The sequence below is a fragment of the Pseudomonas sp. 10C3 genome, from assembly GCF_036346185.1.
Taxonomy (GTDB): Bacteria; Pseudomonadota; Gammaproteobacteria; order Pseudomonadales; family Pseudomonadaceae; genus Aquipseudomonas.
In genome coordinates, this window is sequence record NZ_JASJVE010000031.1 from 1 (window position 1) to 57442 (window position 57442).

At 58.4% G+C, this 57442-nt stretch carries 55 protein-coding genes, 2 tRNA genes and 1 pseudogene; 8 read left to right on the forward strand and 50 right to left on the reverse strand.

Going from position 1 to position 57442, the window contains the following annotated elements; all coding sequences use genetic code 11:
- Positions 1–2: 2 nt before the first annotated feature.
- From QN399_RS22840 to QN399_RS22895, 12 genes are all read right to left on the reverse strand, one after another.
- Positions 3–75: transfer RNA gene (locus QN399_RS22840), tRNA-Val, on the reverse strand.
- Between the two features lie 201 nt (positions 76–276).
- Positions 277–1056 carry an SDR family oxidoreductase gene (locus tag QN399_RS22845; protein ID WP_330201709.1) on the reverse strand — a complete coding sequence of 260 codons (780 nt, stop codon included), beginning with the start codon at positions 1054–1056 and terminating at the stop codon, positions 277–279.
- A complete protein-coding gene (locus QN399_RS22850) occupies positions 1053–2264 on the reverse strand; it encodes an O-succinylhomoserine sulfhydrylase (RefSeq protein WP_330201710.1) in 1212 nt (403 codons plus the stop codon). The genes QN399_RS22845 and QN399_RS22850 overlap by 4 nt, the downstream gene beginning before the upstream one ends.
- A 15-nt stretch (positions 2265–2279) precedes the next feature.
- Positions 2280–3785, reverse strand: a complete 1506-nt coding sequence (purF, locus tag QN399_RS22855; RefSeq protein WP_330201711.1) for an amidophosphoribosyltransferase — start codon at positions 3783–3785, stop codon at positions 2280–2282.
- A gap of 12 nt (positions 3786–3797) precedes the next feature.
- Positions 3798–4385 (reverse strand): CvpA family protein, encoded by a 588-nt coding sequence (locus tag QN399_RS22860; protein ID WP_330201712.1) that lies wholly within the window; start codon positions 4383–4385, stop codon positions 3798–3800.
- Positions 4386–4471: 86 nt separating this feature from the next.
- Positions 4472–5098, reverse strand: a complete 627-nt coding sequence (locus tag QN399_RS22865) for an SPOR domain-containing protein (protein ID WP_323565962.1) — start codon at positions 5096–5098, stop codon at positions 4472–4474.
- Positions 5082–6389 (reverse strand): bifunctional tetrahydrofolate synthase/dihydrofolate synthase, encoded by a 1308-nt coding sequence (gene folC / locus QN399_RS22870; RefSeq protein ID WP_330201713.1) that lies wholly within the window; start codon positions 6387–6389, stop codon positions 5082–5084. The genes QN399_RS22865 and folC overlap by 17 nt, the downstream gene beginning before the upstream one ends.
- The gene (gene accD / locus QN399_RS22875) at positions 6386–7306 is read right to left on the reverse strand and encodes an acetyl-CoA carboxylase, carboxyltransferase subunit beta (RefSeq protein ID WP_330201714.1); all 921 of its coding nucleotides are present in this window, start codon (positions 7304–7306) and stop codon (positions 6386–6388) included. The genes folC and accD overlap by 4 nt, the downstream gene beginning before the upstream one ends.
- Positions 7307–7585: 279 nt before the next feature.
- Positions 7586–8206 (reverse strand): phosphoribosylanthranilate isomerase, encoded by a 621-nt coding sequence (locus tag QN399_RS22880; RefSeq protein WP_330201715.1) that lies wholly within the window; start codon positions 8204–8206, stop codon positions 7586–7588.
- Between the two features lie 63 nt (positions 8207–8269).
- Positions 8270–9094, reverse strand: coding sequence for a tRNA pseudouridine(38-40) synthase TruA (truA, locus tag QN399_RS22885; protein ID WP_330201748.1), 825 nt, complete (start codon positions 9092–9094; stop codon positions 8270–8272).
- A gap of 240 nt (positions 9095–9334) precedes the next feature.
- Positions 9335–10060 (reverse strand): alpha/beta fold hydrolase, encoded by a 726-nt coding sequence (locus QN399_RS22890; protein ID WP_330201716.1) that lies wholly within the window; start codon positions 10058–10060, stop codon positions 9335–9337.
- Between the two features lie 37 nt (positions 10061–10097).
- Positions 10098–10250, reverse strand: a complete 153-nt coding sequence (locus QN399_RS22895; protein WP_330201717.1) for a hypothetical protein — start codon at positions 10248–10250, stop codon at positions 10098–10100.
- Here QN399_RS22895 and arsA point away from each other — a divergent pair.
- Both arsA and QN399_RS22905 read left to right on the forward strand, forming a co-directional pair.
- Complete coding sequence (gene arsA / locus QN399_RS22900) at positions 10249–12006, forward strand: arsenical pump-driving ATPase (RefSeq protein ID WP_330201718.1); 1758 nt, start codon at positions 10249–10251, stop codon at positions 12004–12006. The genes QN399_RS22895 and arsA overlap by 2 nt on opposite strands.
- A 225-nt stretch (positions 12007–12231) precedes the next feature.
- On the forward strand, positions 12232–13272 hold the full coding sequence (locus QN399_RS22905; RefSeq protein ID WP_330201749.1) for an acyltransferase: 1041 nt from the start codon (positions 12232–12234) through the stop codon (positions 13270–13272).
- A 125-nt stretch (positions 13273–13397) separates the two neighbouring features.
- Here the strand turns inward: QN399_RS22905 and QN399_RS22910 are convergent, their stop codons facing one another.
- From QN399_RS22910 to QN399_RS22935, 6 genes are all read right to left on the reverse strand, one after another.
- Complete coding sequence (locus tag QN399_RS22910; RefSeq protein ID WP_330201719.1) at positions 13398–16172, reverse strand: FimV/HubP family polar landmark protein; 2775 nt, start codon at positions 16170–16172, stop codon at positions 13398–13400.
- An 88-nt stretch (positions 16173–16260) separates the two neighbouring features.
- On the reverse strand, positions 16261–17271 hold the full coding sequence (locus QN399_RS22915; protein ID WP_330201720.1) for an aspartate-semialdehyde dehydrogenase: 1011 nt from the start codon (positions 17269–17271) through the stop codon (positions 16261–16263).
- A gap of 106 nt (positions 17272–17377) precedes the next feature.
- Positions 17378–17938, reverse strand: coding sequence for a DUF1285 domain-containing protein (locus tag QN399_RS22920; protein WP_330201721.1), 561 nt, complete (start codon positions 17936–17938; stop codon positions 17378–17380).
- A 10-nt stretch (positions 17939–17948) separates the two neighbouring features.
- Positions 17949–18551 carry a DUF4823 domain-containing protein gene (locus QN399_RS22925; RefSeq protein ID WP_323565956.1) on the reverse strand — a complete coding sequence of 201 codons (603 nt, stop codon included), beginning with the start codon at positions 18549–18551 and terminating at the stop codon, positions 17949–17951.
- A 128-nt stretch (positions 18552–18679) separates the two neighbouring features.
- Positions 18680–19648: a radical SAM protein gene (locus tag QN399_RS22930; RefSeq protein ID WP_330201722.1), complete on the reverse strand. Its 969-nt coding sequence runs from the start codon at positions 19646–19648 to the stop codon at positions 18680–18682.
- Positions 19649–19783: 135 nt separating this feature from the next.
- Positions 19784–20425: a TetR/AcrR family transcriptional regulator gene (locus QN399_RS22935; RefSeq protein ID WP_330201723.1), complete on the reverse strand. Its 642-nt coding sequence runs from the start codon at positions 20423–20425 to the stop codon at positions 19784–19786.
- 78 nt (positions 20426–20503) lie between these two features.
- Here QN399_RS22935 and QN399_RS22940 point away from each other — a divergent pair, with 78 nt between their 5' ends.
- Complete coding sequence (locus QN399_RS22940) at positions 20504–21637, forward strand: aminotransferase class V-fold PLP-dependent enzyme (protein WP_330201724.1); 1134 nt, start codon at positions 20504–20506, stop codon at positions 21635–21637.
- Positions 21638–21886: 249 nt separating this feature from the next.
- On the opposite strand, the gene QN399_RS22945 is transcribed toward QN399_RS22940, so the two are convergent.
- The 13 genes from QN399_RS22945 to QN399_RS23005 all read right to left on the reverse strand — a co-directional run bounded on the left by QN399_RS22945 (position 21887) and on the right by QN399_RS23005 (position 32298).
- Positions 21887–22672: a TatD family hydrolase gene (locus QN399_RS22945; RefSeq protein ID WP_330201725.1), complete on the reverse strand. Its 786-nt coding sequence runs from the start codon at positions 22670–22672 to the stop codon at positions 21887–21889.
- Positions 22673–22685: 13 nt separating this feature from the next.
- The gene (locus QN399_RS22950; protein WP_322180816.1) at positions 22686–23042 is read right to left on the reverse strand and encodes a PilZ domain-containing protein; all 357 of its coding nucleotides are present in this window, start codon (positions 23040–23042) and stop codon (positions 22686–22688) included.
- 302 nt (positions 23043–23344) lie between these two features.
- Positions 23345–24331 carry a DNA polymerase III subunit delta' gene (locus QN399_RS22955; protein ID WP_330201726.1) on the reverse strand — a complete coding sequence of 329 codons (987 nt, stop codon included), beginning with the start codon at positions 24329–24331 and terminating at the stop codon, positions 23345–23347.
- Positions 24324–24956, reverse strand: coding sequence for a dTMP kinase (gene tmk / locus QN399_RS22960; RefSeq protein ID WP_219061621.1), 633 nt, complete (start codon positions 24954–24956; stop codon positions 24324–24326). Before tmk ends, QN399_RS22955 begins: the two co-directional genes overlap by 8 nt.
- A 19-nt stretch (positions 24957–24975) precedes the next feature.
- On the reverse strand, positions 24976–26115 hold the full coding sequence (gene mltG / locus QN399_RS22965; protein ID WP_330201727.1) for an endolytic transglycosylase MltG: 1140 nt from the start codon (positions 26113–26115) through the stop codon (positions 24976–24978).
- A gap of 3 nt (positions 26116–26118) precedes the next feature.
- Positions 26119–26934 carry an aminodeoxychorismate lyase gene (pabC, locus tag QN399_RS22970; protein ID WP_330201728.1) on the reverse strand — a complete coding sequence of 272 codons (816 nt, stop codon included), beginning with the start codon at positions 26932–26934 and terminating at the stop codon, positions 26119–26121.
- Complete coding sequence (fabF, locus tag QN399_RS22975; RefSeq protein WP_322180826.1) at positions 26934–28178, reverse strand: beta-ketoacyl-ACP synthase II; 1245 nt, start codon at positions 28176–28178, stop codon at positions 26934–26936. The genes pabC and fabF overlap by 1 nt, the downstream gene beginning before the upstream one ends.
- Before the next feature lie 110 nt (positions 28179–28288).
- Positions 28289–28525: an acyl carrier protein gene (acpP, locus tag QN399_RS22980; protein WP_330201729.1), complete on the reverse strand. Its 237-nt coding sequence runs from the start codon at positions 28523–28525 to the stop codon at positions 28289–28291.
- Positions 28526–28718: 193 nt separating this feature from the next.
- Positions 28719–29462 carry a 3-oxoacyl-ACP reductase FabG gene (gene fabG / locus QN399_RS22985; protein WP_330201730.1) on the reverse strand — a complete coding sequence of 248 codons (744 nt, stop codon included), beginning with the start codon at positions 29460–29462 and terminating at the stop codon, positions 28719–28721.
- A gap of 15 nt (positions 29463–29477) precedes the next feature.
- Positions 29478–30416 (reverse strand): ACP S-malonyltransferase, encoded by a 939-nt coding sequence (gene fabD, locus QN399_RS22990; protein WP_330201731.1) that lies wholly within the window; start codon positions 30414–30416, stop codon positions 29478–29480.
- A gap of 146 nt (positions 30417–30562) precedes the next feature.
- Entirely contained in the window at positions 30563–31570 is a 1008-nt protein-coding gene (plsX, locus tag QN399_RS22995) for a phosphate acyltransferase PlsX (protein ID WP_330201732.1), read from the reverse strand.
- 4 nt (positions 31571–31574) lie between these two features.
- Positions 31575–31757 carry a 50S ribosomal protein L32 gene (gene rpmF, locus QN399_RS23000; RefSeq protein WP_219061629.1) on the reverse strand — a complete coding sequence of 61 codons (183 nt, stop codon included), beginning with the start codon at positions 31755–31757 and terminating at the stop codon, positions 31575–31577.
- 13 nt (positions 31758–31770) lie between these two features.
- Entirely contained in the window at positions 31771–32298 is a 528-nt protein-coding gene (locus tag QN399_RS23005) for a YceD family protein (RefSeq protein WP_219061630.1), read from the reverse strand.
- A 237-nt stretch (positions 32299–32535) separates the two neighbouring features.
- Here QN399_RS23005 and QN399_RS23010 point away from each other — a divergent pair, with 237 nt between their 5' ends.
- The gene (locus tag QN399_RS23010; protein ID WP_330201733.1) at positions 32536–33114 is read left to right on the forward strand and encodes a nucleoside triphosphate pyrophosphatase; all 579 of its coding nucleotides are present in this window, start codon (positions 32536–32538) and stop codon (positions 33112–33114) included.
- A gap of 60 nt (positions 33115–33174) precedes the next feature.
- Here the strand turns inward: QN399_RS23010 and sppA are convergent, their stop codons facing one another.
- Genes sppA through rluC form a run of 3 tightly spaced genes read right to left on the reverse strand, consistent with a single transcriptional unit; the run spans position 33175 to position 35789 of the window.
- Positions 33175–34167 carry a signal peptide peptidase SppA gene (gene sppA / locus QN399_RS23015; protein ID WP_330201734.1) on the reverse strand — a complete coding sequence of 331 codons (993 nt, stop codon included), beginning with the start codon at positions 34165–34167 and terminating at the stop codon, positions 33175–33177.
- A gap of 19 nt (positions 34168–34186) precedes the next feature.
- Complete coding sequence (locus tag QN399_RS23020; protein ID WP_330201735.1) at positions 34187–34843, reverse strand: HAD-IA family hydrolase; 657 nt, start codon at positions 34841–34843, stop codon at positions 34187–34189.
- On the reverse strand, positions 34833–35789 hold the full coding sequence (rluC, locus tag QN399_RS23025; protein WP_330201736.1) for a 23S rRNA pseudouridine(955/2504/2580) synthase RluC: 957 nt from the start codon (positions 35787–35789) through the stop codon (positions 34833–34835). The genes QN399_RS23020 and rluC overlap by 11 nt, the downstream gene beginning before the upstream one ends.
- Positions 35790–36499: 710 nt before the next feature.
- On the opposite strand from rluC, the gene rne reads away from it, so the two are divergent.
- Positions 36500–39697: a ribonuclease E gene (gene rne, locus QN399_RS23030; protein WP_330201737.1), complete on the forward strand. Its 3198-nt coding sequence runs from the start codon at positions 36500–36502 to the stop codon at positions 39695–39697.
- A gap of 112 nt (positions 39698–39809) precedes the next feature.
- Here the strand turns inward: rne and QN399_RS23035 are convergent, their stop codons facing one another.
- The 11 genes from QN399_RS23035 to QN399_RS23085 all read right to left on the reverse strand — a co-directional run bounded on the left by QN399_RS23035 (position 39810) and on the right by QN399_RS23085 (position 50835).
- The gene (locus tag QN399_RS23035) at positions 39810–40418 is read right to left on the reverse strand and encodes a nucleotidyltransferase family protein (protein ID WP_330201738.1); all 609 of its coding nucleotides are present in this window, start codon (positions 40416–40418) and stop codon (positions 39810–39812) included.
- Complete coding sequence (locus QN399_RS23040; protein ID WP_330201739.1) at positions 40415–41401, reverse strand: XdhC family protein; 987 nt, start codon at positions 41399–41401, stop codon at positions 40415–40417. The genes QN399_RS23035 and QN399_RS23040 overlap by 4 nt, the downstream gene beginning before the upstream one ends.
- A complete protein-coding gene (locus QN399_RS23045; protein ID WP_330201740.1) occupies positions 41401–43722 on the reverse strand; it encodes a xanthine dehydrogenase family protein molybdopterin-binding subunit in 2322 nt (773 codons plus the stop codon). The genes QN399_RS23040 and QN399_RS23045 overlap by 1 nt, the downstream gene beginning before the upstream one ends.
- Positions 43719–44189, reverse strand: a complete 471-nt coding sequence (locus tag QN399_RS23050; protein ID WP_330201741.1) for a (2Fe-2S)-binding protein — start codon at positions 44187–44189, stop codon at positions 43719–43721. Before QN399_RS23050 ends, QN399_RS23045 begins: the two co-directional genes overlap by 4 nt.
- Before the next feature lie 271 nt (positions 44190–44460).
- On the reverse strand, positions 44461–45486 hold the full coding sequence (gene murB / locus QN399_RS23055; RefSeq protein ID WP_330201742.1) for a UDP-N-acetylmuramate dehydrogenase: 1026 nt from the start codon (positions 45484–45486) through the stop codon (positions 44461–44463).
- A complete protein-coding gene (gene kdsB, locus QN399_RS23060) occupies positions 45486–46250 on the reverse strand; it encodes a 3-deoxy-manno-octulosonate cytidylyltransferase (protein ID WP_322217415.1) in 765 nt (254 codons plus the stop codon). Before kdsB ends, murB begins: the two co-directional genes overlap by 1 nt.
- Positions 46247–46432, reverse strand: coding sequence for a Trm112 family protein (locus tag QN399_RS23065; protein WP_058437370.1), 186 nt, complete (start codon positions 46430–46432; stop codon positions 46247–46249). Before QN399_RS23065 ends, kdsB begins: the two co-directional genes overlap by 4 nt.
- A 26-nt stretch (positions 46433–46458) precedes the next feature.
- Positions 46459–47472: a tetraacyldisaccharide 4'-kinase gene (gene lpxK, locus QN399_RS23070; protein WP_330201743.1), complete on the reverse strand. Its 1014-nt coding sequence runs from the start codon at positions 47470–47472 to the stop codon at positions 46459–46461.
- Entirely contained in the window at positions 47472–47903 is a 432-nt protein-coding gene (locus tag QN399_RS23075; protein ID WP_323569283.1) for a biopolymer transporter ExbD, read from the reverse strand. The genes lpxK and QN399_RS23075 overlap by 1 nt, the downstream gene beginning before the upstream one ends.
- Positions 47900–48535: a MotA/TolQ/ExbB proton channel family protein gene (locus QN399_RS23080; protein ID WP_322180865.1), complete on the reverse strand. Its 636-nt coding sequence runs from the start codon at positions 48533–48535 to the stop codon at positions 47900–47902. Before QN399_RS23080 ends, QN399_RS23075 begins: the two co-directional genes overlap by 4 nt.
- A gap of 83 nt (positions 48536–48618) precedes the next feature.
- Positions 48619–50835, reverse strand: a complete 2217-nt coding sequence (locus QN399_RS23085) for a DNA internalization-related competence protein ComEC/Rec2 (RefSeq protein WP_330201744.1) — start codon at positions 50833–50835, stop codon at positions 48619–48621.
- A 137-nt stretch (positions 50836–50972) separates the two neighbouring features.
- Here QN399_RS23085 and QN399_RS23090 point away from each other — a divergent pair, with 137 nt between their 5' ends.
- Positions 50973–51488 carry a DUF2062 domain-containing protein gene (locus QN399_RS23090; protein WP_322180869.1) on the forward strand — a complete coding sequence of 172 codons (516 nt, stop codon included), beginning with the start codon at positions 50973–50975 and terminating at the stop codon, positions 51486–51488.
- Positions 51489–51565: 77 nt separating this feature from the next.
- Here QN399_RS23090 and QN399_RS23095 read toward each other — a convergent pair whose 3' ends face one another.
- The 4 genes and pseudogenes from QN399_RS23095 to QN399_RS23110 form a co-directional block, all read right to left on the reverse strand.
- On the reverse strand, positions 51566–52357 hold the full coding sequence (locus QN399_RS23095) for an ABC transporter permease (protein WP_330201745.1): 792 nt from the start codon (positions 52355–52357) through the stop codon (positions 51566–51568).
- Positions 52354–53286, reverse strand: coding sequence for an ABC transporter ATP-binding protein (locus QN399_RS23100; RefSeq protein WP_322180873.1), 933 nt, complete (start codon positions 53284–53286; stop codon positions 52354–52356). Before QN399_RS23100 ends, QN399_RS23095 begins: the two co-directional genes overlap by 4 nt.
- Positions 53287–53419: 133 nt before the next feature.
- Positions 53420–54043 (reverse strand): glutathione S-transferase, encoded by a 624-nt coding sequence (locus QN399_RS23105; RefSeq protein ID WP_330201746.1) that lies wholly within the window; start codon positions 54041–54043, stop codon positions 53420–53422.
- 83 nt (positions 54044–54126) lie between these two features.
- A pseudogene (locus QN399_RS23110) lies at positions 54127–54216 on the reverse strand (cysteine protease); the annotation flags it as partial.
- An 87-nt stretch (positions 54217–54303) separates the two neighbouring features.
- On the opposite strand from QN399_RS23110, the gene QN399_RS23115 reads away from it, so the two are divergent.
- Both QN399_RS23115 and QN399_RS23120 read left to right on the forward strand, forming a co-directional pair.
- Positions 54304–56751, forward strand: a complete 2448-nt coding sequence (locus tag QN399_RS23115) for an acyl-CoA dehydrogenase (RefSeq protein WP_330201747.1) — start codon at positions 54304–54306, stop codon at positions 56749–56751.
- A 74-nt stretch (positions 56752–56825) separates the two neighbouring features.
- Positions 56826–57236: a PA2817 family protein gene (locus QN399_RS23120; protein ID WP_219061650.1), complete on the forward strand. Its 411-nt coding sequence runs from the start codon at positions 56826–56828 to the stop codon at positions 57234–57236.
- 130 nt (positions 57237–57366) lie between these two features.
- Here QN399_RS23120 and QN399_RS23125 read toward each other — a convergent pair.
- Positions 57367–57442 (reverse strand) — tRNA-Gly (locus QN399_RS23125).

The window sequence follows — 57442 nt, forward strand, 5'->3', positions numbered from 1 at the left end:
GGTGGGTGATGACGGGATCGAACCGCCGACCCGCTGCTTGTAAGGCAGCTGCTCTCCCAGCTGAGCTAATCACCCTTTGCTTCGTTGAGGCCGCGAAATTTACGCAGGTATCGAACCTAAGTCAATACCCTGCTTGAAGTTTTTTTAAAAAGTACCATTTTGAATCAATTGCCTGACATCGCTTTACCGAATCACATTTGCGAGTGCGTACCTATCCGCGAACAGATCGGCACATTCTGGTCATGCCGGTTTGATACAGCGCTTTCGCTGAAAACCTCAATCCTGATAAACCATCTTCCTGGTCATGCCGCCATCAACCACAAACTCCTGACCGGTGACGAACCCTGCATTTTTCGACAGCAGCCAGACCACCATCGCAGCCACGTCTTCAACCGTCCCCACCCTGCCCACCGGGTGCTGGGCATGGTCACTATCGGACAAAGGCTCTGCACGCCGCACTGACGGATCACGAGTATCGATCCAGCCGGGGCTGACAGCGTTTACACGAATTTCCGGCCCCAAACTGATGGCCAGAGCATGGGTCAACGCCAACAGGCCGCCCTTGCTCGCTGCGTAGGCCTCAGTGTCCGGTTCCGATTGTGTGGCACGGGTGGAGGTCAGATTGACGATGGCGCCACCGTGAGCGCGCAGGTAAGGCGCGCAATGCTTGGCCAGCAGCATCGGCCCACTGAGATTGACAGCCAGTACCCGGTTCCAGTCATGAAGACTCAAGCTTTCCAGTGTTGCGTTGTGTGGATCGGCAACGGCCGCATTGCACACCAGCGCATCAAGGCGACCGAACTGCCCCAGCACTTCAGCCACACACAGCGCCACTTGCTCTTCACTGGACACGTCCATGGCAATGAACCAGGCGTTTTCGCCAAGCACCTTGGTCACTTTCGAACCACGAACACGATCCCGGTCCGTCAACACCACCTGCCAGCCTTCGCTGATCAGCCAGGCGGCAATGCCCAGACCAATACCGCGAGCAGCCCCTGTGACCAACGCGACCCGGCCATTGCTGGCTGGGGCCGCTTCCACCGCCCACTCACTCACAAAGCCGCCAGCCCGCGCGCCAGATCCGTCTGCAAGTCGGCAACGTCTTCGAGACCCACCGCAACCCTGATCAAGCTGTCACGAATCCCCGCAGCTTCCCGCTCTTGCGGCGCCAGACGCCCGTGAGAAGTGGTGCTCGGGTGGGTGATCGTGGTTTTGCTGTCGCCCAGGTTGGCGGTGATCGAAATCAACCGCGTAGCATCGATAAAGCGCCAGGCGCCTTCTTTGCCGCCTTTGACTTCAAAACTCACCACCGCACCAAAGCCTTTTTGCTGACGTTGCGCCAAGGCATGCTGTGGATGGCTCTTGAGGCCTGCGTAATGAACCTTTTCGATGCCGTCCTGCTGTTCCAGCCACTCGGCCAGAATCTGGGCGCTAGTACAATGAGCGCGCATACGCAGACTTAAGGTTTCCAGGCCCTTGAGAAAGATCCAGGCGTTGAACGGGCTGAGCGTCGGCCCGGCGGTCCGCAGGAACCCCACTACTTCTTTCATCTGCTCGCTACGACCAGCAACCACGCCGCCCATGCAACGGCCCTGGCCGTCGATAAACTTGGTCGCCGAATGCACGACCACGTCGGCGCCCAACAACAGAGGCTGTTGCAGCGCAGGCGTGCAGAAACAGTTGTCGACTACCAGCATCGCGCCTTTGGCATGCGCAATTTCGGACAGTGCAGCGATATCCACCAGCTCGGCCAGAGGATTTGATGGCGACTCGACGAACAGCAACCGGGTGTTGGCCTTGATCGCTGCATCCCAGCCAGACAGATCGGCCAGCGGAACGTAGTCGACTTCGACACCGAAGCGCTTGAAGTACTTCTCGAACAGGCTGATGGTCGAACCGAACACACTGCGCGACACCAGCACATGATCGCCAGCGCTGCACAAGCTCATCACTACAGCCAGAATCGCCGCCATGCCTGTGGCGGTGGCGACGGCCTGCTCAGCACCTTCGAGTGCGGCAATACGCTCCTCGAAAGAACGCACGGTCGGGTTGGTATAACGCGAATAGACGTTGCCCGGCACTTCACCGGCGAACCGCGCCGCCGCATCGGCGGCAGTGCGGAACACGTAGCTGGACGTGAAGAACATAGGATCGCCATGCTCACCTTCTGGCGTGCGGTGCTGACCGGCACGCACGGCAAGAGTGTCGAAACCCACGCCGTCGAGATCACTGTCCAACCGGCCTGCATCCCATTCGTGAGCCATGCCGCCTACCCCTTCTTAGTTGTTGTACAAATCGATAATGGCACTGACCGCCTGAGTCTTGACCTTGGAGGCGTCGTTGCGCGCCTGCTCGATCCTGTTCAGGTAGTACTCGTCGATATCGCCGGTCACGTACTTGCCGTCGAATACCGCGCAGTCAAAGTTTGCGATCTTGACCTTGCCGCCGCCCACTGCATCGATCAGGTCACTGAGGTCCTGATAAATCAACCAGTCGGCGCCGATCAGGTCCGCAACGTCCTGCGTCGTACGATTGTGGGCGATCAGCTCATGAGCACTCGGCATGTCGATGCCGTAGACATTCGGGTAACGCACGGCAGGCGCCGCAGAACAGAAGTACACGTTCTTGGCCCCGGCTTCACGGGCCATCTGAATGATCTGCTTGCAGGTAGTGCCCCGCACGATGGAGTCATCCACCAGCATCACGTTCTTGCCACGGAATTCCAGCTCGATGGCGTTGAGCTTCTGGCGTACGGACTTTTTCCGCGCAGCCTGCCCCGGCATGATGAACGTGCGACCGATGTAACGGTTCTTGACGAAACCTTCGCGGAACTTCACGCCCAGGCGATTGGCCAGTTCGAGCGCTGCGGTACGACTGGTGTCAGGAATCGGGATGACCACGTCGATATCGTGATCAGGGCGCTCGCGCACGATTTTGTCCGCCAGCCGCTCGCCCATGCGCAGACGCGCCTTGTACACCGAGACGCCGTCGATGATCGAGTCTGGACGCGCCAGATAAACGTGCTCGAAAATGCACGGTGCGTATTGCGGGTTGGTCGCACACTGGCGAGTGTGCAGTTTGCCGTCTTCGGTAATGTAGACCGCTTCGCCTGGCGCCAGATCACGGATCAGGGTGAAACCGAGCACATCCAGCGCAACGCTTTCGGAGGCGATCATGTACTCGACGCCTTCGTCGGTATGACGCTGACCGAAGACGATAGGACGTATGGCATGCGGGTCACGGAAACCGACGATGCCATAGCCAGTGATCATGGCGACCACGGCGTATCCGCCACGGCAACGGTGGTGCACATCGGTCACGGCCGCGAAGACGTCTTCTTCTGTCGGCTGCAACTTGCCGCGCTGGGCCAGCTCGTGAGCAAAAATGTTGAGCAACACTTCCGAATCGGAGTTGGTGTTGACGTGGCGCAGGTCAGATTCGTAAATCTCCTTGGCCAATTGCTCGACGTTGGTCAGGTTGCCGTTGTGCGCCAGAGTGATGCCATATGGCGAGTTGACGTAAAACGGCTGAGCTTCGGCCGAAGTCGAGCTGCCTGCGGTGGGATAGCGCACATGGCCGATACCCATGTGACCGACCAGGCGCTGCATATGGCGCTGGTGGAACACATCACGGACCAACCCATTATCCTTGCGCAGGAATAACCGGCCGCCATGGCTGGTTACGATACCGGCAGCGTCCTGGCCGCGGTGCTGGAGGACGGTTAGCGCGTCATACAGCGACTGATTGACGTTCGACTTACCGACGATACCGACGATGCCACACATGCGACGCAACCCCTACTTAGTGGAACTGGATTTACCGAACACTTCTTGCGACATTGTTGACGGCAGGAGGTGTTCCTTGAACGGGAGATCAGCGGGTACGCTGATACCGCTGGCTAGCCACTTGCTGGACAACCCGAGAATCAGGTTTTTCGACCAGTCAGCGACCAATAGAAATTGTGGCATCAGTTTAGACTGCTGCCACCATTGATCTTGCTGTACGGGGCCCAGGCTCAACAGCCCGACCGCGACAACCACTAGCAAGCCTCCGCGCGCAGCGCCGAAGACCATACCCAGAAAACGATCGGTCCCGGAAAGCCCGGTGACGCGAATCAGTTCGCTGATAAGAAAGTTGACCATGGCGCCTACCAGCAAGGTGGCGACAAACAGGATGGAGCAGCCGGCAATCACGCGAGCTGAAGGTGTCTCGATGTAACTGACAAGGTACTGCGAAAGCGAGCCGCCGAACATCCAGGCAACAACACCGGCAATGATCCAGGTGAGTAACGACAATGCTTCCTTGACGAAGCCGCGTTTCAAACTGATCAAAGCGGAGATGGCAATGATCGCAATGATCGCCCAATCAACCGGGGTAAATGGCACGTTGAAGCCTACGGACGGATAAGGCGGCGTATTTTAGCAGAGCACCAGCCCGCCCGTAAGCAGCTATTACCGATTAGATGGCAGACTCAATTTCGCTCAGGCTGAAAGCGCACCACCAAACCGTTGAGTTTCTGCTGTTTGCTCAACTGATCACGCAAACGATCAGCCTCGGCACGCTCAATCAGCGGCCCGACAAACACTCGATTCAAGCCGTCCGAGGACCGAATATAAGCGTTATAACCCTGAGCACGCAGGCTTTTCTGCAACGTGTCGGCACTGGCGCGATTGGACAGACTGGCCAGTTGCACCGACCAACTGACCGACAGGCCATTGGCATCCACACGACTGGGGTCCGCAGCAGGTTTGGCGGGCGCCTGAGCCGCTGCCGGCTTGACTGCCGGGACTGGCTGCGTGGTCGCGACCGACGGGGTCACAGTGGTTATTGGCACAGGCACTGAAGAGGCCTTGGGCTGAGCAAGGTCTTCGTCCGTCGGCACAGGCTCCTGCGGCAACGACTGAGGCTCTGGAACCGCTACGGGGTCGACCTGCACTTGAGGCGTTGCCGGTGTTTGCGGCGTGGCGGGCACATCGACCGACACGCGACGCGTTTCATCCTGGCGCGAGAACAACATCGGCAAAAAAATCACCGCCAATGCAACCAATACCAGTGCACCGACCATCCGCTGCTTGAACACGTTATCCAGCAAAGCCATTTGCAATGTCCTCCTTGGCGCGCCGGGCCAGCCATTCCAAGGCCTCGGCGACGCAATAAAATGATCCGAACAACAGAATTTCATCTTCGGCTGTCGCTTGATCGCACTGCCCTTCCAGCGCGAGTGCGACACTCTGATAAGACGTCACGCTTGCGCCAAGGTTCTGTAGCGCGGTCTGCAACTCGCCAGCCGAACAGCTACGGGGCGTCGGTAAAGGTGCAACAGCCCACTCCTGAACGCTGCCAGCCAGTTCGGCCAGTACGCCCTTGAGATCCTTGTCCGCCAGCAATCCGAAAACTGCCAGGCGTTTGCCAGCCAGCGGCCGACTTGCCAGCCGCTGCGCCAGATAGTGTGCCGCATGAGGATTATGGCCGACATCCAGCAAAAGCTTCAGTGGCTTGCCATGCCAGTTGATCTGGCGCCGATCCAGACGACCGGTCAACCGCGTGCCGCACAAGGCTGGACTAATGTGTTCCGGCACCCAAGGAAGATCCAGCAGCATATAAGCCTGCAACGCCAATGCGGCATTTTCCATCGGCAGGTCAAGCAGCGGCAAGTGGTGCAATTCAACCAATTGGCCGCGCGCATCATGTCCCTGCCAATGCCAGTCACTGTCGGTCACCGCCAGATCGAAATCACGACCGCGCAACAGGAACGGGCAACCGAGCGCCTTGACGCGTTCGAGCAATGGCGCGGGAGGGTTGAGGTCGCCGCACAGGGCTGGACGCCCCTGACGCAAGATCCCGGCCTTTTCGAAGGCGACCGACTCTCGGGTATCACCCAACCAGTCAGCGTGATCAACGCCAATACTGGTGATCACGGCCAAATCGGCATCGATCAGGTTCACCGCATCCAGACGTCCACCGAGGCCTATTTCAAGGACCACCGCATCCAGCGCCGCACGCTCGAACAGCCAAAACGCCGCGAGCGTACCCATTTCGAAGTAGGTCAGGGAGATGTTACCGCGAGCGGCTTCAACCGCCGCGAAGGCCTCGCACAGCTGATTATCGGTGGCTTCAACACCCTGGACCTGCACCCGCTCGTTGTAACGCAACAAGTGCGGCGAGCTGTAAACGCCCACCTTGAGCCCCTGCGCTTGCATCAATGAAGCAATGAACGCGCAGGTCGAACCCTTACCGTTGGTCCCTGTGACCGTGATCACCCTGGGGGCCGGCCGGGTCAATCCCAGCTTGCCCGCCACTTGTTGCGAACGCTCCAGCCCCATATCGATGGCCGATGGATGCAGTTGCTCAAGGTAAGCGAGCCAGTCGCCCAAGGTACGCAGGGTCATACAGTGGCCGGTGCCGGCGGAACGATGATCGGTTCCAAAGGTGCGGCGATGAATTTAGGTGTCGGCAAGTTCATCATTTGGGCCAGCAGATTACCCAGACGCGGACGCAGTTCTTGACGCGGAACGATCAAATCGATGGCGCCATGTTCCAGCAGGAACTCACTGCGCTGGAAACCTTCTGGCAGTTTTTCACGCACAGTCTGTTCGATCACACGAGGACCGGCGAAGCCGATCAGCGCTTTCGGCTCGGCAACGATCACGTCGCCCAGCATCGCCAGACTGGCGGAAACACCACCGTAGACCGGGTCGGTCAGGACCGAGATGAACGGCAAGCCTTCCTCGCGCAGACGCGCCAACACCGCCGACGTCTTGGCCATTTGCATCAGGGAAATCAGCGCTTCCTGCATCCGCGCACCGCCGGAAGCAGCGAAGCAGACCATTGGGCAGCGATTTGCCAGTGCGTAGTTGGCCGCGCGGACAAACCGCTCGCCGACAATGGCACCCATCGAGCCGCCCATGAATGAGAATTCAAACGCGCAGGCCACGACGGGCATCCCGAGCAGCGTGCCGCTCATAGAGATCAGCGCATCTTTCTCACCAGTCTGCTTCTGCGCAGCGACCAGGCGGTCCTTGTACTTCTTGCTGTCGCGAAATTTCAGGCGATCCACTGGCTCAAGATCGGCGCCCAGCTCTGCACGCCCTTCCACATCGAGAAAGATGTTCAGACGAGCACGCGCACCAATGCGCATGTGGTGATTGCACTTGGGGCAGACGTCCAGGGTCTTTTCGAGTTCCGGACGATAAAGCACCGCTTCACAAGACGGGCACTTATGCCAAAGCCCTTCTGGTACCGAGCTTTTTTTCACCTCGGAACGCATGATCGAAGGGATCAGTTTGTCTACCAACCAGTTGCTCATGCTTTCTTTCTCCAGTACCGGTGACTCGATCGCGCTAGCGATTCACAGTCCCGCGTATGCCCTTGAGCTAATTCATGTGTACAGCGGCGACAAGCACTTCAGGGATCGGCATACCGCCGGACCTGCATGAACCGAACCTCGTCACTCGCCATTGTGACGACGCGCATCAGCGTCGTCGCTTATTCAATGTCGACCCGCGCGCTTATTGCTACGCCAGGCTTATGGACGGTGGCTAAACACTAACCGTCACATCAGGCAAACAACCTGTCAACGGGCGGATCAAGAACCCCGCACCGCGTGCATGAACGCACGGATCTTGTCGTGATCCTTGATGCCCTTGCTCATTTCAACTCCGCCGCTCACATCCACCGCATAAGGTCGGACCTGAGCGATGGCTTGCGCGACGTTGTCTGGCGTCAAACCGCCTGCCAGAATAATCGGTTTGCTCAGCGTGTGCGGGATCAACGACCAGTCAAACGCTTCGCCTGTGCCGCCCGGCACGCCGGCGACATAAGTATCGAGCAGAATACCGCTGGCCCTGGAATAGGCTCGGCAACTGGCGGCAATGTCGTCACCCGCCTGCACGCGCAACGCCTTGATGTAAGGTCGATGATAGCCATCACAGTCTTCGGGCGCTTCGTCGCCATGAAACTGCAAGAGATCCAGAGGTACGACTTCCAGTATCTCGGTGAGCTCGCAACGGCTGATATTGACGAACAAGCCGACGGTGGTAATAAACGGTGGCAAGGCAGCAATAATTGCACGCGCCTGCTCGACGCTGACGGCCCGAGGGCTTTTGGCGTAGAACACAAAGCCGATGGCATCGGCCCCGGCATCAACCGCGGCCAACGCGTCTTCTATACGGGTAATCCCGCAGATCTTGCTGCGAACGCCTGACATGCAGTGAAAACCTCAAGCCTTGTTCGGGAAAGTCCCGGATGTTAGCAAATGCTTTTCCGGGCGTCAGCCGCCAAGTTCAGAGAAACCGGTCAAGAAGTGCGGACCAACGTAACGTTCCGGCAGGGCAAACTCATCGTGGTATTCCACTTTCACCAGGTAAAGCCCGAACGGGTGCGCGGTCACGCCACCGGTCCGACGGACCCGGCTCTCCAGTACGTCCCCGGCCCATTCGATTGGCCGCTCACCGGTGCCAATGGTCATCAATACGCCGGCGATATTACGCACCATGTGGTGCAAAAAGGCGTTGGCGCGAACGTCGATGACGATCATTTGACCGTGACGCGTCACCCGCAGGTGATGCAGCTGCTTGATCGGTGACTTCGCCTGACATTGCCCGGCACGAAACGCACTGAAATCATGGGTGCCGACCAGGTACTGAGCAGCCAGCGCCATGCGCTCTGCATCCAGCGGGCGGTGGTTCCAGGTGATTTCCTGGCCCAGGTGCGCCGGCCGAATCGGATCGTTGTAGATGACGTAGCGGTAACGACGGGCAATCGCCTTGAACCGCGCATGAAAATGCGCCGGCATGACTTGGGCCCAGGTCACGCTGACATCGTGAGGCAAATTGATATTGGCGCCCATGACCCAGGCTTTCAGCGACCTTTCGGCCTGAGTATCGAAGTGCACCACTTGCCCACAGGCGTGAACACCCGCATCGGTACGCCCGGCGCACAACAATGAGACGGGGGACGCAGCAACTTTGGACAATGCGTTCTCAAGGGTTTCCTGAACGGTCAGTACGCCGGAAGCCTGGCGCTGCCATCCGCAATAACGCGAACCTTTATACTCGACGCCTAATGCGATTCTGGAAAAGCCGGCGGCAGCCATCTCGGCTGCCGCAGTGGTCATATTTTTCAATTTGTTACGCCAATATCGTTTTCGCAGTGGCGGCCATTATACGCACCTGAAAGCTGAGTACCACGCAGGCCAGCCTTCCTTTATAAAGCGCTCCGTGGCCATCGAAGAAACAGCGGTTTGCCAGCCAGCAACCCAACAACCTCTTCACGCGCTATCTGGTCGCTCTTTTTTCGCCACCCTATTTTTTGCAACAAAGTAACATTAAGGTACTCAAGCGCCGCGATTCATCTGTTCCAGCCAATGCTTGAGGTCAGCCACTTCAGCGTCATTGATCGAATGCCCCAAGCCGGGATAGGCATGAAACTGCACCGTGACCGAACCACTCTTCAAGAGTCGATCCGCCTCAATAGCCAAAGCGAAGGGCAATGTCCCATCGGAAGTGCCATGACCGATGAACGTGGCCGGCATTCCCAGAGGCTTGCCCGGTTCCACTTCAGCGCGCAGAGAGGGCAGCATCGTTCCGCTCAGCGCCGCAATTCCGCCGATAGCCTGCGGATGGTGCAGCGCAACGTAGTAACTCACCATCGCGCCTTGGCTAAAACCTACCAGATACACCTTCTTCGCCGAAGTCCGGTATTTCTGAATCGCAGCAACGACAAACTCGGCGATCAGCCGCTCACTGTTTTTCACCTGCGCGGTGTTGCCGTCATATTCACCGGTGCGATTAGTCTTGTCGAACCATTGGAAGACGCCATCGGTCAGTGTCATCGGCGCGCGAACAGACAGGTAAGTGTAGCGGGCAGGTAAAGATTCTTTCAGCCCGAACAAGTCATTCTCGCTACCACCATGACCGTGGAGGAAAATGACCAGAGGTTGATTGTTCGAACCTGGCTGGGTCTGTTCCAGATAACTAAGCGGCAAGTCGCGTTGCACAGCCTCCTCGGCATAAACCGGAGACGAGCACAGCAGAACCATCAATGCGAGCCACTTACTCATTATTAACGACCTGGGAGGATGAAAGAGGCTAAAAAGATTAGCACGTCGGGTACACGGTATTGCACTCAATGGCGAAGACCACACGTTGTAGGCGATCATGTTCAAGCCCGGTAAAATCGCCAACCGCCTTCAAATGTCGTACTTTCTGAGCGACACACATGGCCACTTGAACCCTGATGGAGTCGCTCATGCAGTTTCTCGAGAACGCACCACGCTTTCTGTTTTTTACCGGCAAGGGGGGTGTAGGTAAAACGTCGATTGCCTGCGCCGCAGCCCTGGAACTGACGGCACGAGGGAAACGCGTACTTCTGGTGAGTACCGATCCTGCATCCAACGTTGGCCAGGTATTTGGCATCAGCATTGGCAACCGCATAACCCCTGTACCCGCAGTTGCTCATTTATCTGCGCTCGAAATCGACCCGCAGGCGGCAGCCCAAGCCTACAGAGATCGCATTACCGGGCCTGCACGCGGTGTACTGGACGCCAATGTCGTGAAGGGCATGGAAGAACAGTTGTCTGGGGCATGCACAACAGAAATCGCCGCCTTCGATGAATTCACCGCGCTATTGGTGAGTGCCACGTTACTCCATGACTATGATCACATCATCTTTGATACAGCACCTACCGGGCACACCATTCGCCTACTCCAACTGCCTGGCGCCTGGAGTGGATTCCTTGAAGCAGGTCAAGGCGACGCCTCTTGTCTAGGGCCATTGGCGGGGCTCGACAAACAGCGTGATCAGTATCACAAGGCGGTTGAAGCCTTGTCCGATCCGGCACTGACTCGACTCATCCTGGTCGCTCGTGCCCAGAACGCCACGCTACGCGAAGCTGCACACACCCACGAGGAACTTGCGAGCATCGGCCTGCGCCAGCAATACCTGGTGGTCAACGGGATTTTGCCCAGGACTGAAGCTGATAAAGATCCCTTGGCTGCCGCAGTATATGCACGGGAACAAGAAGCCCTTGCGCAGATGCCGGACATGCTCAAGGCGTTACCCATTGATCAACTCCCCCTGAAAGCTTTCAATCTGGTTGGGATTGATGCACTGAAACAGTTGTTACGTGAGGATGACGGCGCGGCTGAAACGCTTGATCCTCCAACTACCTGGATTCACGCGCCCAGCTTGAGCGACCTGGTGGATGACATCGCGGCTGATGGCCATGGACTGGTGATGGTCATGGGTAAAGGCGGCGTCGGTAAAACAACACTGGCGGCGGCGGTGGCCGTCGAGTTGGCACACAGAGGATTGCCCGTTCACCTCACCACGTCCGACCCGGCGGCTCACCTAGCAGAAACCCTGGACGGTTCAATGGCAAACCTCACCCTCAGTCGCATTGATCCTCACGTTGAAACCCAGCGGTATCGCGATCAAGTGATGGCCTCTAAAGGCGCGCATCTGGATGAGCAGGGAAAAGCGCTTTTGGCGGAAGACCTTCGCTCTCCCTGCACCGAAGAGATCGCGGTCTTCCAGAGCTTCTCGCGCATTATTCGGGAGGCTGGCAAGAAGTTCGTGATCATGGATACTGCCCCGACCGGGCACACCCTTTTGCTGCTTGATGCCACCGGTGCCTATCATCGCGATATCGCCCGGCAGATGGCAGGTAGCAACACCCACTTCACGACGCCGATGATGCAGCTTCAAGACCCCAAGAAAACCAAGGTCTTACTTGTCACGCTGGCTGAAACAACCCCGGTGCTAGAGGCTGCCAATCTGCAAGCCGACCTGCGACGGGCGGGTATTGAGCCTTGGGCCTGGGTGATCAACAACAGCATCGCGGCAGCCAGGACCCAATCCCCACTGCTTCGTAAGCGGGCGACAAATGAGCTCAAGGAAATTGATCACGTAATCCACGAGCATGCTCACCGCTATGCCGTAATCCCGCTGATGGCTGAGGAGCCTGTCGGGGTAGAACGTTTGCTTGGATTGAGTGCAGCACTGTAGTTTTTCTGCTGTTTCTCCCCTTTACCCTGCAGTGCCATGCGCAGGACACGCCGCGATCTCCAAACCCCTTCCACGCCCAAACAAAACCCGGTTTGGCGGACGAAAGGCAACGAGACCGCGGCGTGGTTATCTGCGCCTGGGAACTGGCACAAACCTGATACCCGACTAAGCTTGCGCTTGCCGATCGCCAGCAGTAAACATCCACACTACACAGGCGTTTTTACGATGAGGGACAGAAGCTATTGGGTTGATTACGCAAAAGCGATAGGTATCATTTTAGTTGTATATGGTCACGTCGCCAGAGGCGTTTACAGTGCCGGACTGCCTATCGATGCCTATACATTTCGAATGGTAGACAGCATTATTTACAGCTTCCACATGCCGCTGTTTTTCTTCCTGTCAGGCCTGTTCTTTTACGAGTCGCTCACAAAGCGTGGCCCGGGCGGGCTGATCGTCAACAAGATCGACACCATCGCCTATCCATTCATCATCTGGTCTTTGTTGCAAGGCAGCATTGAGCTTGCACTGTCAAATTACACCACCCACAGCACCTCTTATCTCGATGTGCTTTCTTTTGCCTGGAACCCAAGGGCGCAGTTTTGGTTCTTGTATGCTCTTTTCTGGATCTTTGTTTTAAGTGCGCTTATTTATTCGCTGGTCAGCAAGGCTTATTCGGCACTGTTGCTCTTGTTTTTCGCTGTCCTGTTTGTGGTCAGCAAAGAACTGCACGCAGGGGTCATCGTATATTACATAGCCGGAAATACCGTTTTCTTTGTTTTCGGTATCGTGTTCAACGATATAAAGGATTTTTTCGAGCGGCGCTGCAAAGCATTGGCGATGGGCCTTGGTATTGCTTTTCTGGCGGGGCAATACATTTTTCACTTCGTACTGGGACTGACCTACGACGTCGTCGGCGTTACGGCATTAATGCTCGCGGCGGTCTCGATTCTGTTTATTGTGTCGTTGTCCATGTGCCTGGATAAAGTTCGCCTGGAATGGTTTATGTTTTTAGGGACGTCCTCCATGGCGATCTATCTGATGCATGTTCTGGCCGGCAGCGGTGCACGGATAATCCTGGTGAAGGTCGCCGGAGTACAGGCTGCATCCGTTCATTTGGCGGTGGGAACCCTGGTTGGCATAACCGTGCCACTGCTCGCCCTCACGCTCATTGAACGCTACAAATTAAACTTCTTCTTCGTACCCCCTCCGCCCATTTCTGCAACCTGCCTGATCGGAAGACTGAGTAAAAAGGCCAGCTCAACTTAAACCCTGAGTCACCAGGGGACTCCTCAGGGAGGATGCCCCACACCGTCCAGGACGAACCTGCCAAACGCCATAAACGCAAACGACCGCCAAGGCGGTCGTCATACGGTAAAACCAGGAGCATCGACTCAGAGCAAGCGCGCCAGCATCTCCTGTGCTTCAGTTTTCTGGGTTTGATCACCTTCGCCGACCACTTCGTCGAGAATATCGCGGGCGCCATCGTTGTCGCCCATCTCGATGTAAGCCCTGGCCAGATCAAGCTTGGTCGCAGCCTCATCCGTACCCGCCAGGAAGTCGAACTCAGGCTCGCCGTCCGCGAGAGCTGCGTCTTCTGCGGTAACGCCTGAGGCTTCGAACGGCTTGGCGATCGGTGGCTGTTCAAGGCTCTGGGACAAACCCTCCAGCTCGGCATTGACGTCGTTGAGTTCCGAATCGAAAGCATCGGGCGCTGCTTCAGCGTCGATTTCATCGGCCAACGACAGGTCGAAATCAGCCGGCAATTCCAGATCGTCCGCAGACGCATTATCGTCGATGGGCTGATCCAGAGTCGGAGCGTCATCAAAAGCGGGAAGATCTCGCAGGTCATCTTTGAGGCTCAGCAGGAAGTCATCCTCGGCACTCAACGAAGGCTGCTCCTCCGGGAGATCCAGGTCGAAATCTGCCAAATTATCGGACTGGGCTTTCTTGGCTTCCGTCTGCTGTTGCAACACCGCCTCAAAATTCAGATCGTCATCGAGCAACGCGTCGTTCACCAAAGGCGCATCAAGGTTCAGCTCGTCGCCCAAAACAGGCACATCATCAAGCGTCGACTCGGCCGGTTTTTTGATGATCGCAGGCGAGGCCTCTTCCAGATCATCCAGACTCAGGTCGAAATCCTGGTCGAACTCATCGAGATCATCGGACTCCGCGACAGGCGCCGACGCTGGAACCGGAGCAGGAGCAGGAGCAGGTGCTGGTGTTGGTGCTGGTGCCGGAGTTGCTGCAGGAGCAGGCGCTTCAGGCTCGTCAAGCATCAGGTCCTTGACGTAGTTGGCGTCAAGCTCGGCTGCCAGGGCCGCAGCGCTCAAACCTGCAGCTGCCACCAGCATCGTCGGATAGCGGCTTTTCAGTTGTTCGACTTCAGCGTGATTTTTGCCGGTGGCCACCAACTTGCGTTCCTGGCCAGTAAAGCCAGTGCGATTACCTTGCTCTGCATAGACTTCCATCAGTTTCAGGCGCAGGTCGCTGCGTTGCGGTTCTTCCTTGATGGCCTCTTCCAGAAGCTCGGCAGCCTGATTGAGACGACCGTTGGCAAGATGAACCTCTGCCTGATCAAGAACGTCAGCCGATCGTTCACGCACCGGCTCAACAGCAGGCAGTGGCACTGGCGCCAGCATGACGCTTGGCGGCGGAACATCGACACCGTCGAAACTGTCTTCAGGCAAATCCATGTCAGCCGCAAACTGGTTTTCTTCGGCCAGCGCCCGTGCCATACGTTTATGTTTGTCAGACGCTTGCCGAGCATTGCGACGTCGCGCCAGGAGCAGCAGCAAGAGCAGCGCAACCAAAAGCGCGCCGCCGCCCACCAACCCCAACATCAGCGGGCTGGCAAGCAATTGATTCAATGCATTATCTGCACTTTCTTCTTCTGCTGCTGGCGTGGCAGGCGCAGGGGCAATCGGCGCGGCATCCGACGCTGCGCTGGCTTGCGCAGCACCCGGTGGCAGAGCATCTTCGGGCGCAATCTCGCCTGGGACCTTCGCAGCCATATCAGCCGCGACCAGTTCAGCAGGTAGCGGTGGCACGGTATTAGCGGCGCCAGGTGCGGTCGCCCCCTCAGCCTGCATCTTCGCCAACTGATCGTTTTTCAACTGGATCAAGCGCTGCAACTTGTCCAACTGGCTCTGCAAATCAGTCATGCGGCTTTTCAGTTCCGCATTATCACGACGCGTCGTGTCGAGGTTTTCCTTGGCTACCGCCAGCTTGTTACTAAGCGCCTTGCTATCACCCGAGGCACCTTTGCCGCCCGCCTTGGAGCTGCCCGAGACCAGGCTCAAGTTATCCTGCGCGTCGACCTTGGAAGGTGCGGCGTCGGCACGAGCGCGACGGGTCGCATCAACCTGACGCGCGGCTGCGGGCAAACTGCGACGCTGACGCCAAGCCGCATTTTGCTCCGCCACCTGAGCGACGGCCTGTGGCTGAGGGAGCGTGGTGATTTGCTGCTGATCGGGAAGACGCAACACTTGACCGGTTTTCAGCCGATTGATGTTACCGCCAATAAACGCATCCGGGTTCAGCGCCTGAATGGCCAGCATGGTCTGCTGAACCGACCCGCCACTGCGCACGCGGGCGGCGATTTCCCACAACGTATCGCGTTTACTGGTGGTGTATCGAGCAGGTTTAGCCTCCGCGACCGTGGTCGGCGCGGGCGCCTCTACCGGTGCAGGCGGCGTTGCGGCCGGTGCTTGAGGCTCGGCGGGTACAGTGGCCGGAAGTTGCGCAGCAGCGGCCGCTTCCGGCGTGGCCTTCGGCGGATCGAGTAACAGGCTGTATTCGCGCAGCAACCGGCCGTTAGGCCAGAGCACTTGCACGAGGAATTTCATGTAGGGGTCACGAACCGGCTTGCTCGACGTAATCCGCAGAACGCTTTTACCGCTGGCATTCAGCACCGGGGTAAACGTCAGATCATCGAGAAATGCCTGCCGAGCAACGCCCGCCCGGGCGAAATCAGCGGATGGCGCCAAGCTCGGCACTACCTGCCCGGCATTCAGGTCTCGCGCATCAAGCAACTCGATCTCGGCAACCAGAGGCTGGTTCAGGGTCGACTTCAATGTCAGGTCCCCGAGCACCAACGCATGCGCCATACCGGACGACAACGCCGAAGCGGCAGCGATTGCTAAAACCAGTTTGCGAACCTGAACCATAGCCCATCCCTTGTTTGAATATTCCTCGGCAACCGAGAAGATAAAGTCTGAAAGCTAAAACGATTCTTGAATTGTTGCCAAGTATCTTTTACACAAGGTCTTTTATCAACAATTCAGCCACTTGCACAGCGTTCAACGCCGCACCCTTACGCACATTATCAGACGTGATCCACAGATTAAGTTCCTCCGGGTCGTCGATCCCTGTACGCACTCGTCCTACATAGACGACATCCTGACCCACGGCATCGCCAACCGCCGTGGGGTAATCGCCCGCTTCAATCAGTTCGATTCCCGGCGCAGCCTCCAGCGCAGCATTGACTGCCGCTAGATCGACCGCACCCGATAGCTGCAGCGAAACGCTAAAGCTATCGCCAAAAAACACAGGAGCTTGAACGCAGGTAGCGGACACCTTAAGCAATGGCATGGCAAGCAACTCGCGCAACTCTGTGACCAAACGCTTTTCCAATGGCACATGGCCTTGGGTGTCTGGCGTACCGACCTGAGCCAGCAGGTTGAACGCCATCTGCCGATCAAAAAAGCGTGGTTCCATCGGTCGCACATTGAGCAGCTCAGCGGTTTGCCTAGCCAACTCCGCCACCCCTTCGCGGCCCTGACTGGACACCGCAAGGCAGGCAGTGACATTGACCCGGACGACGCCGAGCAGCGCACGCAACGGCGCGATCACCACTGCCAATGCCGTCGCCGACGGGCTGGGACTGGCAATTTGATACGGCTTTCTCAGCGCGCCAAGCAGGGCCGCGTTCACTTCTGGAATAATAGTGGGCGCCTGCTCAGCCGGCAAACCGCCCGACAGATCGATCACCGTGCAACCCGCCGCTGTCGCCCGCGCTGCATAGCTGCGGGTAATGGCTGGGCCGGCGGCAAAAAAGACCATCTGGACTTTGCTGAAATCGAATTCATCCACTTCACGCACGCGCACGTTCTTACCCTTGAACGGCACCGAATGGCCCGCCGATTCGATGCTCGCCAATAAGTGCAGACTGGCCACCGGAAACTCGCGTTCTTCAAGAATCTGGACAAGGGTTTCGCCAACAGTACCGGTGGCGCCGATCACGGCAATATCAAAGGACTGCTTCATGCAAAAACCTCAAGCAAAAACGGGGAGCGGCACTTTAACCGTCGAGGTATCGACAGGCAATTAACCGCAGGAACAAAGATAGGTCCAGCGCTACTGACAACCCACTTCAGGGTTCGAGTCCGATTCGAAAAAATTCGCCACCACTCCATACGCCCAACCAACGCTGGCCATCTATTTCTCGCGTCACCGCCAGATCAACCAATTGATAGAACACATTGCGGTGCATCAGCGCTTCCAGATTGACCCGCACATGGACATAAGGCGCTGGTTCCTGAGTGAGCGGGTCAATTTCTACCCGTATCGGATGCTCGGGCCCCGCCTCGGTCTGATCCTCGACATTGGTGATGAAGCGCAAACGCTGATCTTCGCCCTGGCCTTCCACTTCAAGGCTGACTGCAACAAAAGGTGCGTCATCCACCCTGATCCGGACCTTCTCCACGGGAGTGATCAGAAAGTAGTCGTCGCCGTCACGGCGCATGATCGTGGAGAACAGGCGCACCATGGGCTTACGTCCAATGGGCGTGCCGAGGTAGTACCACGTGCCGTCACGGGCGATACGCATATCTATATCGCCACAAAAATCGGGATTCCACAGATGAACAGGCGGCAATCCCTTCGACTTGGGAATCTGCGCGAATAGATCGTTGGCATTGCCTGGACCACTCATGCCTTTCTCCTTAGCGACTCATGCCTAACAGACTGCGAGCGTAGTCCTCCAGGGGAGGACCAAGCAAATCTTCGGGCTTGGTGTTGCGCAGTGTCAGCAATCCGCCGCGGGTGTGAATCCGTGCGGTATCGATCAAATAGCGGGTACTGGTTTCGATCAGCATCAGCTGAATCACGCCGCTGTCGACGCCCAGCCGATCCACGGCTTGCTGGTCGTGCCATTCGTCAGTGTTGCCAATCCTGTCGTCAGCTTTGGCGAAACGGGTGTACAGCAAATAATGCGCACCCGCCGCGCGCGCCTCGCTCAAGGCCGCATCCAGACCAATCGGCGCTCGGGCCCGACGAACCATAGGGAAGTATTCGACAAAGCCGTCAAAGGCTTCTTCCGCCACAACATTAGGCCGCGGATAGGCATTGCCCGGGGGAACGAATGAGCCCTGGGCAATATAGATGAAGGAGTCTGCCTGTATACGCAGATTGTTCGCGCGACTCGTGTTGCTGTGATCGAGTAAGCCCGCATCACTCAACTGATCGTGAGCGCCCTGCCCCATGTCACTGACACTCATGCAGCCACTCAACGCCAGCAGCGTCAGTAGCAAAACCAGACTACGCATCATCCACTCCCTCGTGCCGGTGACGGAAAACCGGCGAATGGGCACAAGATGCAGCTTCCGCGCCATCAAGCAGTGTATGAGCGACGATGATGGACAGTTTTACGTGGGAACGCCGGGATGCGAGAAGCTTAGCCGCCAATAATTTTCATGATCGTGGCGCCGCCGGAAAACGCGACTTCCTGCTTGTCACCCAAGGCTCTGACCAGCAAACGCTGGAGCGCTGGCAGCGCTTCGTGGCGTGGCTTATCCAACAGATCGCCGACGTAATGGCGGTTGCTGGAGGACAGGCAACCGTGCAACCAGCCCGTGGAAGAAAGGCGCAAACGTGAGCAGGTACGGCAAAACGGTACGCTTTCGTTGGCAATCACGCCGAAAAAACCAAGGTCGGGAATTTGATAGCGGACAGCTGTAGCATCGACTGGCGCGTCGGCTTGCAGGTACTCATAACGCTCGCCGATCAATGCCAGCAATTGTTGCAGGCTGACAAACTGCTGCAGGAAGGCATTCGAATCGCTGGCCAGATGGCCCATGCGCATCAACTCGATAAACCGCAGCTCGTATCCGCGCTCAAGGCAGTAGTCGAGCATCGGCATCACCTGATCCAGGTTTTGCCCGCGCAGCGGCACCATATTGACTTTGATTTTGATCCCGGCAGCGCGCGCCTGATCCATACCGTCCAGCACGCTGGCCAGATCCCCGCCACGGGCGATCTGGCGGAAGGCCACAGGATCAAGGGTATCGAGAGACACATTGAGCCGACGAATACTCCCATCGACCAGCAATGGCAGCTTGCGAGCGAGTAATTGTCCATTGGTGGTCAGGCTGATATCGGCCAGCCCCAACTGAGCGACTCGCCCAATGAACGCTTCCAGCTTCGGGCTCACTAGTGGCTCACCGCCAGTAATGCGCAAACGCTCAATGCCCGCTGCTTCGATCAGATAGGCTACGCCACGCGCCATGGCATCGGCCGACAATTCATCCTGAGCAGCCACCAACCGTTTGCCGTTGGGCACACAGTAGGTACACGCATAGTTGCAGGCTGAAGTCAGGCTGATTCGCAAGTTGCGGAAACGCCTGCCTTGACGGTCAACGATCATGAGCGACTCCGACTAAGAAATTAGGCCGGTAAAACATGACTGAACATCATGTTTCAACCAACCCCGGAGCCCAGTATATTCCCGCACCGACGATCCCTGCATTCACTACCTGACGCTATAACGGTACCGAATATATCAGCTGCCTGGCGGGGTATCGGTATCACGCTTGCGCTTGTTGCCCATGCGCACGCCGATGTCCATCAGGAACTGAAAGAAGCCTTCCTGATCTTCCAGCACATTGCTCCAGAACGGCGAGTGATAAAGGGCCACAGCGCCATGCACCAGTGCCCAGGACGCGCAGAAATGGAAATAAGGCGGCACATCTTCGAGCTTGCCTTCACTGATCCGGCCCTCGATCAACAGGGTCAGGCGCTCGAAGTTCGACGCGCGAATCCGGTGCAACTCCTCGATCATCTCCGGCACTTGATTGCCCTTGACCACTTTTTCCTCCAGACGATCGAACAACCGGTAGCGTTGAGGATCGCGCATGCGGAATTCGAAGTAGGCGCGGGATAAAGCTTCCTTATCCTTGTCGACGTCGGCAGAGTGGAGCAACTCGTTCAAATCGCGCTCGTAGTCGAGCATCAGGCGCAGGTAGATTTCCGCCTTGGACTTGAAGTGCTTATAGATGGTGCCTTTGCCGATACCCACGGCATCAGCGATCATCTCGACGGTGACACTGTCTTCACCTTGATCGAGGAACAGCTTTAGCGCGGTATCGAGAATTTCTTGCTCGCGGCGACGAAACTCACGGACCTTACGAGGTTCTTTTTGCATAAGAAAAGGTCTGTAGGGGTCAAAATCGAAGCCGCGTATTATGCCTAACTTGCGCCAAATTGCACGGATCATCCGACCATGTCTACGTTTCTTGATGAATTTGCACAGGCCCCGGGTCTGCGATATTTAAACCACGCTGCAGTCGCACCTTGGCCAAAACGCACCGCGACTGCCGTCAGCCGCTTTGCCCAAGAGAACGTTTTACTGGGTGCGCGCGACTATCCAGACTGGATGGTGGTAGAGCAACGCTTGCGCGAACGCCTGATGCGCCTACTGAACGCACCGTCGACCGATGACATCGCCCTGGTCAAAAACACCTCGGAAGCGCTGTCATTCGTTGCGTTTGGACTGGACTGGAAAGCCGGCGACCAGATCGTTATCAGCGATGAAGAGTTCCCATCCAACCGCGTCGTCTGGGAAGCGCTAGCGCCCCAAGGCGTCGAAGTCATCCAGGTCAGCCTTAAAAACAACGATCCAGAAGCGGCATTGCTTGCAGCCTGCGGTGCTCGCACACGCCTGCTGTCGATCAGCTCGGTGCAATATGCTTCCGGCCTGCGCCTGGATCTGGAGCGCCTGGGCCAGGGCTGCAAGCAACGCAGCGTGCTGTTCTGCATTGATGCTATCCAGCAACTGGGCGCCCTGCCCTTTGATGTTCAGGCGAGCCAATGCGACTTCGCCATGGCAGACGGCCATAAGTGGTTGCTGGGTCCGGAAGGCCTGGGCGTGTTTTATTGCCGTAGCGAATTGCGGCCACAACTGAAACTCAGTGAGTTCGGCTGGCACATGCTCGAACACATGGGTGACTACAACCGCACGACATGGGAACCCGCCCTGTCTGCGCGCCGCTTCGAATGCGGCAGCCCGAACATGCTTGGCACCATGGCATTAGAGGCCAGCCTTTCGCTGCTCGAAGACGTCGGTATGGACACAGTGGAAAAAGCCATTGCCGAGCGCATTCTCTGGCTCGAAGAAGGGTTGAGCGCCATTCCAGGTGTCCGTTTGCATACCCCGAAAAACCCTGAAAAACGCGCGGGAATTCTCAGCTTCAGCCTGGACGGTATAGCGAACGCCGACGTATTCGAGCGCCTTAAACAGGAACAGGTGGTGTGCGTTCAACGTGGACCCGGCATCAGATTTTCCCCACATTTTTATACTGAATCGCGGGTGATCGAGGAGACATTGGCCATCGTACGCACGCTGGCGGCTCATTGAGAACTCAACAGAAGCGGGTGTATTCCAAATCTGTTTAAAAAATGAGCAGCTGCGACTGGACGTCCGTCAATCCTGACCAATACTAAGTTAGTTGACGCGACATCTCCCCCAAGTGACGCGTCAATGAAGGTGCCGATGGACCGAGCGCCTTTGTTTTACTCCTAATGGTCTTAACCCGGATTCCCCCCCAGAGCCCGGGTTTTTTTTGCATGAAAATCCCCTGCAGGGCAGCGCTCGAAAAAAGAGTGCCTAGCACTTCACGTGCGCCAGAGGGAACAGCCGCATAAAGTTTTCAGTGGTCTGCTCGGCGAAACGCTCGTAGGGCTCACCGCGCAACATCGCCAGGAACTCTGCCACTTCCCGCACATATTGCGGAAGGTTGGGTTTGCCCCGATAAGGAATCGGCGCCAGATAAGGCGAATCGGTCTCCACCAGTAATCGATCAGCGGGCACCTGACGTGCCACGTCTCGCAGTGCATCGGCATTACGGAAGGTGACGATCCCGGACAACGAGATATAAAAACCCAGGTCCAGCGCCGCCCTGGCCATCTCCCAGTCCTCGGTAAAGCAGTGCAGTACGCCAGCGTGCGGTAACGCAGCTTCTCGCAACAGGTTCAAGGTGTCGGCGCGAGCGCCACGAGTGTGCACAATAACCGGCTTGCCCGTGATGCTGGCCGCCTGCAGGTGCAGACGAAACGATTGCTGCTGAAGCTCGGCAGCCTCGGGCTCATAGTGGTAATCCAGTCCCGTCTCGCCAATGGCCACCACCCGCGGGTGATTCAGCTCATCCAGCAGCCAGTCCAGTGCAGGTGCCACGCCCGGCTGCAGGTCCAGCGGATGAATACCCACCGAACAATCCACATCGTCATAACGTTCAGCCAAGGCTTTGACCGCACCGGCATTTTCGGCGCTGACACCGATGCACAGAAAATGCCCGACGCCCCTAGCCCGTGCAGCGTCAAGGGCTGCATCGAGCGAACCTGCATGCACAGCGAGATCGAGACGGTCGAGGTGGCAATGGGAATCTACAAGCATGGCAGGATCGCAACTACATGGTATGGGTTGGACGGTCGGATTTCAGGGCTCCGGCCAGGTACGTTTCAATCTTGTTCCGGGCCGTGTTGTCGCCATCATTGAACTGGACACCAACTCCCGCCGCCCGATTGCCCTGAGCGCCCTTGGGCGTTATCCAGGCAACCTTGCCCGTCACCGGGATTTTTTCCGGCTCGTCCATCAGGTTGAGCAGCATGAACACCTCGTCACCCAGCTTGTAGCTTTTGCTGGTAGGGATGAACAGCCCGCCATTTTTGATGAATGGCATATAAGCGGCGTACAACACGGATTTGTCCTTGATCGTCAGGGACAAGATGCCGTTCCGTGGGCCTGGACTCAACGGCAAGTTCATTGCAACTCCTGGGGACATGATCCGAATAATAGGGTCTGTTGACGTTTGGTGGCGAACCGCGTTGCGATGCCAACGTGTGCGAGGCAAGGCGCGGGATGCCGCTAATGGTTGTTCCCTTGGCAAATCCCGCAACGCAGCCTCGCTGTACGTTGGCGCGCAACCCGAAGGGACGGGGCCCATTTGGCGCAGGGCTGCGTTGCTCGGAACTTATTTGGAACAACCAAACCGCGTTCCTCGCGCCTTGCCCTGCGCCAAATGGGCCTCCGTCGCGGTCGTCACCAAACGTCAACAGACCCTAGAGTCTAACCTTGTCCGGGCAAGCCTGCCCACTGCACCAACAACGCTTCGAGCAACAACACCCGGTTAAGATTGGCTTTGGACATGACTTTCTGACGCTGGGCCAGCACCCAGTCCTGAATACCTAGGACCTTGTCCTGAGTCGACTTCTGCGCCAGGTATTGCAGCACCTTACGCATATCACCCAAGCCGAGCCCCGTTTCATCCTGGGTCAGCTGATAGCGCAGGATCAGATGCGACCAGTCGCAGAACCAGTCGAACAGCAACAACAGCGGAATATCTTTCCAGCCCTCAGCCAACTGAGTGGGTGATTGCTGGTGTTTAAGCAGTTTTTTTACACCGTCCACCACCAGCGCCCGCTGCTCCCGTACGCCTTGAGCCTGCAGGCTGACTGCCGCCAAGGGGGAACCGGCGGCCAGAGCCAGCAGCTCGACACGTTCATCCTCCGCGCAATCAGGCAACGCGCTGGCCAGCCAGTCCAGGCTCATTGCCTCACTGGGCAGCGGACAGGCCTGTTGCACGCAACGGCTTTTGACCGTCGGCAACAAACGGCTCGGCTGATGACTGACCAGCAACAGCACGGTATTGCCGGAAGGTTCTTCGAGGCTTTTGAGCAATGCGTTAGCGGCGTTGACGTTCATCGACTCGGCAGGCTCGATCAACACCACCTTGCGACCGCCCATTTGCGCGGTCTGCACGACGAAGCTGACCAGATCGCGAACCTGATCGACCTTGATTGCTTTGTCCGCCTCTTCCGGCTCCAGCACGTAATTATCCGGGTGACTGCCCGCGACCAGTAGCAGACAGGACTTGCACTGACCACACGCGTCCAGCCCTTCAGGGCGCTGACACAACAAGCGAGCCATAAGGCGCTCCGCCAGAGCTCGCTTGCCGATGCCCGCAGGCCCATGAAGCAAGTAAGCGTGCGCGTGCTGGCTACGCCCGGCCAGTTGCTGCCAAAGACTTTCTTGCCAAGGGTAGGCCTCAGCCACGTTGAAGTTCCAGCAACTCGGGCAGCAAGCCATCAAGTGACTGCTGAACCTCAGACAGCGACAACGCTGCGTTCACCAGACGGTAGCGTTCAGGACTGGCGGCCGCACGCTTCAGGTAGGTACTGCGCACGGCATCGAAAAACGTTCGACCTTCCTGCTCGAAACGGTCGAGCCGCCCACGGGCCGTCGCACGCGCCAGACCCACTTCCACCGGCAAGTCGAACACCAGGGTCAGATCGGGACGCAGATCACCCTGAACAAAATGCTCCAGGACGGCGATTCGCTCATGGGACAAGCCACGGCCACCCCCTTGGTAAGCGTAGGTTGCATCTGTAAACCGATCACACAGCACCACTGCCCCGCGAGCCAGTGCCGGACGAATGACTTCAGCCAGATGCTGGGCTCTGGCAGCGAATACCAACAACAGTTCGGTATCGGCGTTCATCGGTTCATCGCTCGGCGCTAGCAACAGCTCGCGAATCCGCTCAGCCAAAGGCGTACCGCCCGGCTCCCGGGTCAGCACAACATCGACACCATGGGCGCGCAGGCGCTCGGCAAGGTATTCGCGATTGGTGCTTTTACCAGCACCTTCTGGACCTTCCAGGGTAATAAACAAGCCAGTCACAGGCAGTCCTTAATCAAATTCATTGCGGGCTCTGCTCGCTTTTGTCATCTGGCGTGGCAGTGGGAGCAGGAGCAGGAGCCGGTACGACCTCTGGCTCCGACGTTGGCACGGAGCCCGGAGCGGGAACAGGCGCCGGACTGGAACGATAGTCCGCACGTCGTTTGAGCTGAAACTCGCGAACCGCGTTGTTATGGGCGTCCAGATCAGCAGAAAACACATGACTGCCGTCACCGCGCGCAACGAAATACAAGCTGCTGCCAGGCACTGGATTAAGCGCGGCATGGATGGCTTCGCGTCCCACCAACGAGATCGGGGTCGGCGGCAAACCAGCGATGACATAAGTGTTATAGGGCGTTGGCTCTTTCAGGGAGGCACGGGTCAACTTACCGTTGTAACGCTCACCGAGGCCGTAGATCACGGTAGGATCGGTCTGCAACAACATCCCCATCTGCAGGCGCCGGACAAAAACGCCGGCGATTTGCGCACGCTCCTGAGGTACGCCGGTTTCTTTTTCGACCAGCGAGGCCATGATCAACGCATGATACGGGTCTACATAAGGCACGTCAGCCGCACGTTTGGTCCACTCCTCCGCCAGGACTTCATCCAGGCGGTTATACGCCTGCTTGAGCAAGTCGACGTCGCTCATGCCGCGTACGTAACGGTAGGTGTCAGGAAAGAAACGACCTTCGGGGAATACATCGGCGTGGCCCAACCTGGCCATCAATTCCGTGTCGCTCAACCCGGCCAGGTTCTGCTCAAGCTTGAGCTGCTTGGCCAAGGCCGCACGGACCTGACGAAAATTCCAGCCTTCAACCAGTGTCAGGCTGTATTGCACCACCTCGCCACGATGCCACAACCCCAGTAGAGCCTTGGCATTCATTGCGGGTGTCATGCGGTATTCGCCGCTGTGGAACGATTGATCCGACAGATTAAAACGCCAGTAAAGACGCAACCAGAAGGCGTCCTTGATCACCCCGTCGGCCTGCAAACGATTAAGCACGCCAGTAGGCGTGGAGCCTGCGGGGACGTCGAGTAACTGCTCCTGAGTCAGGTTCAAGGGCTGCTTCAGCGCTACATCCTGTTGCCAGACGGACAGGCCCAGCAGTAACCCTGCCAGGACCAGACAACCTTCGAACAACACCAATAATTTACGAATCACCGATCAAACATCCAGAAGCGCGCGAGCAATGCCCTGCAGTTTACGGGTGAGCGGGCCAACCGGCCAGTTCAGCCGTGCAACCCCTCGTACAGGCCACACGCCATAGACACTATTGCTCAGAAAAACCTCGTCCGCCTGCTCCAGATCGAGCCACTGGATGTCACGTTCTTCAGTGCCAATGCCCAGCGTCCGGGCTTGAGCCAGCAGTTCTGCGCGCATCACACCGGCCACGCCGCAACGGCTCAGGTCGGCAGTCAGCAGCACACCCTCCTTGATCAGAAAGGCATTGCTGTACACACCCTCGATTATCCGCCCGGAGGTATCGCACATCAGCCCTTCGGCGTAGGCGCTGTCCTGCCACTCACTACGCGCGAGCACCTGCTCAAGCCGATTCAGATGCTTGAGCCCGGCCAGCAGGGGTTGTTCAGATAAACGAGTCAGGCATTCAAACAGGTAAACACCCTGCTCGGCATGAGCCGCCGGATAGGCTGGCGCCGCGCTGCCCTGAAGGATCCGTCGTGGCTCGGCCATGGGTGCGGGTGCGTAGCCACGCAAGCTGTCGCCACGGGTGAGAATCAACTTCATCACACCCTCGCCCAACTGCGCAGCAAACGCCAGCAATTCGCTACGGATCAATGATTGATCCGTCGCAATCGCCAATCGACTGCACCCTGTAGCCAAACGCTGCAGGTGACGTTCGAACAGCAAGGGTCGCCCGGCCTTGACGGCAATGGTTTCAAACAAACCATCGCCGTAAGCCAGACCCCGATCTGTGACGGGCAGGGTCTCAGCTGGGCAACCATTGATCCAGCTCGGCATCAATCAGCGTACCGACGGAACACCAGCGATCCATTGGTGCCGCCAAATCCGAAGGAGTTGGAAAGCACGACATCGATAGGCATGCTTCGGGCCTCGTGCGGGACAAAGTCCAGATCGCAGCCTTCGCCCGGCTCATCAAGGTTGATTGTCGGCGGTGCGACCTGGCCGTTGATCGCCAGAATACTGAAGATCGCCTCGACCGCCCCTGCGGCACCGAGCAAGTGACCCGTCATCGATTTGGTCGACGTGATGGCCAGCTTGTAGGCATGGTCGCCAAAGACAGTCTTGATCGCCGATGCTTCGGCCAGATCGCCCGCCAGGGTCGATGTGCCGTGAGCGTTGATGTGCTGGACTTCATCGACATTGATCCTGGCGTCACGCAGCGCGTTGGCAATGCAACGTGCGGCGCCGGCACCGTCTTCGGGTGGCGAGGTCATGTGATAAGCGTCGCCACTCATGCCAAAGCCGATCAGCTCGGCATAGATGGTCGCGCCACGCGCTTTAGCGTGTTCCAGCTCTTCAAGCACCAAGGCTCCAGCGCCATCGGACAAGACGAAACCATCACGGCCTTTGTCCCATGGACGGCTTGCCCGTGCAGGGTCGTCATTGCGGGTAGACAGCGCCCGCGACGCACCAAAGCCACCCATACCCAGACCACAGGCAGCCATTTCCGCGCCCCCGGCGATCATCACGTCAGCTTCACCGTAGGCGATGTTGCGTGCGGCCATACCAATGCAATGGGTGCCGGTGGTGCACGCAGTTGCGATAGCGTAGTTAGGCCCCTGTGCACCCAGATGGATCGACAGGAAGCCAGAAATCATGTTGATAATCGAGCCCGGTACAAAAAACGGAGAAATCCGCCCCGGCCCTTGCTCATGCAAAGAACGACTGTTGTTCTCGATATTGGTCAAGCCACCGATGCCCGCACCCATGGCAACGCCAATGCGTTCACGGTTAGCGTCGGTCACTTCAAGCCCGGAGTTGCGCACGGCTTGAAAGCTCGCGGCCAAACCGTACTGAATGAAAAGGTCGAGACGCCGTGCCTCTTTGGGCGCCAGATATTCCTCAACGTTGAAGCCTTTTACCGAGCCGCCAAAACGGGTGGTAAAGGCCGAAAGGTCCGTGTGTTCGATCAGACCAATGCCACTGCGACCAGCCAGAATGCCCTGCCAGGAACTCGGAACGTCCGTGCCCAATGGCGACAACATACCCATACCGGTGACTACGACGCGTCTACGCGACACAGCACTCTCCTTTAATCTATTGACGACTCTCTACATCACTTCTAAAGAAAAAACCGCACGCCGTTATGGCAGTGCGGTTTTTCCCGACAGCAAGCGACGACTACAAACCATTACGCCTGGTGGGCAGTAACGTAGTCGATAGCTGCTTGAACGGTAGTGATTTTTTCGGCTTCTTCGTCAGGAATTTCGGTCTCGAATTCCTCTTCCAGAGCCATTACCAGCTCCACGGTATCAAGGGAGTCAGCGCCCAGGTCTTCAACGAAAGAAGCAGCGTTTGTCACTTCCTCTGCTTTGACGCCAAGTTGCTCGACAACGATTTTCTTGACGCGCTCTTCGATGGTGCTCATACCTTGTTTTAACTCCTAGTAGACAAATTCAGGCAGCTGGCCAGTGGGTAAGTGTATCGAAGAGGTTTTGCGCATTTCAAGCTCAATGCTCATCCCCCGTAACCACACCCGCCTTCCGCCTATTAATAGATTGCAGCTTTATAACGGATTTTAGACCGCTCGTATGACATTTTTTTGAAGCGATCCGTCACATTCAACTCATGTACATGCCGCCATTCACCGGGATTGTAGCCCCGGTAACGTAGGCTGCACCTTCAGATGCAAGAAAAGCGACCACATGCGCGATCTCTTGCGCCTGCCCCAAACGTCCCAAAGGAATCTGGGTAATCAATGCCTCACGTTGCGCTTCTGGCAGCTCGCGAGTCATATCAGTATCGATAAAACCAGGCGCAACCGCGTTCACGGTGACCGCACGCGAACCGACTTCACGGGCCAGGGCCCGACTGAAACCTTCCAGACCGGCTTTCGCGGCCGCATAGTTTACTTGGCCTGCGTTGCCCATGGCACCCACTACCGAGCCAATACTGATAATTCGCCCCCAACGAGCCTTGGTCATGCCACGCAAAACACCCTTGGACAGCCGAAACAGACTGTTCAGGTTGGTGTCGACAACGTCATGCCATTCGTCATCTTTCATTCGCATCATCAGGTTGTCACGGGTGATACCGGCGTTGTTGACCAGAATCAACGGGGCGCCAACGCGCTCCTGAATCAATGCCAGCGTCGCACTGACCGATGCATCGCTGCAGACGTCGAGCGCCAGCCCGAAACCTTCAATGCCGTTTTCCTTGAACGTCGCGCTGATACGCTCGGCGCCGGACTCGGACGTTGCCGTCCCGACCACGGTCGCACCGTTACGTCCCAACTCAAGGGCAATGGCTTGGCCAATACCGCGGCTCGCACCGGTGACCAGTGCAACTTTACCTTGCAGGTTCATGCAAGCTTCTCCTAATCAGGCCAATGCCGCACAGGTGGCGGCGAAGGCGTCTGGGGTATTGAGGTTGTAGGTTGTCACGCCTTCGGCGCAGCGCTTGTTCAAACCCGCCAGCACTTTACCCGGCCCGCACTCGACCAACCGGGTCGCACCATGGGCTGCCAGGAACTGGACAGATTCGACCCAACGCACAGGCTTGTACAATTGTTCCAACAGATCGCGTTTGAGGGTATCGAGGTCGGCCACCGCTGACGCGCTGACATTCTGTACCAGCTTGATCTGCGGTGTCTGCCAGGCAATCGCCGCGATGGATTCGGCGAAGCGCTCAGCGGCCGGACGCATCAATTCGCAATGCGACGGCACGCTCACAGGCAATGGCAATGCACGCTTGGCGCCACGGGCCTTACAGGCCTCAATGGCACGCTCGACAGCGGCGGCAGAACCGGCGATCACGACCTGGCCCGGCGAATTGAAATTCACCGCGCTGACGACATCGCCCTGGGCAGCTTCGGCGCACGCTGCCAGCACATCGGCATCGTCCAGCCCCAGAATGGCAGCCATACCACCCTGGCCCGCAGGCACAGCCTGTTGCATCAACTGCCCCCGACGCTCCACCAACTTGACCGCATCGCTCAAGGTCAGGCTGCCTGCCGCTACCAGAGCGCTGTATTCACCCAGGCTGTGCCCGGCGACGTACACAGGACGCAAAGCGCTTTCAGACAACCACAGGCGCCACAACGCCACAGAGGCTGTCAGGATCGCAGGCTGGGTTTTATCGGTTTGATTGAGTTGTTCTTCCGGCCCTTGCTGGGTCAGCGCCCAGAGGTCGTAACCCAAGGCTTCGGAAGCCTCACTGAAGGTGTCGAGGATCAGTTTGTGCTGAGCGCCCTGCTCGGCGAGCATGCCGAGGGACTGCGATCCTTGACCCGGAAAGACGAATGCGAGGGATGCAGACATTGATCAAGCCCCTAATGATTTGTCGTCGAAAATTGACGCCCGGCCAGGCCAGGCGCGAAACTCAAAATTAACTGTCCGTGAATGGACAGTTGGATGACTGACCAGTCACCAGCGTCACATTTGCGCAACTCGCGCCCGGAGACAGCCTAAAGCAGCCCCTCGAGACGCCCACCCAAGCGTTGCGGGAGGTTTTCCTGTATTTCGATCAGCGCCCGCTGAATCGCGCTCTGGAAGCCTTGCACGCCTGCGGCGCCGTGGCTTTTCACGACAATGCCCTGCAAACCCAAAAAACTCGCGCCATTATGGCGTGCAGGCGCCAGGTCCGCCCGCAAACGCTTGAGCATGGGCAACGCTAAAGCACCCACGACCCTTGTAAATACATTCTGCTGGAACAGCGATTCGATCCGTGCACCGATCATTGTCGCCAGCCCTTCGCTTGACTTGAGCAGGATATTACCGACAAAACCGTCGCACACCACAACATCAGCCTCGCCACGGTACACCCCATCACCTTCGACGAAGCCGATGTAGTTCAAACCCGGCGCAGCCTGAAGCAGAGTAGCCGCCAATTTGACCTGCTGATTACCCTTGATGTCTTCGGTGCCAATATTGAGCAACGCCACCCGAGGCCGGGGAACACCCAAGGCCTCAGCCGCGACAGCACCCATGACGGCGAACTGATAGAGGTTTTCAGCACTGCAATCGACATTTGCTCCCAAGTCCAGCAACTGGCAATAACCACGCTGAGTCGGGATGGCTGCGATCATCGCGGGTCGATCAATGCCTGGCAAAGTCTTGAGCACAAAGCGTGACAGCGCCATCAGCGCCCCGGTATTACCCGCACTCACACAAGCCTGAACCTGGCCCTCGGCCAACAACCCCAACGCCACCCGCATCGACGAATCAGGCTTACTGCGCAAAGCCTGCGAAGGCCGCTCATCCATGGTGATCACTTCGCTGGCGTTTACAACACGCAGACGTGAGCGATCCACACCGGAATGGCGAGCAATCAATTCTTCAAGAAGGGGGGCTTGACCGACGAGGGTCAGGTGCAGCGAGGGCGTAGCGAACAAACAAGCGATACTGGCCTGCACAATGCTGCGGGGACCGAAGTCCCCACCCATTGCGTCAATCGCGATGATCGGAGCGGACAAGAAATTACTCGTCAGCGCCCTTGTCGATCACTTTGCGACCACGATAAACACCTTCCGGCGATACGTGGTGACGCAGGTGAATTTCACCTGTGGTTTTTTCTACAGACAGAGTGCTTGCCACAAGAGCGTCGTGCGAACGACGCATGTCACGGGCAGAGCGGGATTTTTTGTTCTGCTGAACAGCCATAATTGATTAACTCCTAAACGTTTGGGTCACGCTTTAACTGCGCCAATACACTGAACGGGTTGGACCGCGTTACCTCGTCCACGCTCGGCTCGGACTCGTTAAGGTCCGCCGGCTGCTGGCATTCTTCCGGATGATGAGCAGGCACAATGGGCAAGGCGAGCAACAGCTCCTCCTCGATCAATGCCAGCAGATCCAATGGATCTTCGCCCAGTTCCAGCACGTCATAACCTTTCGGTAACGACTGGGTATTCGCACCCTCTTTCACCACAGCGTAACTGCATTCGCTGTGGATCGGCAGGGTGACCAGCTCAAGACAACGCTGGCAAACCATTTTGACCTCGGCGTCGATGGAACTGTGGATGACCACAGATCTGCGCTCGTCTCGCTCAAAAATGAATTTAGCCTGCACCGTACCGAGGTTATCGGAAAGCGGGTCGCAGAGTCTCTCCAAATCAGCCAGCAGTACTTCTCCCTGAAGAGTAGTGCCACGATCAGCTAATTTGCGCGGGTCAACGTGAGGTGGAATCGGGTCATTCAACATAGGCGCAGCATTCTAGGGACGACCCCCTCCTCTGTCAAAGGAAATTCAGGCCTTTCAATCTGTTGAAACTACTGCACTCGGCAATGCTGCGTTGAGAGCAGGCTCGAAATGCTCATTTACAGCCCGTAAACTCCGCTTTCTCGCCTTGCCCTACCTTAGCTCGCTACGTTTCAGCAGACTGAAAGCTGAATATTGAATGCTGAATATTGAATGACCTTTCATCTTTTGGAGAACAGTATGCCGCCTCTGCTACTCGCATCGAGCTCGCCCTACCGCCGTGAATTACTGGCTCGCCTGCGCCTACCGTTCACCTGCTGCTCACCTGATATCGATGAAAGCCGCCAACCTGAAGAGCCCGCGATCGAACTGGTTCAGCGCCTGGCTCGAGAAAAGGCGCTGGCGCTTGCCGACAACCACCCAAACCACCTGATCATAGGCTCGGATCAGGTCGCGGTCCTCAACGGCCAGATTCTCGGCAAACCCCATACGTTCGAACGCGCCCTGGAACAGCTGTCAGCAGCCCGCGGCGCCAGCGTGACGTTTCTGACCGGCCTGGCACTGCTCAACAGCCGTACAGGCCACTGCCAGGTCGATTGCGTGCCGTTCACCGTCCATATGCGCGATCTGGATCAGACCAGCCTTGAGCGCTATCTGCGCGCCGAGCAGCCCTACGACTGCGCAGGAAGCTTCAAGGCTGAAGGTTTGGGTGTAAGCCTGTTTCGCAGCACCGAAGGCAGCGACGCTACCAGCCTGATCGGCCTGCCCTTGATTCGCCTGATCGACATGCTACTGGCGGAAGGGATCGCGATCCCTTAATCGTTGAAATGAAGAAGCCCGACCAATGGCCGGGCTTCTTTGCACGTACCGCTGATTTCGTTAACGCAACGACGGCCCCTGGAAGCCCATCCACATCGCTATCTGGTTAGCCATGCTGACACCCAGCTTCTTGGAGAAGCGATCAAACGGTGACTCTTCGATGGTGTAATCGACTATTTCCTTCTCACCGATGATCTCACGCGCCACATAGCTGGCACTGCCGAGACCATCAACCAGGCCTAGCTGTTGCGCTTGCTCACCGGTCCACACCAACCCGGAAAACAACTCGGGATGGTCCTTGTCTTTCAGACGATCACCGCGACCCTGCTTGACGCTGGCGATGAACTGGCGATGAGTGGTGTCCAGCACACCTTGCCAGAATTGAGTTTCATCAGCCTTCTGTGGCTGGAACGGGTCAAGAAACGCCTTGTGCTCGCCCGACGTGTAGGTACGACGATCAACGCCCAGCTTGTCCATGATCCCGACGAAACCGAAGCCGGCCGCCGTCACCCCAATGGAACCCACGAGACTCGCCTTGTCGGCATAGATCTGGTCGGCGGCACTGGCAATGTAATAGGCACCCGAAGCGCCGAGATCGGTGATGACCGCATAAACCTTGATATCCGGCTTCTCGGCGCGCAGCCGACGTATTTCGTCATAGATGTAGCCGGACTGTACCGGGCTGCCACCTGGACTGTTGATACGCAGGATCACGCCCTTGGTCTTCGAATCCTCGAATGCCGCACGCAGACTGCCAACGATGTTATCGGCGCTGGCCGTTTCCTTGTCCGCGATCATCCCCCGCACTTCAATCAACGCAGTATGATTCTTGCCGCGAGAAACACCTTTTTCGACATCCATCAGCGGCGTAAACAACATCAACGCACCAATGAGATAAGCGAATGTCAGCAGCTTGAAGAAAATACCCCAGCGTCGTGAGCGGCGCTGCTCTTGCACACCGGCCAACAAGGTCTTTTCCAGCAGTTTCCAGCTTTTGTCGTCGGAACTACCGCCCGCGACTTCAGCTTTGCTGTCTTTCCATTCGTCCGACATGTTCAATCACCCTAAAAAATCAGCGCGCGCCCAACCAGGCGTGCAACTCTGGAAAACTCTCGATAGCCAGACGCGGCTCAAATTCGCGCAGCGATGCCAGTGTTTGCGCACCGTAACCCACCGCCACCGAATCCATGCCAGCGTTACGCGCCATCAATAAATCAAACGATGAATCGCCGATCATCAGCGCTTCCTCGGGTGCGACGTCACAGTGCCGAAGGATCTCGTGCAGCATCAAAGGGTCCGGCTTGCTCGCGGTCTCATCGGCGGCACGCGTGATCTCGAAGTAATCTTCCCAGCCATGTGCGCTCAGCACCCGGTCCAGGCCACGGCGCGACTTCCCCGTGGCAACTGCAAGCTGATACCCCTGAACACGAAACGCCTCGAGCGACTGCACGACACCCGCGAACAACGGCGAAGGGTCGGCCTCCAGCGCGATGTAACTTTGCGCATAGTGATCACGAAAAGCCGTCATCAGGCCCGGAGAAATTTCGGGGTACAACGTGCGAATCGCTTCAGGCAAACCCAGACCAATGATGCCCTTGATCGAAAAATCATCGCGCGCGGCCAGATCACTAAGATGCGCCGCAGTACGCATTGCTTCGACGATACGACCAATGGAATCGGCCAGCGTGCCGTCCCAATCGAAAATCAGCAATTTATAATCAGGGCGCACTCAAACGCTCCACGGTTTTGGCCCACATGTCATCGACTGGTGCTTGCAGCTTCAGCTCACCACCGTCGGGCAGCGGCACGGTCAGCATGTAGGCGTGCAAGAACAGGCGCTTGCCGCCCAGATCACGAATTTCACGACTGAAGTCTTCATCGCCATATTTGGTGTCGCCTGCGATGCAATGCCCGGCGTGCAGGGTGTGGACACGAATCTGGTGCGTACGCCCAGTGACGGGTTTAGCCTCGATCATGGTGGCAAAATCACCGAAGCGACGCAGCACCTTGAAAATCGTCAGCGCCTCCTTGCCCTCATTGTTGACCTCGACCATGCGCTCGCCGGACCGCAGGTTACTCTTGAGCAATGGTGCGTTTACGCGCTTCTGAGCCGTCTCCCAGTGGCCACGAACCAAGGCCATATAACGTTTATCAACACCATCACCGCGCAATGCTTCATGCAGATGACGGAGCATGCTGCGTTTTTTTGCAATCATCAGCAGGCCAGACGTGTCCCGATCGAGCCGATGAACCAGCTCCAGCTCCTTGGCGTCCGGACGCATCTGACGAAAGGCTTCGATCACCCCGTAATTCAGACCGCTACCGCCATGCACAGCGATGCCGGCAGGCTTGTTCAGCACGATCAGCGCCTTGTCTTCGTAGACAATGGCCGCCTCCAGGCGCTGTAACAACCCCTGAGCCACAGGCACGGGTTCGTCACGCTCAGGCAGGCGCAAAGGCGGAACGCGAATGATGTCGCCACCTTTCAGCTTGTACTCAGGCTTGATCCGACCTTTGTTCACCCGCACTTCGCCTTTGCGCAAAATGCGATAAATCAAGGTCTTGGGAACGCCCTTGAGATAGGTGAATAGAAAGTTATCGATGCGTTGACCGGCAAGTTCCGGCGCAACCTCAACCAGCTGGACGCCGGAGGTTGGGGGGGCAATATTCGTCATGCGGCAAATCATAACAATTTTTATGGATTTGAAGCACTTAATGATTACTGTTATAGTCGCGAACGTCGCCAAAAGCGGCCTGGCCAGCGGACAAACGGTATAACCACCGACCCTGACCATCGCAATTACAAGGACGCAAGGCCGTCCGACGGGGCTTTCGCTGGATAATGGAAGGTCTGGAAACGTAACGAGCGCAGGTGACATAAGGCCTGAAACAAGCCAGATCGCAGAGTTATCACTCGCCTTCGGAGCCCATATTCACGGCCAGTTCACAAAGTGCAGTCGTTTGCAGACACTCAAGCGAATGCTTCGGAAATAAAGCCTCTAGCAATGATGCGCGATCTTCCCTATCGAAGACCGCGGTAAATGCCAACCCGTTGCGGATTCTGCGCGCGGCAGCACCCGAATTATCAGGGATACGTGCGGGGTGGAGACGCACAACCATCGGACCGTGTAGCACTAGGCTTTATTCAAGACGCTTCATATCGTCCGCTGCCGATGGTTGATTCCTCCTCCTGACAAAGCTTTTGCTGACAGGGTGTCTTTTGTCACCACAGCAAGCAGGAAACGTCGTCGCGACTCCGACCCCTCTGGTCGAAACTCGTTAGACACTGGAGTGGCCAACCACTCCTGACGCGCCCTGACACCGACCGTGAGAAGTCGTGTGTGCCGAACGCCGTTTCCGGCAGCCCGGAAACCGACGGTACTACATGAAAAGAATGCTGATTAACGCAACCCAACCCGAAGAGTTGCGTGTTGCACTGGTAGATGGCCAACGCCTCTACGACCTGGACATCGAGTCAGGTGCGCGCGAGCAGAAGAAGGCCAACATCTATAAAGGCCGGATTACTCGCATCGAACCAAGCCTCGAGGCTGCCTTTGTCGATTTTGGCTCTGAGCGTCATGGCTTCCTGCCACTCAAAGAAATCTCCCGCGAATACTTCAAGAAAGCACCTGAAGGCCGCGTCAACATCAAGGACGTCCTGACCGAAGGCCAGGAAGTTATCGTTCAGGTCGAAAAAGAAGAACGTGGCAACAAGGGCGCAGCCCTGACCACCTTCATCAGCCTGGCCGGTCGTTACCTGGTGCTGATGCCGAACAACCCGCGTGCCGGCGGCATTTCGCGCCGCATCGAAGGCGAAGAACGCAATGAATTGCGTGAAGCGCTGAATGGCCTGATCGCTCCGGCCGACATGGGCTTGATCGTGCGCACTGCCGGCCTTGGCCGCAGCAGCGAAGAAATGCAGTGGGACCTCGACTACCTGCTGCAACTCTGGACCGCTATCAAAGAAGCGTCGCTTGATCGTTCCGCGCCGTTCCTGATCTATCAGGAAAGCAACGTCATCATCCGCGCCATCCGCGATTACCTGCGCCAGGACATCGGCGAAGTGCTGATCGACAGCGTTGAAGCTCAGGAAGAAGCCCTGACCTTTATCCGCCAGGTGATGCCGCAGTACGCCAGCAAGATCAAGCTCTACGAAGACAGCGTACCGCTGTTCAACCGTTTCCAGATCGAAAGCCAGATCGAGACCGCTTTCCAGCGGGTCGTCGAATTGCCTTCCGGTGGCTCCATCGTCATCGATCCGACCGAAGCTCTGGTGTCCATCGACATCAACTCGGCGCGCGCCACTAAAGGCAGCGACATCGAAGAAACCGCACTGCAAACCAACCTGGAAGCGGCTGAAGAAATCGCCCGCCAGTTGCGTCTGCGTGATATCGGCGGCCTGATCGTCATCGACTTCATCGACATGACGCCAGCCAAGAACCAGCGCGCCGTGGAAGAGAAAGTCCGCGAAAGCCTGGAACAAGACCGTGCCCGCGTCCAGGTGGGTCGCATCTCGCGTTTCGGCTTGCTGGAAATGTCCCGTCAGCGCCTGCGTCCATCGCTGGGCGAAAGCAGCGGCATCGTTTGCCCTCGCTGCAACGGCACCGGCATCATTCGTGATGTTGAATCGCTGTCGCTGGCAATCCTGCGCCTGATCGAAGAAGAAGCCCTGAAAGATCGCACGGCAGAAGTTCGCGCTCAGGTGCCAATCCCGGTGGCGGCGTTCCTGCTCAACGAAAAACGCAACTCGATCACCAAGATCGAACTGCGTACTCGTGCTCGCATCGTCATCCTGCCGAACGATCACCTCGAAACGCCGCACTTCGAAGTGCAGCGTCTGCGTGATGACAGCCCGGAAGCCCACACCAACCAGTCCAGCTACGAAATCGCTGCGGCTGCCGCTGAAGTGGAAGAAGTGCCGCCAGCCCCGGCCGCGACCCGCACCCTGGTTCGCCAGGAAGCTGCAGTCAAAACCGCTCCGCCGCGCGCCAACGCGCCGATGCCGGTTGAAGCCGTTGCCGTTGCACCGACACCTGCTCCCGTTGCTCACGAACCAAGCCTGTTCAAAGGTCTGGTGAAGTCGCTGGTCAGCCTGTTCGCCACCAAGGAAGAGCCTGCAGCACCGGTCGTGGTCGAAAAACCAGCCGCCGCTGAACGTCCTGCTCGCACCGAAGAGCGCCGTAACGGTCGTCAGCAGAGCCGCAGCCGCACTGGCCGTCGCGATGAAGAACGCAAACCACGCGAAGAACGCGCCCCTCGCGAGGCCCGTGAAGAACGCGCACCGCGCGAAGAGCGTGCCCCTCGTGAAGAACGCGCGCCACGTGAAGTGCGTGAAGTGCGCGAAGAGACTGCGGCCCCTCGCGAAGAGCGCGCACCTCGCCCGCCTCGTGAAGAACGCGCTCCACGTGCGCCGCGTGAAGATCGCAAGCCACGCGAAGAGCGTCCGGTCCGCGAACTGCGCGAGCCTCTGGATGCTGTTGCTCCAGTTGAAGCCCGTAGCGAAGAACGTCCTGAGCGCGCACCGCGTGAAGAACGCCAACCGCGTGCACCGCGTGAAGAGCGTCAGCCACGTGCCGAGCAGCCCGTAGCCGTCAGCGAAGAAGAAGTGCTGCCTAACGAAGAGCTGTTGCAGGATGACAATCAGGATGACACCGAAGGTGATCGCCCTCGTCGTCGTTCACGTGGTCAGCGTCGTCGCAGCAACCGTCGCGAGCGTCAACGTGATGCCAACGGCAATGTGATCGAAGGTTCGGAAGGCGCTGAAGAAAGCACCACCGAAGAAACCACCTCCGATCTGGCTGCCGGTCTGGCAGTCACTGCCGCCGTTGCCAGCAGCGTGATCAGCGCACCGGCCGAAGCCGATGCACACCGTCAGGCTGAACGTGCAACTGCCGCTGTAGAAGCAAGCGAAGCGCCAGCCGTCGAGACCCCAGTGGTTGAAGCGCAGGCCGCAGACGTTGCACCGACCGCAGCAGAAGCCGCTCCGGACGTTGAAGTCCAAGCTGTAGTACCACGCGAAGAGCCCGCAGCACCGGTTGAACAACCAGCAGCCGCTCAAGCTGAACTGTTCAGCGCACCGGTCGTCGAGCACGCAGCGTCGTACCACAAAGCACCCGTAGCGCCTGTTCAGGAAGAGGTTCAGGCAACTGAATCGCCAGCACTGCCGACCGAAGCACCTGTTGCACCGGCCGTCGCTGAACCTGTCATCGCCGCACCCGTGACGCCTGCTCCGGAAGTCAAAGCCGAACCAGCACCTGAAGCCGTGGTTGAAGCCATCGTTGAAGAAGCCCCGGCTCTTCCAGTCAGCAGCACTGGCCGCGCGCCGAACGATCCTCGCGAAGTGCGTCGTCGCAAGCGTGAAGCCGAGCGTCTGCTGAAAGAAGCTGAAGAAGCAGCTGCCAACGCTCCACAGGTTGTCGCTGTAGAACCGGCTCCAGTCGTTGCTGAAATCGAATCGACCCAGCACGTTGAAAGCACCGAACAAGTGCCGGTCATCGATGAGAACCTACGTTCGATTGAAGACATTGTGAAGCAGCACCCTGAAGTACTGGAAGAAAGCAAAGAGCCTAAACCGCTCGCTTAATCCCGACTGATGAAAAAGCCCCCACCTGCGCGAGCAGATGGGGGCTTTTTCATGCCTGCGAAACGGGTTTATCCAGCGGACGCGAAGGTGGTAATCCAGGCACATCAGTCAATCAAGGCGTGAACACCAACGATGCAGGTATATCGACGTCCCATAGCACGCCGGGGTCGTCGACCGGCACTTCCCGCACCCGCCCAGCCTGAAACAAGCGTTTTGCGCCCCGCTCGCCCGCCAATGCCATCAACGGCAGGCAAAACTGACGGCCGAATGCTACGGGATGACCGTATGCTCCAGCGCTGACCGGCACACTGACGGACCCGTCTTCCAGCGAGCCAATCACCCGAACCAGGGTGTCGGGCAAGATAAATGGCATATCCCCCAACACAACCAGCCAACCACGATGATCGGGCTGAGCGGTAACCGCCGCCGCAATGCTGTCGCCCATACCGCCTGACGCCAGCAACTCCACCTGGCAGCCATAACGCAGTCCCAGATCAATGACCTCAAGACGCCCAGGACGAGTCAGTAGCACGCAGTTATCCACAGCCCCTTTATCCACAGCCGCTTGCAAGCTCAGCAACACCTGCTCAAGCACCGGGCGCACAACACCGTCGCGCCCGATACACGGAGCCAGCAACTTATCCTGATCCGCACCGGCAACGGTCCGGTAGCGACTGCCCTGCCCTGCGGCAAGCACCACAGCACACAGGGTTGTGCTCAATGCGCCATCTCTGCGCTGAGGGGTCTTTTCTGCTTCAAGGGAATGCCGTTTTTAAGGGCCACGATCTCTGCCATCAGCGACAGCGCGATTTCTGCGGGGGTATGGCTGCCAATGTGCAGACCGACAGGCCCATGCAGACGTCCGACAACTTCAGCATCCATGCCCAGTTGAGCAAGATTTTCCCGACGTTTCTGGCTGGTGGCCCGCGAACCCAGCGCGCCCACGTAGAACGCGTTGGAACTCAATGCCGTGAGCAGGGCCATATCATCCAGGCGCGGGTCATGGGTCAGGGCAACGATAGCGGTGCGCTCGTCGGGCTCGATGGTCAACACGGCATCATCCGGCATGCCGGGCACGAAGCGCGCTTGCTGATCTTCCCAACCGTAGGCAAATTCCTTGCGCGGATCACAGATCAGCACGTCAAAATCCAGCAGGCGGGCGATCTCGGCGACATACCGTGACAATTGCCCCGCGCCAATCAACATCAAACGCCAGCGCGGCCCATAGATTGTGCGCAGGGTCTGCCCATCGAACGTCACCCCCTCTTCACGACTGGCCGGGTGCAGGCTGACAGCGCCAGACTGCAGATTCAGCTCGCGAGCGACGATCTGGTGATCCTCGCAGCGCTGCAACACCTCGACAACCCACTGCACATCGCCGACCCACTCTTCGGTCAAACGCAGCGTGCCACCGCACGGCAGACCAAATCGGGCGGCCTCATCGCGGGTCACGCCATAGGTCACCAGTTGCACGCCATCGCTGGCGTGCACACGCCCCTCCTGCAAGCGTGCGATCAGGTCGTCCTCGATGCAGCCACCCGATACGGAGCCGATGACCATGCCGTCTTCGCGCAAGGCCAGCATCGCGCCGGGTGGCCGAGGCGCGCTGCCCCAGGTCTGCACCACGCTGTACAACAGCACGCGATGCCCCGCGCGGCGCCATTCGAGCACGCTGCGCAGAACATTCAGGTCAACGCTGTCCATCAGACTTTGGCCTGTTTCGTCTGCCAGCCGTTGAGCTGATAGCGAATCGGCAGGCTGCGGATCCGTTGGCCTGTGGCGGCGAAAATCGCGTTGCACAAGGCCGGCGCAATCGGCGGCACACCTGGCTCGCCAACACCGCCCAACGGCACCTCACCGGCAGGCGTCACCAGATGCACGGCGACGTGTTTGGGCGCCAGCGACATGCGCGCAACTTCGTACATATGGAAGTTGTCCTGCTGAACCTTGCCGTCCTTAAAGCTGATTTCTCCCAGCACCGCGTTGCCCAGGCCCATCACGCAAGCGCCTTCGAACTGCGAACGAATCCGCTCCGGGTTGATCTGCGGCCCGCAATCCACGGCGATGTCGGCTTTGTGCACGATCAAGGTCCCGTCATCCTCGACCTCGACCTCGATCACTGCCGCCACATAGGTGACGAAGCTGTAATGCGCGGCCAGGCCAAGGCCACGGCCCTTGGGCAATTTACGCCCCCAATCGGCTTCCTTGGCGGCCCGCTCGATCACTGCACGCAAGCGCGCGGTATCAATCGGGTAACGCTCTGGCGATTCACCGTAATTCCACTCTTCACTGAGGGTACGTGGATCGATCTGCCGATCCGGGCCCAGGAGTTTGAGCTGGTACTTCAAAGGGTCTTGCTTTGCTTTGGCTGCCAGTTCATCGATAAAGCTCTGCACCGCAAACCCGTGGGGGATGTTCGATACCGAGCGGTACCAGCCCACACGTGTATGCGCCACGGCCTCAGGGTTTTCCAGGCGGACATTGGGGATTGCGTACGGCATGTTGGTGAAGCCCATGCCCAGTTCGAACGCACCTTCGTTCTTGACCCCCGGCGCAAACAGCGCGGTGATGCTCGGCGCTACGGTGCGGTGCAACCAGCCAGACGGCATGCCGTCCTTATCGAGGCTGGCCTTGAGGTATTCCGCCGACACCGTGTGGAAGTAAGAGTTATGAACATCGTCTTCCCGCGTCCATTGGACCCGCACCGCTTTACCGGGCATGGCTTTGGCAAGGATCGCCGCTTCGATCACGAAGTCCGGTTTCGACTTGCGCCCGAAACCGCCGCCCAGCAGGGTGACATTGACCGTGACCTTGTCGAAGTGGATGCCCAGACGATCAGCGATCCGCGTGCGGGTCACTTGCGGCGCTTGGCTCGGCGCCCAGGCTTCGCATATGCCATCCTGAAAACGGGCGATGGCAACCATCGGTTCCATCGGCGATTGCGCCAGATGCGGCAAGTAATACGAAGCGTCGAGCGTGCTGTGAGCCTTGCTCAGGGCGGCGTCGATATCACCCGTGCTGCGGACCACTTTGCCTGGTTTCTGCGCGGCAGCTTCAATTTCCTTGCGGTAAGCGACAGAGTCGTAATTGGCGTTGACGCCATCATCCCACTCGATTTTCAGCGCATCACGACCTTTGATCGCAGCCCAGGTGTTGCTGGCAATCACCGCCACGCCGCCCAGAGGCTGGAACTCGGAAGGCAGTGGGCTGCTCTCGATTTCCATGACTTTGATCACGCCTGGTACTTTCAGGGCAGCGCTGGAATCAACGGATTTAACCTTGCCGCCATACACCCGTGGCCGCGCAATAGTGGCGTAGAGCATGCCGTCAAAATGCACATCAGCGCCATAAATCGCCCGGCCATTGACGATGTCATCACCATCAAGGGCGCGCGTTGCTTCCTTACCGATATAACGGAACTCGGAAGGCTGCTTGAGGCGCAAGCTGTCACGGGCAGGCACGGCCAACGCACCGGCCGCCGTGGCCAACTCGCCATAGCCCAACTCACGGCCTGTCGGCCTGTGGATAACTTTATGCAGCTGCGCGTGGCATTCGGCCAATGGCACTTTCCATTGATCGGCAGCGGCTTGTTCGAGCATGGTCCGCGCGGCAGCACCACAGCGGCGCATGGGCTCATACCAGTGGCGCATGCTGCGCGAACCGTCGGTGTCCTGGTTGCCGAAGCGTACCTCGTCACCGGGTGCCTGCTTGACCTTGACCCGCGTCCAATCGGCTTCCAGTTCGTCCGCGACCACCATGCTCAGGCTGCTGCGAATACCCTGACCCATTTCGGAACGGTTGCACGTCACTGTCACAGTGCCGTCGGCATCGATGCTGACGTAGACCTTCGGGTCATCGATCCAGCCATGCGGCATGCCGTCGGCGCCGAACTTCTTCTCATCGGCGAAAGCATCCTGCCAACCCCAACTGGCAGCCAGTACCAGCGCGCTGGTTGCGCCGACACCTTTAAGGAAGCCGCGACGGCTCAAATTATTCAGGGCGAAATCGTTCAGGGACTGGCTCATGCCTTGGCCTCCTTCAGGTGAGTCGCGGCCTGATGGATCGCGGTTTTGATCCGGTTATAGGTACCGCAACGGCAGATGTTGCCAGCCATATAGTCTTCAATCTGGGCATCGCTAGGTGCCGGATTGCTCTTGAGCAAGGCGGTCGCGGACATGATTTGCCCACCCTGACAGAAGCCGCATTGGGCCACGCCATTATCGAGCCAGGCTTGCTGTACCACTTGACCGACAGGATCGCTGTGCAAGTTATCGATGGTGGTGACCGGCTGACCGGCCACGCTGCCAATAGGGGTGACACATGAGCGCGCCGGCTCACCATTGATGTGGATGGTGCAGGCACCACACACGCCCATGCCACAGCCGAATTTGGTCCCGGTGTAACCCGCGATGTCCCGGATAGCCCACAGCAGCGGCATATCCTCAATCGCATCCAATTGGTGATCTTTTCCATTGAGATTCAAGGTAATCATGGAGCACGCCGCCTATTTATCAGGGGTTCGAGACGAGCGATCTTTCTCTGGATTCAGCTCTTTGGCTGAGGCAGATCGGCTCAGGCTAATACAGGACCGTGTCGCACAGCCCCTCGGTTCGGATGCATCAAAAAGTCGCTCGCGTTGCATATATCGATAGCAAGCTAACTAAAAAGCGTTTAAGCGAACGAGTCCGCCTCAGGGATTCTGATGGTTCTAATGAAACAGGAGCAAAGCGAGGATAAAGAATAGCCCTAAAAACAACCGAACCTTAGTAAAGGTTCGGCTCCATTTCCAATTGCACGTTATAGCGCTGAGCGATGTCATTTTGAATACGTTGCGCCAGGTTCAGCAGCTGCAACCCGGTGGCATTGCCATAATTGACCAACACCAGTGACTGCAGGCGATGTACCCCCGCCCCGTTGCCCGCGTCGCGATACCCTTTCCACCCCGCGTGCTCGATCAACCAGCCTGCGGCCAGCTTCACTTGACCATCAGCCTGTGGATAAGCAGTCAGACCCGGATATTGGCGCTTCAGTTCAGCCGCCAACGAAGCGGGTACCAATGGATTTTTGAAAAAACTGCCCGCATTGCCCAAGACGGCCGGGTCCGGCAGTTTTTCGCTGCGGATCGCACAGATCGCCAGACTGACATCCTTGGGCGTCGGCTGAACGATGCCCTGTTCATCCAGACGCTGACGTACAGGCCCGTATTCCAGATGCAGGTGCGCCGCGCGACTCAGTAAAAAGCGCACGCGCAGAATCACCCAGTGCCCCGTGTCGCGCTTGAACACGCTGTCGCGGTAAGCGAAAGCGCAGTCGCCAAGGGAAAACTCACGCAGCTCACCTGTCTGGCGGTCCAGCGCAGTCAGGCTGTGGAATACATCCTTGATTTCGACACCATAGGCACCAATGTTCTGCATCGGCGCAGCGCCCACGGTGCCAGGAATCAGGCTGAGGTTTTCCAGGCCGGACAGGCCCTGCTCAAGGCTCCACAGCACAAAGGGATGCCAAGCCTCACCCGCCTCGGCTTCCACGATGACCTGCTCGCCATCGTCGGCAAGTAGACGAACGCCGCGACTGGTCATGCGCAGCACCAGTGCCTGAATATCGGCCGTCAGCAACAGATTGCTGCCGCCGCCAATGACCAGCAATGGCAGCCCGTGTTCAGCCGAAAACGCCAATGCCTGGCGCACCTCATCGTCGTTGTGGGCTTCGGCGAACGCTTTGGCGCTCACGTCCACGCCAAAGGTGTTGAACGGCTTGAGGGAAACCGCGGACTGCACCTGCAAGGCCATCAAACCTCCAGCAAGCGGCGCACGCGCTCAAGGTCTTCAGCGGTGTCGACACCGGCTGGCGGCGCTTCCACTGCATCGGCGACGTGAATACGCACGCCATGCCACAGGGCACGCAGTTGCTCCAGGCTCTCTGTATCTTCCAGCCAGCACGGGCCCCAACTGACGAAGTCGTGAAGGAAACCCGCACGGTAGGCGTAGATCCCGATATGTCGGCGATACGGGACGCCGGCCGGCAACTGATCGCGATCCTTGGCCAGGGCGTCACGCGCCCACGGCAATGGTGCGCGACTGAACGTCAGGGCCAGGCCATTGAGATCAGCCACGACTTTGACCACGTTCGGATTAAACAGGCTGGCCACATCGTCGATCGGTTCGGCCAGGGTCGACATCCGCGCTTCCGGGTGTGCCGCCAGGTTGTCCGCCACTTGATCGATCACCGCAGGCGGGATCATCGGCTCATCACCCTGCACGTTGACCACGATGGCGTCGTGCGCCAGGCCCAGTTGAGCGGCGACTTCGGCCAGGCGGTCGGTACCGGAGTTGTGGTCGTCACGGGTCAGCAGCACTTCGGCGCCAAAAGCACGGCAAGCCTCGACGATGCGCGCATCATCAGTGGCCACTACCACGCGCTCAGCGCTGCTTTTACGCGCCTGTTCCCAGACGTGCTGGATCATCGGCTTGCCAGCGATCATTTTCAGGGGCTTGCCGGGGAAACGGCTGGAGCCGAAACGCGCCGGAATAACAACCGTGAACGCTGCAGTCATTTATCCAGACGCTCTTCGGTGGACAGGGTGCGCGCTTCGCTTTCCAGCATCACCGGAATGCCATCACGAATCGGATAGGCCAGGCCAGCGCCTTTGCTGATCAGCTCGGTTTTGTCGGCGCTGAGCTTGAGCGGCCCTTTGCAGATCGGGCAAGCGAGGATGTCGAGCAATTTGGTGTCCATAAAAAATCCTGTGGTGTTGCTGTTATTTACGGAGAAAGTGGCGAAATGGGCAACAGGCGTAACAACTGCGAATCGAACCAACTGACGAAGGCGGCTGAAGGCTGCGCATCCACAGCCAGATACCACCAATCGTCAGCGGCAAAGGTCCGGCACTTCACGGCATCCTTCTCGGTCATGATCAGCGGCAACGACGGTGTGAACGTCAACGCCTGCGCGCTGTAGACTGCATGATCGGCGAACGCGTGGGGAACAGGCTGCCAGTGTAGCCCTTCGAGGGTGTTGAAGAAACGTTGTGGATTGCCAATTCCTGCCACCGCATGCAGCGCTTGTCCGACCGGAAAGTGATCCAGCGGCAGACGCTTGCCGCTACGCAGGTTGACCAGGGCGGTGGGCTTGAGAACGAATGCGAAACCGTCCTCGCGGTCGCTGGCGGCGCCGTTATAAAGCACCGCATCGACGCTGTTCAGGCGCTCCATCGGTTCGCGCAAGGGGCCTGCGGGCAGGCAGCGGCGATTACCCAGGCCGCGAACGGCATCGATCAACACCAGTTCAAGATCCCGGGCCAGACGATAATGTTGCAGGCCATCGTCGCTCAGGATCAGGTCCAGCGGCTCGGCATCGAGCAAGGCACGCACGGCACGACTGCGGTCCGGGTCGATCATCAGGGCTACGCCGCTGCGCTGCACGATCAACAACGGTTCGTCACCGGCCTCACTGGCACTTTGCCCGACACGGACCCGCCACGGGAAACTCGGCGGTGTAGCGCCGTACCCACGGCTGACCACCCCGACCCGCAGACCCTGGTTGCGACAATGCTCGATCAACCACAGGATCATCGGCGTTTTGCCGGTACCGCCCACCGTGACGTTACCCACCACCAGCACCGGGACCGACGCCTTATAGATGTCGCCTTCACCGGCCAGGAAGCGCGCCCGTTTTTTCTGCACCACTCGCCGGTACACCCATTCCAGCGGGCGTAACAGACCAAGTGCAGGATGGCCGGTATACCAAGCATTAAGTAAACGGTCGGTCAGCGCCATCAGTTAGCCGTTGGCGCCTCGACGGTGGTCATGCGCAGGTGGCTGAAACCCAGCTTGCCCGCTGCATCCATCGCGGTGATAACGGCTTGGTGAGGGGTTTTGCCGTCGGCGCTGATCGAGAGCGGCAGTGTTGTATCACCAGCCGACTCCTTCTGCAGCGCGTCGATCAGCGTTGGCAGATCATTCTTGGGCAGCAACCGGTTGTTCAACGAATAGACGCCATCGGCACTGATTGCGATGTCCAGGTGTTTAAGTTCTGAATCGGCTTCCGGAGTGCCGGTGACCGCTTGCGGCAATTCGACGCGCAACTGGGTCTCACGGGTAAACGTGGTGGTGACAACGAAGAACAGCAGCAGGATAAACACCACGTCGATCAACGACACGAGGTTGATGTCGATGATCTCCCGCGGTTTACGGCGGCGGAATTTCACGCTTTACCCTCGGTCAGATCGACGTCACGGTCGCCCTGCACCACTTCGACCAGCTTGATCGCTTCCTGCTCCATGCCCACCACCAGTTCATCGACCCGACTTTGCAGGAACCGGTGGAAAAAGATGGCAGGAATACCGACCATCAGGCCGGAAGCGGTACAGATCAGCGCTTTGGATATACCGCCGGCCAGTATCGCCGCATTGGTGGTCATGCCTGAGTTCACGAACGAACCAAAGATATCGATCATGCCCAGCACCGTCCCCAGCAAACCGAGCAACGGCGCCATGGCAGCAATGGTGCCCAAGGCACTCAGGTAACGCTCGAGTTCATGAATGACCCGCGCCGCAGCCTCTTCGATGCACTCTTTCATGATCTCGCGACCATGTTTGGAGTTCGCCAGACCCGCCGCGAGAATCTCGCCCAGCGGTGAGTCGGCGCGCAGCTCTTTGAGCTTGTCGCTATTAAGTTGCTTGTCTTTGATCCAGCGCCACACCTGACCGAGCAAATGCGGCGGGGTGATGCGGCTGGCACGCAACGTCCAGAGCCGCTCGATAATGATCGCGACAGCAGCGATGGAACTCAGAATGATTGGCAGCATCATCCAACCGCCTGACTTGACCAGTTCCCACACAGTGACGACCCCTTGAAAAAAGTGGCGTCACTCTACCATAGGGCCGCCCGCACGCCGAACCCCGCGATGAATAACCGCCCTGATCAATCGCGCCAGAAGCGCCGTCGGGCACGCTCTCCTTGCGCCTCACCGAATACCCCCAGTTGCAGACGAATCGCGCCCAGTTCGGCGCTGTCATAAGACTGCACGGCCAAGGCTGCATAGCGCGCCATTACCTGCGGGTGCGGGTGCCCGAATGCATTGTTGCGTCCACGGGAGATCAATACTCCTTCAGGCGCCACCGCCTTGAGAAACGCCGTGGATGAGGAACTGCGGCTCCCATGATGCGGCGCCTGCAACCAATGCGCGCGAACATCGAACCCGCTGCCGAGCACGGCACGTTCGGCTCCGGCTTCAATATCGCCAGTCAACAACAAACGCTCACCATTGGCCTCGACCCGCAGTACGCAGGAAGCCTCGTTACTCTCTGTCGCGTGTTTCCAACGCCAGGTCGAGAAATGCACACCATCCCACTGCCATTGCTCACCGTTCTGACAGGACTGAGCCTGCAAGAGTGGCGGCAACTTGGCTACCTCGCCAGCCAGTACGCGGGCAACAGGCAAGCTTTTATAGACGGCCTGCGCCCCACCCGCATGGTCGGCATGCGCATGACTGATCAACATCAAATCGAGCTGGCGTACGCCGGTCTTGCGTATCGACGGCAGCACCACGCGCTGGCCAATATCGAAATCACCGAAGCGCGGGCCTGCGTCATACAGCAGCGTGTGCTGGCGCGTCCGCAACACAATCGCCAGGCCCTGCCCCACATCCAGCTGCATCACCTCGGCCTGACCATAGGGCACGCTCTTCACTGGCGGGAACACGCACAGCAGCAACAGCGGCCAGCCCAACAGACGCAATGGCACGCCCTTGGGCAGCAGCAACAAGACGCCGCCAAGCATGCTCAGCCACCACGCCCACCACGGCACCGCACTGCCGATCCAGGCCGGGACCCACCCAGCGACCCACGCCAACCCCTGAAACAGCCACCCCAGCAGACCTCCAGCCAGCCACAGCAAACCCTCGCCAATACCGGGCACCGGCAATAACACGGTGCCGAGCAGCGCCAGCGGCAACACGACGACGCTGATCCATGGCACCGCGAGCAAATTGGCCAATGGCCCGCTGAGACTGACCGGCAGGTTCAACGCGAGCACTACCGGGAGCAACCCGATGGCGATCAACCATTGCGCACGGGTCCAGCTTTGCAGCCAGCTCCAGGCGCCCAGACGACCACTGAATACCAGAATCAGGATCGCGACGGCGGCAAAGGACAACCAAAAACCGGGTTGCAAACTGACCAGCGGTTCGACGACCAGTACCGCGTTGAGTGACAACAACAAGGGCCACCACACACCCAGGTGACGGAAGCGCAGACGCCAGAGCAGGACCATACCGATCATCGTGCAGGCTCGGCGCACCGGCACTTCAAAACCAGCCAGCAAGCCGTAACCGAGCGCTGCGGCAAACGCCAGGCCACACGCACAGGGCAACCACGGCAAACGGCGCGGCCACAGCCCCCAACGCGCCAGCCCGGCGACCAGCGCGTAAATCAACCCGGCCAGTAACCCGATGTGCTGGCCCGAGATCACCAGCAGATGCACAGTGCCGGTGTCCTGCAGCACTTGCCAATCAGCCGGCGTCAGCCCTGAATCGTCGCCCAGCACCAGCGCTGCCAGCCCGCCTTGACGTCCTTGTGCATCGACTGCCAGCAACCGCTGACGCACCGCATCGCGCCAGGCTGAACGCGCAGGCGCGAGCAATTGCCCATCCGCCACGGTACCGGTCGCGCCAATGCGCTGCGCCAACAACCAGGCTTCGTAGTCGAATGAATCAGGATTAACCAGGCCCGCCGGACGTTTGAGCTTGACCGCCAGCCGCCAGTGCTCGCCGCTGCGCACCTCGGAGCCGCCGTACCACGCCAGACGCATATGTTCAGGCAACCGGGCACGACGTGATTGCGCACCGTCGAGTTGAAAGCGCACCACGCCGTCGCTCGACTGCGGCAAGCCGACCACCTTGCCTTGCACCCATAGCGTTTGGCCGTCGAGTCGAGGCAGCAGGCGATCATCCAGCGCCCATTGCGCCGACACACACGCCCAACTGAAGCCGAACAGAAAAAACGCCAGCGGATAACTTCGAAACGGCAACAGCATCAGCGCCAAGACGGGCGTCAACAGCAACAGCCAAAACGGTGGCAATGCCGGCATGAAACGAATAGCCAAAAGACCCAGCGCGAGCGCCACCATCCCTGTGCGCATAAGTCTGTCCTTGAGAAGTCCATCCCTTGGATTAGCGCACCCTGCCAGACCCCGCTTTTATTAATTGTCACAAAGTCTGAATTTGATGCAGGCAGAATCTAGGCATACTGACCCACACACCCGGGACGAGACCCCCTATGCCGCGTCGTCTATTCAAACGCTACATGCCTGACCCGACCCGCATCAGGGAACACAAATCCTTACGCTTTCTCGGTCGTCTTCTGCATGACCCGAACCTCTGGCACCTCAATCGCCACTCTGTCTCGCGTGCGATGGGCATCGGGCTGTTCGCGGCATTCATGCCCATTCCCTTGCAGATGTTGTTGGCGGCCATGCTGGCCATCGCCGTGCGCGGCAATATGCCGATTGGCGTCAGCCTGGTCTGGCTGACCAATCCAGTCACGATGCCTCCGGTGTTTTATTGCACGTACCGGATCGGTGCCTGGCTGATGCAATTGCCACCACGCCACCTGCCGCCTGAACTGTCCTGGGAGTGGATCAGCGGGCAGCTATCAACCTTGTGGCAGCCCTTCTTGCTGGGCTCGGTAGTGACAGGCATCGTATTTGGCACACTGGCATACGGCCTGACCCAGCTGTATTGGCGCTGGTGGGTCAGCAGACAGTGGCGTTTGCGGAGGGAGAAGAGGAAGTGAAGCTGTCAGGCTGACGCAAACCGTGGGGCGAATAAATTCGCTCCCAAGGTTGAGTACACAGCCTGTACGGAGGAAGACTACTGACGCATCCCGCGCCCGCTGATCAGCAGGCGCGCACAACCCAGGTACAAAACAACGGTCGCCACCACCATGAACGTCAGGGCGATGCTGATGCGGATATCCGACACACCCAGGATGCCGTAACGGAAGGCGTTGACCATGTGCAGCACCGGGTTGGCCATGGACACTGTCTGCCAGAACGGCGGCAGCAGGTTGATCGAGTAAAACACCCCGCCCAGGTAGGTCAACGGCGTCAGGACGAAGGTCGGGATAATCGAGATATCGTCGAAGTTGCGCGCAAAGACGGCGTTGATGAAGCCCAGCAGCGAGAAAATCGTTGCCGTCAGCACGACCACCACTATCGTGATCCCCAAGTGATGGACCTGCAGGTCGGTAAAGAACATCGACAACAGGGTCACGATCAGGCCCACCGCCAAACCGCGCAGTACGCCCCCCAGGGTGTAGCCGATCAGAATGGTGTGAGGCGAAACGGGCGAGACCATCAACTCTTCGATCGAACGCTGAAACTTGGCGCCGAAGAAACTCGACACAACGTTGCCGTAGGAGTTGGTGATCACCGACATCATGATCAGGCCCGGCACGATGTACTGCATGTAGGTGAAGCCACCCATGTCGCCAATCTGCCGGCCGATCAGGTTGCCGAAGATCACGAAGTACAACACCATGGTGATCGCTGGCGGCAGCAACGTTTGCGGCCAGATCCGGGTGAAACGACGGATCTCGCGATAGACGATGGTTTGCAGGGCAATCAGGTTGGGACGCAGCTCGGAGCCAGGGTTGGAACTCATACCGCCACCTTCGCCAGGTTTTTTTCCACCAGAGACACGAACAGCTCCTCAAGGCGATTGGTTTTATTGCGCAGGCTCAGCACTTCGACTTTCTGCGCGGCCAACTGACCGAACAGCGCGGTGATGCCAACGGTCTTGTCCACTTGCACTTCCAGGGTGTGGCTGTCGACCAGCTTCGCCGGGTAACCGATCAAGGTCGGCGCCACCTGATACGCATCCCTCAGATCAAGCAAAAACGTCTCGACGTGCAGCGTATTCAGCAGTTGCTTCATGCCCATGTTCTGGACGATGACGCCGTGATCGATGATCCCGATATTACGGCACAGGTGCTCAGCCTCTTCCAGGTAGTGCGTGGTGAGGATGATGGTGATGCCTTTCTCGTTCAGCTCGGTGAGGAACGTCCACATTGAGCGACGCAGCTCGATGTCCACGCCCGCCGTCGGCTCATCAAGAATCAACAGGCGCGGTTCGTGGATCAACGCCCGAGCGATCATCAGACGGCGCTTCATGCCGCCGGACAACGCACGCGATGGCACGTCGCGTTTGTCCCACAAGCCCAGTTGAGTCAGGTATTGCTCGGCCCGCTCTTTGGCGATTTTGGGCGGGATACCGTAGTACCCGGCTTGGGTTACCACAATGTCGAACGTCTTTTCGAACTGGTTGAAATTGAATTCCTGCGGCACCACGCCGATGCACCGCTTGAGCGCTGCGGGCTCGCGATCCAGGTCATGACCAAAGATATTCACTGTACCGCTGGTTTTGTTGACCAGGGTCGAGATGATGCCGATGGTCGTGGATTTGCCGGCGCCATTGGGGCCGAGCAATGCGAAGAAATCACCTTCAGCGACATCCAGATCGATACCACTCAGGGCCTGGAAACCGTTGCCGTAGGTTTTGGTTAGCTGCCGGATGGACAGAGCGGAACTCATATCTGAAATACGCACCAAGAAGGGGGAAGGAAGACTAAATAAGGTCGAGCGCAGTCAATAACAACTGCGGCCAACCGGACAATGGTGCTTGGCAACGCCGCGCAAGTACAGCGACATGTATTGATAGTCAGTATTAACTCAACGCGGTCATCACTGCTTTTCGATAGGCCGGCCGCGCTTTCAAGCGCTCATACCAGGCTTGAAGATGGTGCATCGCGGGCCGTTCAATCGGCATCTCGAACCAGGCATATATAAAGCTGCCCAAGGGAATATCGCCCATCCCCAACGCTTCTCCGGACAAGTAAGGCTGTTTGGCCAACGCGTCGTCGACGACGGCCAGCAACGCCTGACACGTTTTGATCGCACCGTTGATCTGCACCCAGTCCTGCTGATCCGCCGGGGTGCGCAACACGCCCCAAAATACGCTCTTGAAGGGTTCGGCAAACGTTGAGGTGGTCCAATCCATCCATTTGTCCGCCGACGCCCGCGCGGTCAGGCTGTCAGGGTACATGGCCGAGCCCGGCGCATAACGAGCGGCGAGATAGCGCACGATGGCGTTGGATTCCCAGAGTACAAAACCATCATCCTCAATAACCGGGATCCGGCCATTGGGGTTCATCGCCCGGTATTCGGGTTGATCGACAATGCCAAATGCGCCACCGGCATCAATGGCTTCATACGGCACCGCAACCTCTTCTGCACACCACAGCGCCTTGCGCACGTTGGACGAGTTTTTCCGCCCCCAGATTTTCAGCATGCCATTCCCCTTGTCAAACCCGTGATGACTCAATCGTGCATCAGTTTAATCTGAGCACGCCCCTCTAAATCCAGCGATCTATTATAAAGATTGATCGCCTGGATCTCTGGGCTGGAGCTGAAACCGCGTTCATGCCCGGCGAACTCCGCCACGGCCGGGTGGTCACTATCGATGCACTCGCTGTTGTCGCCATCTTCACCTGATGCCGACTAAGCTCTTGATGGCGGATTTTTTGCCGCTGTCGTCACGGAGGATTACCTATGCTGTTGTTGTGGATACTGGTTCTGGTGGTCGGGGTTGCTTATCTGGCCCACCGACGCGTCGCACCCCTGCCCACCTTGGGTGTGGTCGCTGTCTTTTTGCTGGCAATGGGCGCCTTCAGCCACGCGCCGGGTTGGCTGCTGGTGGTGTTCTGGGTCTTGTGGCTGGCAGTCGCAGTGCCGTTGGCCCTGCCAGATCTGCGCCGCACGTACCTCACTGCGCGGTTGTTCTCATGGTTCAAGAAAACCTTGCCACCTATGTCGCAGACTGAGCGCGACGCCATCGACGCGGGCACCGTCTGGTGGGACGGTGAACTGTTCAGCGGTCGCCCCGCCTGGAACACGCTGCTGGCCTACCCCAAAGTCCAGCTCACAGAAGAAGAGCAGGCGTTCCTCGACGGCCCTACCGAAGAGCTGTGCGCGATGGTCAGTGACTGGCAGATCGGCCAGTCAATGGACTTGCCGCCTGAAGCCTGGGAACACATCAAGCAGCACGGCTTCTTCGCCCTGATCATCCCCAAAGAATATGGCGGCAAAGGTTTCTCGGCCTACGCCCATTCCCAAGTGGCGATGAAACTGGCCACCCGCAGCGGCGACCTGGCATCCACGGTCATGGTGCCCAACTCCCTCGGCCCTGCCGAATTGCTGCTGCATTACGGCACGGACGAACAACGCAATCACTACTTGCCACGCTTGGCACGCGGCGACGACATTCCGTGTTTCGCCCTGACCGGCCCGCTGGCGGGCTCCGATGCCGGCGCCATGCCGGACACCGGGGTGATCTGCAAAGGCCAATGGCAAGGCAAAGAAGTCATCGGCCTGCGCCTGAACTGGGAAAAACGCTACATCACCCTCGGCCCGGTCGCCACCTTGCTGGGTCTGGCGTTCAAGGCATTCGATCCTGAGCACTTGCTCGGCGACAAGGAAGACCTGGGCATCAGCCTGGCGCTGATCCCGACCGATACCCCTGGCGTCGAAATCGGGCGGCGCCACCTGCCACTGGGCGCCGCGTTCATGAACGGTCCCAACAGCGGCAAAGACGTGTTCATCCCCCTGGACCTCCTGATCGGTGGTCAGGACATGCTCGGCAAAGGCTGGATGATGCTGATGAACTGCCTGTCGGTGGGTCGTTCAATCTCCCTGCCTGCGGTCGGCACTGGCGCAGCCAAGTTCACCAGCCTGGTCACCGGGCAATATGCGCAGGTGCGTGAACAGTTCAATGTACCGCTGTCGGCTTTCGAAGGTATCCAGGAAGCCCTGGCGCGGATCGGCGGCAACGCCTGGCTGATGGACAGCGCGCGGATGCTCACCGCCAACGCCGTGGACCTGGGGGAAAAACCCTCGGTGTTGTCGGCGATCCTGAAATATCACCTGACCGAACGTGGCCGTGAATGCATCAGCCACGCCATGGATGTGCACGGTGGCAAGGGCATCATCATGGGCCCGAACAACTACCTGGGCCGCAGCTGGCAGGGGGCGCCGATCTTCATCACCGTAGAAGGCGCCAACATCCTTTCGCGCAACCTGATGATCTTCGGTCAGGGCGCGATTCGCTGCCATCCGTTCGTGCTCAAGGAAATGGCCCTGGCCGGCCGCGAGGATCACGAACGCGCGCTGGTGGAGTTCGATGGCCTGCTGCTCAAGCACATCGGTTTTGCGGTCGGCAACGCAGCCAGTACCTTCATTCTCAACCTTGGCCTTGGACGTTTCGAGGCCGTACCGGGAGACAGCCTGAGCCAGGGTTACTTCCGCGCACTGAATCGCCAGGCCGCAGCTTTTGCCCTACTGGCCGATTTGAGCATGATGCTCCTGGGCGGCGAGCTGAAACGGCGGGAACGGCTGTCCGCCCGCCTCGGCGATGTGTTGAGCCATCTGTACCTGGCCTCTGCCGCGCTCAAGCGTTACCACGACCTCGATTCGCCCGAGCACATGCGCCCCCTGTTTCGCTGGGCCATGGAGGAAAGCCTTGGCGAGTCCGAGCGCGCACTGGATGAGCTGCTGAGCAACTTCCCGAGTCGGGTAATGGGTTGCCTGCTGCGTGTGGTGGTGTTTCCCTTAGGTCGTCGGCACACCGGGCCATCGGATGCACTGGATGCCGAGGTCGCCGAAGTGATTGGTCGCGCCAAAGGAGATCCGACCCTGGAAGAACTGCTTGCTGGCTGCTATCGCCCGCAATCGACAGATGATCCGGTCGGCGCCCTGCAACACGCCAGTGACTTGCTGAAAGCCAGCCAACCGCTACAACAAAAGCTGCACCACGCACTGAAAAGCGGTCAGCTGAAACCGGCGGCAGGTGAGCACGTTATCGATGCCGCCCTGAACGTCGGCGTGCTGCTACCGGCCGAAGCACAAACGCTACGCGTGGCAGAGGCGGCGCGGCGCGCAGTGATCGATGTCGATGATTTCGATAAAGAGGAACTGACGCTGGCCGAGGGCAAGACTCGCTAGTTGACCAGAGGTAAGACAGCGGGCGCACAGGGCTTTATACTCGTGCGCCCGTTTTTGCTTTAGAGGACTCCATCATGGCCGACGCCACGCTCGACCACCAACTTGCCCTGCTCGCGCACCTGCGCAGCATCCTGGTCGCCCTTGGCGAGGCCGAACAAGTTCCCGAAGAAAGCCATGAGCTGTTCATGGAGCGCTTCGACGAACTGGTCGCGCTATTGCCGCAAGACCCGATCGAAAGCCAATACCTGGGCCAGGAAATGCTCTGCCAGGTCATTCAGCGCTACCCGCAAATTGCCCACCTGGTCCCGCGCGACCTGTTGTGGTTCTTCGCTGGCGACTGCCTGCACTTCATGCCCGATGATGAGATCGACCTGTATCAGGCACTCGAAGAACGCCGCTACGAAGCCGAGCAGAATGAAGAACCGTTCGACTGGAATCAGGAAAAACAACTGATGGCGCTCTCGCTACAAGACAGCAGGCACTGATTGATCGGCCTTCACCTCTGAGTGCCCACCCGCAATGAGCTGACGCGTAGTTACACGTCAGCTCCCGCGGCCACCTCAAAAAGCGCACACACAAAAACGCCGCTCAATGAGCGGCGTTTTTGTTTGTATATGGAGCGGGAAACGAGACTCGAACTCGCGACCCCGACCTTGGCAAGGTCGTGCTCTACCAACTGAGCTATTCCCGC

What these genes read in the sequence shown, in the direction of transcription:
- QN399_RS23005 (WP_219061630.1), bottom strand. Translation starts at nt 32,298, where the DNA reads ATGTTGAATGACCCGATTCCACCTCACGTTGACCCGCGCAAATTAGCT.
- QN399_RS23065 (WP_058437370.1), bottom strand. Translation starts at nt 46,432, where the DNA reads ATGGACACCAAATTGCTCGACATCCTCGCTTGCCCGATCTGCAAAGGG.
- rpmF (WP_219061629.1), bottom strand. Translation starts at nt 31,757, where the DNA reads ATGGCTGTTCAGCAGAACAAAAAATCCCGCTCTGCCCGTGACATGCGT.
- rluC (WP_330201736.1), bottom strand. Translation starts at nt 35,789, where the DNA reads ATGACGAATATTGCCCCCCCAACCTCCGGCGTCCAGCTGGTTGAGGTT.
- QN399_RS23045 (WP_330201740.1), bottom strand. Translation starts at nt 43,722, where the DNA reads ATGAGCCAGTCCCTGAACGATTTCGCCCTGAATAATTTGAGCCGTCGC.
- QN399_RS22895 (WP_330201717.1), bottom strand. Translation starts at nt 10,250, where the DNA reads ATGAGCGACTCCATCAGGGTTCAAGTGGCCATGTGTGTCGCTCAGAAA.
- truA (WP_330201748.1), bottom strand. Translation starts at nt 9,094, where the DNA reads ATGGCTGCCGCCGGCTTTTCCAGAATCGCATTAGGCGTCGAGTATAAA.
- QN399_RS22880 (WP_330201715.1), bottom strand. Translation starts at nt 8,206, where the DNA reads ATGTCAGGCGTTCGCAGCAAGATCTGCGGGATTACCCGTATAGAAGAC.
- QN399_RS22910 (WP_330201719.1), bottom strand. Translation starts at nt 16,172, where the DNA reads ATGGTTCAGGTTCGCAAACTGGTTTTAGCAATCGCTGCCGCTTCGGCG.
- QN399_RS22925 (WP_323565956.1), bottom strand. Translation starts at nt 18,551, where the DNA reads ATGCGTAGTCTGGTTTTGCTACTGACGCTGCTGGCGTTGAGTGGCTGC.
- QN399_RS23095 (WP_330201745.1), bottom strand. Translation starts at nt 52,357, where the DNA reads ATGAGTTCCAACCCTGGCTCCGAGCTGCGTCCCAACCTGATTGCCCTG.
- QN399_RS22935 (WP_330201723.1), bottom strand. Translation starts at nt 20,425, where the DNA reads ATGCAAAAAGAACCTCGTAAGGTCCGTGAGTTTCGTCGCCGCGAGCAA.
- QN399_RS23010 (WP_330201733.1), top strand. Translation starts at nt 32,536, where the DNA reads ATGCCGCCTCTGCTACTCGCATCGAGCTCGCCCTACCGCCGTGAATTA.
- QN399_RS22865 (WP_323565962.1), bottom strand. Translation starts at nt 5,098, where the DNA reads ATGGCTTTGCTGGATAACGTGTTCAAGCAGCGGATGGTCGGTGCACTG.
- QN399_RS22950 (WP_322180816.1), bottom strand. Translation starts at nt 23,042, where the DNA reads ATGAACTTGCCGTTGAGTCCAGGCCCACGGAACGGCATCTTGTCCCTG.
- QN399_RS22890 (WP_330201716.1), bottom strand. Translation starts at nt 10,060, where the DNA reads ATGAGTAAGTGGCTCGCATTGATGGTTCTGCTGTGCTCGTCTCCGGTT.
- QN399_RS23115 (WP_330201747.1), top strand. Translation starts at nt 54,304, where the DNA reads ATGCTGTTGTTGTGGATACTGGTTCTGGTGGTCGGGGTTGCTTATCTG.
- QN399_RS22850 (WP_330201710.1), bottom strand. Translation starts at nt 2,264, where the DNA reads ATGGCTCACGAATGGGATGCAGGCCGGTTGGACAGTGATCTCGACGGC.
- acpP (WP_330201729.1), bottom strand. Translation starts at nt 28,525, where the DNA reads ATGAGCACCATCGAAGAGCGCGTCAAGAAAATCGTTGTCGAGCAACTT.
- accD (WP_330201714.1), bottom strand. Translation starts at nt 7,306, where the DNA reads ATGAGCAACTGGTTGGTAGACAAACTGATCCCTTCGATCATGCGTTCC.
- QN399_RS23040 (WP_330201739.1), bottom strand. Translation starts at nt 41,401, where the DNA reads ATGGACAGCGTTGACCTGAATGTTCTGCGCAGCGTGCTCGAATGGCGC.
- QN399_RS22905 (WP_330201749.1), top strand. Translation starts at nt 12,232, where the DNA reads ATGAGGGACAGAAGCTATTGGGTTGATTACGCAAAAGCGATAGGTATC.
- sppA (WP_330201734.1), bottom strand. Translation starts at nt 34,167, where the DNA reads ATGTCGGACGAATGGAAAGACAGCAAAGCTGAAGTCGCGGGCGGTAGT.
- lpxK (WP_330201743.1), bottom strand. Translation starts at nt 47,472, where the DNA reads ATGGCGCTGACCGACCGTTTACTTAATGCTTGGTATACCGGCCATCCT.
- QN399_RS23105 (WP_330201746.1), bottom strand. Translation starts at nt 54,043, where the DNA reads ATGCTGAAAATCTGGGGGCGGAAAAACTCGTCCAACGTGCGCAAGGCG.
- kdsB (WP_322217415.1), bottom strand. Translation starts at nt 46,250, where the DNA reads ATGACTGCAGCGTTCACGGTTGTTATTCCGGCGCGTTTCGGCTCCAGC.
- QN399_RS22945 (WP_330201725.1), bottom strand. Translation starts at nt 22,672, where the DNA reads ATGCTTGTAGATTCCCATTGCCACCTCGACCGTCTCGATCTCGCTGTG.
- fabG (WP_330201730.1), bottom strand. Translation starts at nt 29,462, where the DNA reads ATGAACCTGCAAGGTAAAGTTGCACTGGTCACCGGTGCGAGCCGCGGT.
- QN399_RS23050 (WP_330201741.1), bottom strand. Translation starts at nt 44,189, where the DNA reads ATGATTACCTTGAATCTCAATGGAAAAGATCACCAATTGGATGCGATT.
- QN399_RS23120 (WP_219061650.1), top strand. Translation starts at nt 56,826, where the DNA reads ATGGCCGACGCCACGCTCGACCACCAACTTGCCCTGCTCGCGCACCTG.
- QN399_RS22940 (WP_330201724.1), top strand. Translation starts at nt 20,504, where the DNA reads ATGTCTACGTTTCTTGATGAATTTGCACAGGCCCCGGGTCTGCGATAT.
- pabC (WP_330201728.1), bottom strand. Translation starts at nt 26,934, where the DNA reads ATGCCGAGCTGGATCAATGGTTGCCCAGCTGAGACCCTGCCCGTCACA.
- QN399_RS23100 (WP_322180873.1), bottom strand. Translation starts at nt 53,286, where the DNA reads ATGAGTTCCGCTCTGTCCATCCGGCAGCTAACCAAAACCTACGGCAAC.
- QN399_RS23085 (WP_330201744.1), bottom strand. Translation starts at nt 50,835, where the DNA reads ATGCGCACAGGGATGGTGGCGCTCGCGCTGGGTCTTTTGGCTATTCGT.
- QN399_RS22920 (WP_330201721.1), bottom strand. Translation starts at nt 17,938, where the DNA reads ATGAGTGGTCCAGGCAATGCCAACGATCTATTCGCGCAGATTCCCAAG.
- QN399_RS22930 (WP_330201722.1), bottom strand. Translation starts at nt 19,648, where the DNA reads ATGATCGTTGACCGTCAAGGCAGGCGTTTCCGCAACTTGCGAATCAGC.
- QN399_RS22915 (WP_330201720.1), bottom strand. Translation starts at nt 17,271, where the DNA reads ATGAAGCAGTCCTTTGATATTGCCGTGATCGGCGCCACCGGTACTGTT.
- folC (WP_330201713.1), bottom strand. Translation starts at nt 6,389, where the DNA reads ATGACCCTGCGTACCTTGGGCGACTGGCTCGCTTACCTTGAGCAACTG.
- murB (WP_330201742.1), bottom strand. Translation starts at nt 45,486, where the DNA reads ATGGCCTTGCAGGTGCAGTCCGCGGTTTCCCTCAAGCCGTTCAACACC.
- arsA (WP_330201718.1), top strand. Translation starts at nt 10,249, where the DNA reads ATGCAGTTTCTCGAGAACGCACCACGCTTTCTGTTTTTTACCGGCAAG.
- purF (WP_330201711.1), bottom strand. Translation starts at nt 3,785, where the DNA reads ATGTGTGGCATCGTCGGTATCGTCGGTAAGTCGAACGTCAATCAGTCG.
- QN399_RS23090 (WP_322180869.1), top strand. Translation starts at nt 50,973, where the DNA reads ATGCCGCGTCGTCTATTCAAACGCTACATGCCTGACCCGACCCGCATC.
- rne (WP_330201737.1), top strand. Translation starts at nt 36,500, where the DNA reads ATGAAAAGAATGCTGATTAACGCAACCCAACCCGAAGAGTTGCGTGTT.
- fabD (WP_330201731.1), bottom strand. Translation starts at nt 30,416, where the DNA reads ATGTCTGCATCCCTCGCATTCGTCTTTCCGGGTCAAGGATCGCAGTCC.